The sequence below is a fragment of the Escherichia sp. MOD1-EC7003 genome, from assembly GCF_002965065.1.
GTDB lineage: Bacteria > Pseudomonadota > Gammaproteobacteria > Enterobacterales > Enterobacteriaceae > Escherichia.
Genome location: NZ_PTRE01000057.1, coordinates 1 through 45,415 on the forward strand (window position 1 = coordinate 1; position 45,415 = coordinate 45,415).

Consider the following 45,415-nt stretch of genomic DNA (forward strand, 5'->3'; position numbering starts at 1 on the left):
AAGTCGCTGAGGCTGATATGACAGAAGTCGTGCATCAGCGGCGCACCCAGCAGCGAGGCGGCGGCGATACTGGCGGTCATCCCTGGAATAAGGCGAACTTCCACATCCAGCTTCTGCTTGCTCACCAGCTCCAGCACCAGTCCCGCCATGCCGTAAATACCGGCGTCGCCGCTGCTAATCAGCGCCACGTTATGCCCGGCCTGCGCCAGTTCAATCGCCGTCTGGCAGCGTTCAATCTCTTTACACATCCCGGTTTTAATCACCTGCTTGTCGCCGGTAAAGGCTTTCACCAGGTGGGTGTAGGTCTTATAACCGACGACGATTTCTGCCGCCTGTAACGCCTCAATCGCTTCCATGGTCATCATTGATTGTGAGCCAGGGCCAATCCCGATTACGCTTAACATCAGTGTGAAACTCCCAAAGTAATAGTGACGCCCTGTTCGCGCAGGGTTTCGCCCAACAGTTGCCCGTGGCTCAGCAGCCACGCCGCCGGCCCCGATACGCTCCCAACCCCCACCGTTTGGCGAACAAACGAAGACGAAGGGAAGTGGTGTTCATGCTCACGCAGCGCGTCAGCGGTAAAGGTTTCAAACGGCACGCGGCAGTAGGAGGCCAGCTGGATAAGCCCCTGCTCGTGTTTTTTCAGCGTAACGCTGCCGATGGCTTTCAGGGCCAGCGGGTCAAGGCGCTGCGCTTCAAGCTGACGCGCCAGCAGCGCCGCTAACAGCGGGAACGGCGTATCACGACGGCAGCCGATGCCCGCAACGACGCGCTGCGGCACCAGCTTCCAGTGCGGTATGGCGATCTCCGGCAGTTCGTTACGCAAGGTGATACAGATAAGCGCATCCAGTTCGGGAAGCTGACTCAGGTCAGAGACGGTGATAAACCCGCGCCGGTCGCAGTGATTGACGTCCTCATTCAGCTCTTCATCCCACCACAGGCCGACGCGCTGATGGCTGACCAGCATCTGGTTGACGATTTTCACCGCCGCGCGGAAGTCGGTCATTCGCGCATTAAGCTGGAATGCCAGCGTATCCAGAGCCGCCATATCGTTAACGTCGGTGGCGGTGGTGATCACCGGATCTGCACCCAGTATTCCCGCCAGATAGCGGCTCAGAGCATTAGCCCCGCCCGCGTGACCGGAGAGCAGGCTGATGACGTGCTGCCCGCGTTCATCGATCACCACCACCGCCGGGTCGCTGAACTTGTCATTAATCAGCGGCGCCAGCACGCGCACCGCGATACCTGTCGCGCCGATGAAAATCAGTGCCGAGTAGCTGCTGAAGGCCTCGCGCGCGGCATTGGCGAAGCCGTTTTCAAAGGGCAGAAACCCCTCCTCCAGCAGCTTCTCGCTGGTAAAGCAGGTTAACGGCAGCATTGCCGCCAGCCGTTTAGCCAGCGTTACGCCACCGGGGGTCAGGCAGAAAAGAGCGATAGATTCAGGCTTTACGGTATTCATGGCTAAAGTCTGCCGCGTAGAGTTTTGAGTAGTGATACTCATCCCCAAGAAAATTCCCGACCAGAATGAGCGCCGTTTTACGGATCCCCGCATCGCGCACCTTGTCGCCGATATCGGCCAACGTGCCGCGCACGGTCTGGCTTTCCGGCCAGGTCGCTTTATAGATAACCGCCACCGGCGTGGTGGCCGGATAGCCACCTTCTATCAGGCGTTCTGCCACCCGATGAATGCGCTGCACCGAGAGATAAATCGCCATCGAGGTCTGGTGGCTGGCAAAGGATTCAAGCTGCTCGCGTTCCGGCACCGGCGTGCGCCCTTCAAGACGGGTAATAATCAGGCTCTGAGAGACCTCCGGCACGGTGTACTCGACACCCAGCTCTGCCGCCGCACCCAAAAAGGCGCTGACGCCCGGCACCACCTGCCAGTCGATGCCGCGTTTGGTCAGCTCTTCGCCCTGCTCGCGTACCGAGCCGTATAGCGAGACGTCTCCGGTCTGTAAGCGCACTACCGTTTTCCCGGCTTTTACCCCGGCTTCCATCAGGTCGAGAATTTGCTCCAGATGCAGCTCGGCGCTGTCGTGGCACTCTGCCCCTGCGGGGCAATACTCCAGTAATTCGGTGTTTATCAGCGAACCGGCGTAAATAACGACCTGGGCCTGCTGCAACAAGCGGTAGCCCTTGAGGGTAATCAGCTCACGATCGCCCGGCCCTGCGCCAACGAACCACACACTACGGGGATCAAATGTCTCAGCCATGGTTTTCTTCCTTCTGACAGGCGATAACAAAAACGGGATTATTCGGTTTGAAATAGTGGCCGCTGCCAAGCCGGGTCAGCGACGAAACGTTAAGCTGGAGGCAATCGACCTGTTCGATCCCCCGCTGTTGCAGGTAGTCGAGGGCGGCGTTCAGGTTTTCTTGCAAAATAAAGGTCATCACCAGACGGCCTCCGGGATAGAGCTGCTGCCAGGACCAGTCAATCAGTTCTCCAAGATGACCGCCGCTGCCGCCCATAAAAATGGCGTCAGCCCGCTCGGTCATTACCATCGGCGCTTCACCGGGCAGGATTTCAATGTTGCCGCAGGCGAAATGCTGGCGATTTTCGTCCAGCAATTGCAGCGCCGCCGGATTACGTTCGACCGCCGTCACCTGTAACGAGGGATATTGCAGCGCTGCCTCAATCGACACGCTGCCAGTACCGGCGCCGATATCAATCAGGTGGCTTGCCCGGTGCAGTTCAAGTTTGGCCAGCGCCAACGCGCGAACCGCCTCTTTGGTCATCGGCACTTTCTCGCCGCGCAGAAAAAGCTCATCTTTCATCGAGGATCACCACCGCGTTCATTTCATATTCAGCGTCAACCTCACTAACCGGCAGCCAGTGAATGCGCTCATTTTCCATCGCCAGATTTTCGCCAATCACCATCCAGCGATACCCTTTTCCCCGCGCCACCAACTGGGTGGCGATTTCACGCGGCCCGCAGCGCCCGTCGGTCACCATCGCCACTTTGCGATGGCGCGCCAGTTCATCAAAGCAGACGTCACGCCCGTGGCTGCTGGTCAGCCAGATATCGTTCATATCGATTCCGGCGCGGGCGCACAGGTACTGCACCGCGCTGATGCCGGGGATAACACGCACGCGTTCGATGCCAAAGTGGGCAATCAGCCGCGTGCCAATGCCGTAAAACAGCGGGTCGCCGGAGGCCAGCACCACCACTTGCTGCGCTTCGCGCTCGCTGAGCCACTCCAGCAACTCAGCAATATTGGCGCCCAGCGTAAACTGCTCGCCGTGAAATTCAGGGAACTGCAATAAATGCCGCTTGCCGCCGACCAAAGCGTCTGCCGTCGCCACCGCTTCCCGCGCCGCGGGGGTCATCAGATGCAGTCCCGACGGCCCCATACCGACCACCGTTAACATGACATCTCCCGTGCGATCTCTTCGACCGGGCGATTGCTGCCGAGAACCTTGTTATCAAAGGAGAACATGATGGCGTCGCAGGTGGGCGGCGTTTTGGTAAAGCGCAGCATCTGCATCACCCGCAGGCAGATGCGCTCAGCAAGATGGTCGTAGATATGCTGAAAGCCGTACTCGTCGATATGTTCCATCGCCGCTTCGGTGGTATCGCATTCGCTGACCAGCCGCAGAAGCTCCAGCGGCGCGCCGAGCAGCGCCAGGTGCGCGACGAGCGTTTCCATCCGCGCATCGGCAATATGGCTGTGAGTATGGAAAATACCGGCGGCAATTTTAATCAGCTTGCCGGGATGGCCGATCAGCACAATCTGACGGAACCCGAGGCGCACGGCTTCTTCAATCATGTAGCCGACGAAATTGCTCATGGTGACCACCACCTGAGAATCAATCCCCATCTGCTCGCGAACAAAGCGCTCGCCGTGGTTGCCCGGCACCAGCACCACGCGATCCAGCCCAGCCGCACGTTTGATCTCCAGCTCAAGCGACAGCGAACGTTTCCAGCTCTCCTCCGACATCGGCGTGACGATCCCGGTGGTGCCGATAATCGAGATGCCACCTAAAATTCCGAGCCGCGAGTTGTAGGTTTTCTTCGCCCGCTCTTCGCCTTCCGGTGCGAAGATTTCTACCTCTGCCCCGCGTGACGGGCCAATCGCTTCGCGCACCGCTGACTCAATGGTGTGGCGCGGAGTACGGTTAATCGCCGGGCTGCCGATGGGCAGGCCAATCCCTTTGCGCGTTATCGTGCCAATGCCCTCGCCACCGCGCAGCGTAATCTCAGAAGAATCATTAAGCGTCACGCGGGCAAAAATCAGCATCCCGTGAGTGGCATCAACGTCGTCGCCGCCGTCTTTACGGATTGCGGCAATCGCCTGCTGCCCTTCAACGTGCGGCGACTCGACGTTAAGACACAGCGTTACGCCGGACGGCGTAATAATGGAGACCTGATGAATCAGATGCTGGCGCATCACCATCAGCGCCGCGACCTTTGCCGCCGCCGTCGCGCAGGAGCCAGTGGTATAGCCTTTACGCAACGCCTTGCCGTTGTGCCACACAGGGTCATCAAAGGATTGCTCGCTCATCGCGCCCCCTGCAAGTGATACAAAATGGCGTTGACGATGGCAGCGGCGACGTTACTGCCGCCTTTACGTCCCAACGCAGCGATACCCGGCAGGCCGCTCTGCGTCAGAGCCTCTTTTGATTCTGCCGCGCCGACGAAGCCCACCGGCACGCCAATCACGCCGTTCACCGCGACATCATGCTCAAGCAGACGAAACAGCGCGGTGGGGGCATTGCCAAACACAAACACCTTCTCGCCCTCTTCGGCCACCGCAATATCGACCGCCGCCATCGAACGGGTCATCCCCTGCGCTTTCGCCTCAGCCACCACACGCGGGTCGCTGATATAACAGCGGCACTCGCCGCCAAATTTCGCCAGCAGGGTTTTATTGATCCCGGAGAGCGCCATGGTGGTGTCGGTATACAGAATGCAGGGCTGACTTAACGCAGCGCAGAGGCGCTCAAGGACGTCGGGCGAAAACCACAAAATATCCAGCCAGTCAAAATCGGCGGTAGTGTGGATCACCCGCTTAATAATGGCTTCGTGCAGCGGGCTGGCAAAGCGGTAGTCCGGGCGAGTCTCTGCAATAATTTCGCCAATAATGTCGAAGCTTTTCGCCTCAATTGCCTGTGGTTGCTGGATATAGTGCATTTATTTGTCCTCAGGCCACGCCGACCAGCCAGTACCGCGCTGCCATAAACAGCACCAGTGCCAGGGTCGAAGCTACCCACATCAGTCGAATCGTTCGGGAAATATCGTCTACGTCAATGTCGCGCGTCGCGTCGCCAATCCATGGTTTCTCCACGCGCTGGCCAAAATAATCGTTTGGGCCACCAAGCCGGATGCCGAGCGCCCCGGCAACGGCGGCTTCCGACCAGCCGCAGTTCGGACTGCTGTGGTTGTAGCGATCGCGCCAGCCGATGCGCAGTGCGCGACCACCCGATTCGCGGCAAAGAAAGGCGGCCAGGCTGATAAGCAGCCAGCTCAGGCGAGCAGGAATATAGTTGGCGACATCATCAAGGCGGGCGCTGACCATACCAATGGCGCGGTATTTTTCATGCTTGTAACCGACCATCGAGTCGAGAGTGTTGACCGCTTTATAGGCCATCGCCAACGGCACACCGCCCAGCAATAGAAAGAAGAGCGGCGCAATAATGCCGTCAACGGTGTTTTCTGCCACCGTCTCGACAACCGCGCGGTTAATCTGCTGCGGCTCGAGCTGCGACGTGTCGCGCCCGACAATCCATGAGAGTTTGAGGCGGCTTTCTGCCAGATCGCCCGCACGCAGCGGACGCTCGACGTCCCGCGCCGACTGCGCCAGACAGCGCCCGGCCAGTACGGTGAAAATCATCCACACCTCAACCACCCAACCAAACCACGGATGAATCATCTGCGCTAACGTCAGCACGCCCCAACTGACGCCCCACGTCAGTCCGACCACAACTATCCACATCACCCCGCCACCGACGCGTAAAGCAAAGTCGCTGTGACAATAGCGGCGCACGCTACGCTGAACGGCGGCGATCAGGTTGCCTATCCAGCGCACCGGATGCGGCCAGTTCTGCGGGTCTCCGATGATAAAATCGAGGAGCCAGGCAACGCACCAGGCCAGCAGCGTCATAGGGCGCTCCTTGCCGCAGCCAGCCAATAGCTGAGCATCGTGGGGCGCTGAGCAAAGTGCAGGTGCAGATAGCTGGCAAAGGTATTGCCCACCTGCCAGCCACCCGACCACTGCTGAAGCGTTATGCCATCGCGCACTTTACGACAGGCCAGCACCGCCGGGGTTTCCGGGGTGAAATCCGAGTAGTGGAATTCATGTCCGCGTAAAGTTTCACCGGGAGCTGCCAGTAGCGTTTGCCGCATCGCCCGCGCCTCGCAGTAGCCAAAGCGGGTAAGCCGTTTGCCCATCTTGCTGTGGCCGGGAATAAGATTGGCCATCGGGTAAATTTCACCGCTGGCGTCTTCCAGGGTGCTACCGAGATACATCAGACCACCGCATTCGGCGTAAATCGCCACCCCGCGCCGGTGCGCTTCCCGCAACTGCGCCAGCATTGGCGTATTGGCCGCCAGCGCGGCGGCATGAATTTCGGGATAGCCACCGCCAAGCCAGATCATCTGGCACGGCGGCAATTCGCTATCGTGCAGCGGGCTGAAGCGCACGATACTCACCCCACAGCGTTCAAGCAGAGTGAGGTTATCCGGATAATAAAAGTTGAAGGCTTCGTCATCGGCCAACGCCAACGTCAAACCTGCTCCGGCGTCAGGCGACGGTAGCGCAGGCCACTCCCCGATGGGTAAAGCAGTAAGCTGGCTGAGAGTAAGAAGTTGTTCAATATCCAGAGTTTGCGCCAGCGTTTGGGCAAAATCGCGCCACGGCTGCTGGTTCACCAGCGACTCTCGGGCGGTCACCAGTCCTAGATGCCGTTCAGGCAGGGCAACACCTTCCACTCGCGGTACGTAGCCGAGAACTGGAAGCCCGCAGTAGCGCTCAATGGCGCTTTTGAGTAGTTGATAGTGAGTATCGCTGTTGACGCGATTGACAATAACGCCAGCGATATTGAGGCTGGGGTCGAAGTGCTGAAATCCCATCACCGTGGCGGCGATGGAGGTGGAAACCGCTTTACCATCCACCAGCAGAATGACCGGGCAGCCGAGCTGTTTGGCCATCGCGGCGGTGCTGCAATAATTCGGGTCAGTGCCATAGCCGTCATAAAGCCCCATGACACCTTCGATCACCGCGATATCCACCCGCTGCATCTGTTCACAAAACAGCGCATTGAGCACTGGTTCCGGGAGCATAAAGCTGTCGAGGTTGCGGGAAGCGACGCCGCTGACGGCGGTATGCCAGCCGGTATCAAGGTAATCCGGACCGACTTTGCAGGGCTGAACCCGCATACCGCGCTGCTTCAACAGACTGAGCAGACCAAGCGTAACGGTGGTTTTACCACAGCCGCTGCCGGTCCCTGCGAGAATAAATGCGTACTGCCTGGCTGCCATACCCCGATCCTGTGCCGGGTGGAAGGGCTGCGAGCATTCCCAGTCTTTCAACTGTACGCATCTGAGCAACCCACTTCCCACCGAAGTTGTTGGTAATAACTGACAGGCAGGTCTTCTGGCTTAGCGTCGTCCTTCCCCATCCTTCCCAATCTCGCGATCAGTGGTCAAATATGGGTTCGTCAGCATCACAGCAGCGGGGGCTGCGGGGGATTCTCACCCCCTTCCCTGGCACCTGTCGGTTTTCTCAAGCGGGACGCGTCCTCGCTCGAATAATTTCCGAAACATTTCATGGGAACTGGATGGTTCCCATTGTTACTAATATCTAATGACAAAGGCAGTTTCATTACGCCACTAGCGGTCTGAAAGCCATTTCTGATGACACTCTATCCCATCAAATAAATAAAAACTGGTGCAACTTAACGTTCTCTCATTATTATTTCGTTGCGCTATGACAATTTATTGCTCTTAATGAGAGTTTTTCACTTTATAATGAATCAGATACAGAGGGATATCAAAAATCGGCAATAACAAAATATTGTCATTTAAAATGACTCAGTCTGTGATCTGGCATTAATTTGCTGACGATAAGCCTGCGGAGTCACCTGATAGGTCTGGCGAAAAACTTTGCAAAAATAGCTGGTTTGCGAGAAGCCTAAATTCCGCGCAATGCTGGCGATACTCCAGTCGCTGTGGCAAAGCAGCTCTTTGGCGCTCACCATCCGCTGATGATTTACCCAGGCGTTAAAGCCAATCCCCTGATATTTTTTGAACAGCTTACTGAAATAATAAGGGCTGAGATAAACGTGGGCGGCAACATCTTCCAGGCGTAGCTCATCGGATAAATGGGCATCAATATAGCGCAGCGCTTTCTTCATTTTACTGTCGTGAGGGCTGGCCACCCGGCTGGCGCACGCAGGTTCAGGGTGCTGCGGGTTATCTTTAATCACCACAAAATTGAGCTGTTTTTTAAGGCAGTTTTCGACAATAAGCTTCAGTAAATCGGCAGAAGCAATCACTCTGGAGTAGTCCATTTCCGGCACGTCGCGGAACGCTTTTACCAGCTCAGGATCGGCCTGCCAGCGATCGTCCACGTTGAGAATGTCGACCAGCTCAACATCATTGCTTAAGCGCACCTGCCCACATAGCACAAAACCCACAAGGTGTCCGGCAATGACCAGAGGGATGGCAAAATCGGTTAATCCGGCGTGGCAGCGATAGATACAGAGCTGATCGGTTTTTGACGCATCGAGACCGCCGCAGCGGTCGCTCATCCGGCAGCGAGTACTGTGCTGGGGGTGCTGACGCATCAGCCGACAGAAAGGCGTGAAATTAAACAGCTCAGATATTTCATCACCGTGAATATTGACGACCACCACCGCCAGACTGGTGGCCTGTGCAAAATCCTGTGCGATTTTATTGATGAGTTCTGAGTTCAGTGTACTCGCAGAAATCATGATAAAACCTCTCAGTTAATTTTTTGTTATAAACAAAACATTTTTTTAATATTTACTTCCTTTCATCATTATTTGCCGCCAACGATAAAAGAATAATACGATAGCAAAAGTCTCCCATCCGTGGGAGACATTTTGGCCGACTTCGTGATACCGGTTCATGAAAATTTTTAGCTATTTCAGCGTATGCATTAATCCTCTAACTTACAGGTATTATTACCAATCAGATAACGATAGACAGCCGCCCCCAGACAGGCCCCAATTAACGGCGCGACAATCGGCACAATAAAGTACGGAATATCTCTGCCGCCGGTCATCGCAATATCGCCCCAGCCCGCCATCCATGTAAACAGCTTCGGTCCAAAATCACGCGCCGGATTCATCGCAAAACCGGTCAGCGGCCCGGTTGAAGCGCCAATAACCGCCACCAAAATGCCGATCAGCAGCGGTGCCAGCGGCCCTTTTGGCACGCCGTTGCCATCGTCGGTCAGCGCCATAATCATGCCCATCAGCATGGAGGTAATCACCACTTCAACCAGCGCTGCATGCCAGATGCTCAGCGATGCCGCCGGGTAAGTGCTGAAAATACTCGCCAGTTGCAGGCTTTCTACGCTACCGCGAGCGATATGGTGTGCGGCTTCAAACTCGGTAAACATCGTGCTGTAAAGCACATAGGCCAGCACTGCGCCGCCAAAGGCACCCGCGACCTGTGCAATAATGTAGGGGAACACTTTTCGAGCTGGAAAACTGGCAAACAACCATAAAGCGACGGTTACGGCTGGGTTGAGATGCCCGCCGGATATTCCCGAAGTCAGATACACAGCAAGCGAGATCCCCAGACCCCAGATAATGCAAATTTCCCACAATCCGAGGCTTGCTCCCGCTACCTTTAACGCGCTCAGGCAGCCGATACCGAAAAACAAAAACAGCCCGGTGCCCAGAAACTCGGCGGTACATTGCGCTTTTAACGAATCATTCATTATGACACCTTCTTAGCAGAGTTCGTGTCCTGACCAGCCAACATCCTGCTGGCAGTAGAGTACAACGGTCATCACTATATGAACTCCCTTCCGAAAATTGTTGGCAACCTGCTGGCGGTATTGCCGGAAAATTCGGGTATCAATAACAAATTATTGTCATTAAATAATCGACGATGGCACTTATCACGCGTAGCTTTTGCAATTACGAGGGCCTCACAACATGCAAAAATATTGCTAAAACCAACTCATCGTTTTCCAACAAACATCACATATCAGTTTTTTCGCATAGCAGAAAAATTTAAAAACGTCATGAACAATTTTGTAAATGTGGAATATACAAAACAAAATAATCACATTCACTCAAATTAAAAAATCTATATAAATCAGCAAATTAAAAATCAACATAGCAATTTTATATTATTGAATATCCACTATTTTTTCACCATCAAATCCAAGTCAGCCATTCTTTTTCCTCGCATCTTCTTATAGTCCCAACTATCGGAACACTCCATGCGAGGTCTTTATGCAACAAGAAGCACTAGGAATGGTAGAAACCAAAGGCTTAACCGCAGCCATAGAGGCCGCTGATGCAATGGTTAAATCGGCCAATGTGATGTTAGTGGGCTATGAAAAGATTGGCTCCGGGCTGGTAACCGTCATTGTGCGCGGTGATGTTGGCGCGGTAAAAGCGGCCACCGATGCTGGGGCTACGGCCGCACGCAACGTGGGTGAAGTGAAAGCCGTACACGTCATCCCACGCCCTCACACCGATGTAGAAAAAATCTTACCGAAGGGAATTAGCTAATGAGCAGCAATGAGCTGGTTGAACAGATCATGGCGCAGGTGATTGCCCGTGTGGCAACGCCGGAACAGCAGGCCATCCCTACTGAAAACCACCCAATACGAGAGACGGCTATGGCAGAAAAAAGCTGCAGTTTAACGGAATTTGTCGGGACCGCCATTGGCGACACCCTTGGCCTGGTTATCGCTAACGTCGATACCGCCCTGCTGGATGCGATGAAGCTTGAGAAGCGCTATCGCTCCATCGGCATTCTCGGCGCCCGCACCGGCGCAGGCCCACACATTATGGCGGCAGACGAAGCGGTGAAAGCCACCAACACCGAAGTGGTCAGCATTGAGCTGCCGCGCGATACCAAAGGCGGCGCGGGCCACGGTTCGCTGATTATTTTAGGTGGCAACGACGTTTCCGACGTCAAGCGCGGTATCGAAGTCGCACTGAAAGAACTGGACCGCACCTTTGGTGATGTTTATGCCAACGAAGCCGGACATATCGAACTACAGTACACCGCTCGCGCCAGCTACGCGCTGGAAAAAGCGTTCGGCGCGCCGATTGGCCGCGCCTGCGGCGTTATCGTCGGCGCTCCGGCTTCCGTAGGCGTACTAATGGCCGATACCGCGCTGAAGTCAGCCAACGTTGAAGTCGTGGCGTACAGCTCTCCGGCGCACGGCACCAGCTTTAGTAACGAAGCTATTCTGGTGATTTCCGGCGACTCCGGCGCGGTCCGCCAGGCGGTGACCTCTGCCCGCGAAATCGGCAAAACCGTCCTTGCGACCCTCGGTTCTGAACCGAAAAACGATCGCCCGTCCTACATCTGATACCCACGAGGCTGATTCATGAGATCGAAAAGATTTGAAGCACTGGCGAAACGCCCTGTGAATCAGGACGGCTTCGTTAAGGAGTGGATCGAAGAAGGCTTTATCGCGATGGAAAGCCCGAACGACCCAAAACCGTCAATTAAAATCGTTAACGGCGCGGTGACCGAGCTGGACGGAAAACCGGTTAGCGAATTCGACCTGATCGACCACTTTATTGCTCGCTACGGCATCAACCTGAATCGCGCCGAAGAAGTGATGGCGATGGATTCGGTTAAGCTGGCGAACATGCTGTGCGATCCTAACGTTAAACGCAGCGAAATCGTCCCGCTGACCACCGCGATGACGCCGGCAAAAATTGTCGAAGTGGTTTCGCATATGAACGTCGTTGAGATGATGATGGCGATGCAGAAAATGCGCGCCCGCCGCACACCGTCTCAGCAGGCGCACGTCACCAACGTCAAAGATAATCCGGTGCAAATTGCCGCCGACGCCGCCGAAGGCGCATGGCGCGGGTTTGACGAACAAGAAACCACGGTTGCGGTAGCGCGCTACGCGCCGTTCAACGCCATCGCGCTATTGGTCGGCTCTCAGGTTGGTCGTCCGGGCGTACTGACGCAATGCTCGCTGGAAGAAGCCACCGAGCTGAAGCTCGGCATGCTGGGCCACACCTGCTACGCCGAAACCATTTCCGTTTACGGCACCGAGCCAGTCTTCACCGATGGTGACGATACGCCGTGGTCGAAGGGCTTCCTGGCCTCTTCCTACGCCTCTCGCGGCCTGAAAATGCGCTTCACTTCCGGCTCCGGTTCCGAAGTGCAGATGGGCTACGCCGAAGGCAAATCGATGCTGTATCTGGAAGCGCGCTGCATCTATATCACCAAAGCGGCTGGCGTGCAGGGACTGCAAAACGGCTCCGTAAGCTGTATCGGCGTACCGTCTGCCGTGCCGTCAGGCATTCGTGCCGTACTGGCAGAAAACCTGATCTGCTCGTCGCTGGATCTGGAATGCGCCTCCAGTAACGACCAGACCTTCACCCACTCCGATATGCGTCGTACCGCGCGCCTGCTGATGCAGTTCCTGCCGGGTACCGACTTTATCTCCTCTGGTTATTCCGCGGTGCCGAACTACGACAACATGTTCGCCGGTTCCAACGAGGATGCGGAAGACTTTGACGACTACAACGTTATCCAGCGCGACCTGAAAGTGGACGGCGGTCTGCGCCCGGTTCGCGAAGAGGACGTTATCGCCATCCGTAACAAAGCCGCCCGTGCGCTGCAGGCTGTGTTTGCCGGAATGGGACTGCCGCCGATTACCGATGAAGAAGTTGAAGCCGCGACCTATGCCCACGGTTCGAAAGATATGCCGGAGCGTAACATCGTCGAAGACATCAAGTTCGCCCAGGAAATCATCAATAAAAACCGCAACGGTCTGGAAGTCGTTAAAGCGCTGGCGCAGGGCGGGTTTACCGACGTGGCCCAGGACATGCTGAATATCCAGAAAGCCAAGTTGACCGGGGACTATCTGCACACCTCCGCGATCATCGTCGGCGACGGACAGGTGCTCTCTGCGGTCAATGACGTCAATGACTATGCCGGTCCGGCAACGGGTTATCGCCTGCAGGGAGAACGCTGGGAAGAGATTAAAAACATCCCTGGCGCTCTTGATCCCAACGAGATTGATTAAGGGGTGAGAAATGGAAATTAATGAAAAATTGCTGCGCCAGATAATTGAAGACGTGCTCCGCGATATGAAGGGCAGCGATAAACCCGTCTCGTTTAATGCGCCTGCGGCATCCACAGCACCACAGACCACTGCGCCTGCCGGCGACAGTTTCCTGACGGAAGTAGGCGAAGCACGCCAGGGCACGCAGCAGGACGAAGTGGTTATCGCCGTTGGCCCGGCATTTGGCCTGTCTCAGACCGTCAATATCGTGGGCTTACCGCATAAGAGCATTCTGCGCGAAGTCATTGCCGGTATTGAAGAAGAAGGCATCAAGGCGCGCGTAATTCGCTGCTTTAAATCTTCCGACGTGGCGTTCGTCGCCGTTGAAGGTAACCGCCTGAGCGGCTCCGGCATCTCCATCGGCATCCAGTCGAAAGGCACTACGGTTATTCACCAGCAGGGGCTACCGCCGCTCTCCAACCTGGAGCTGTTCCCGCAGGCACCGCTGCTGACGCTGGAAACCTACCGTCAGATTGGTAAAAACGCCGCTCGTTATGCGAAACGCGAATCACCGCAGCCGGTCCCTACGCTGAATGACCAGATGGCACGCCCGAAGTACCAGGCAAAGTCGGCCATTTTGCACATTAAAGAGACCAAGTACGTCGTGACGGGCAAAAACCCGCAGGAACTGCGCGTGGCACTTTGATAAAGGATAACTCCATGAATACCGACGCAATTGAATCGATGGTCCGGGACGTATTGAGCCGCATGAACAGCCTGCAAGGTGAGGCGCCAGCAGCAGCTCCTGCGGCAGGCGGCACGTCCCGCAGCGCAAAGGTCAGCGACTACCCGCTGGCGAACAAGCACCCGGAATGGGTGAAAACCGCCACCAATAAAACACTGGACGACTTTACGCTGGAAAACGTACTGAGCAATAAAGTCACCGCTCAGGATATGCGTATTACCCCGGAAACCCTGCGCTTACAGGCGTCTATCGCCAAAGATGCGGGCCGCGACCGGCTGGCGATGAACTTCGAACGCGCCGCCGAACTGACCGCGGTACCGGATGACCGCATTCTTGAAATCTACAACGCCCTTCGTCCGTATCGTTCAACGAAAGAAGAGCTGCTTGCTATCGCCGACGATCTCGAAAACCGTTATCAGGCAAAGATTTGCGCAGCTTTCGTTCGTGAAGCGGCAGTGCTGTACGTTGAGCGTAAAAAACTCAAAGGCGACGATTAAGGATTTCGTATGCGATATATAGCTGGCATTGATATTGGTAACTCATCAACGGAAGTCGCGCTGGCGCGGCAAGATGAGACTGGCGCCCTGACGATTACGCACAGCGCGCTGGCAGAAACGACCGGGATCAAAGGCACGTTGCGTAACGTGTTCGGCATTCAGGAAGCACTCGCCCTCGTCGCAAAGCGCGCGGGGATCAATGTCAGCGATATTTCGCTCATCCGCATTAACGAAGCCACGCCGGTGATTGGCGATGTGGCGATGGAGACCATTACCGAAACCATCATCACCGAATCGACAATGATCGGCCATAACCCAAAAACGCCGGGGGGAGTAGGCCTTGGTGTAGGTATCACGATTACGCCGGAGGAGCTGTTAACCCGCCCGGCAGACTCGTCCTATATTCTGGTGGTATCGTCAGCCTTTGATTTTGCCGATATCGCCAATGTTATCAACGCCTCAATGCGCGCCGGATACCAGATTACCGGCGTCATTTTGCAGCGCGACGATGGCGTACTGGTCAGCAACCGGCTGGAACAATCGCTGCCGATCGTTGACGAAGTTCTGTACATCGACCGCATTCCGCTGGGGATGCTGGCGGCGATTGAAGTCGCCGTGCCGGGAAAGGTTATCGAAACCCTCTCTAACCCTTACGGCATCGCCACCGTATTTAATCTTAACGCCGATGAGACGAAAAACATCGTCCCGATGGCGCGTGCGCTGATTGGCAACCGTTCTGCCGTGGTGGTCAAAACACCATCCGGCGACGTCAAAGCACGTGCGATCCCCGCCGGTAACCTGGAGCTACAGGCGCAGGGCCGAACCGTGCGCGTGGATGTTGCCGCCGGTGCCGAAGCCATCATGAAAGCGGTCGATAGTTGCAGCAAACTCGATAACGTCACCGGTGAGGCCGGGACCAATATCGGCGGCATGCTGGAACACGTGCGCCAGACCATGGCCGAACTGACCAACAAACCCAGCAACGAGATTTTCATTCAGGATCTACTGGCCGTTGACACCTCGGTTCCGGTGAGCGTCACCGGCGGTCTGGCCGGGGAGTTCTCGCTGGAGCAGGCCGTCGGCATCGCCTCGATGGTGAAATCAGACCGTCTGCAAATGGCGATGATTGCCCGTGAAATCGAACAGAAGCTCAATATCGACGTGCAGATCGGCGGCGCGGAGGCTGAAGCCGCCATTCTGGGCGCGCTGACCACGCCAGGCACCACCCGACCGCTGGCGATCCTCGATCTCGGCGCGGGTTCTACGGATGCGTCCATCATCAACCCTAAAGGCGAAATTATCGCCACCCATCTCGCCGGGGCAGGCGATATGGTCACGATGATCATTGCCCGCGAACTGGGGCTGGAAGATCGCTATCTGGCGGAAGAGATCAAGAAATACCCGCTGGCTAAGGTCGAAAGTCTGTTCCATTTACGCCACGAAGACGGCAGCGTCCAGTTCTTCTCAACGCCGCTGCCTCCTGCCGTATTCGCCCGCGTCTGCGTGGTGAAACCGGACGAACTGGTGCCGCTTCCCGGCGATTTAGCGCTGGAAAAAGTGCGCGCTATTCGCCGCAGCGCCAAAGAGCGCGTCTTTGTCACCAACGCCCTGCGCGCGCTGCGTCAGGTCAGCCCAACCGGCAATATTCGCGATATTCCGTTCGTGGTGCTGGTCGGCGGCTCGTCGCTGGATTTCGAAGTTCCGCAGCTGGTCACCGATGCGCTGGCGCACTACCGTCTGGTCGCCGGACGGGGGAATATTCGTGGCAGTGAAGGCCCAAGAAACGCGGTGGCCACCGGCCTGATTCTCTCCTGGCACAAGGAATTTGCTCATGGACAGTAATCACAGCGCCCCGGCTATCGTCATTACCGCTATCGACGACTGCGCCAGCCTCTGGCACGAAGTGTTGCTGGGTATCGAAGAGGAAGGCATCCCTTTCCTGATCCAACATCACCCGGCTGGAGATGTCGTTGACAGCGCCTGGCAGGCGGCACGCAGTTCGCCGCTGCTGGTTGGCATTGCCTGCGACCGACGCACACTGGTCGTGCATTACAAGAATTTACCCGCATCTGCGCCGCTTTTTACGCTGATGCATCATCAGGACAGTCAGGCCCAACGTAACACCGGTAATAACGCGGCACGACTGGTCAAAGGGATCCCTTTTCGGGATCTCCATGTTTAATCACAGGAGAACGGCAGTATGAATAACGCACTGGGACTGGTTGAAACAAAAGGGCTGGTCGGCGCCATTGAAGCCGCCGATGCAATGGTTAAATCAGCCAACGTACAGTTGGTAGGCTACGAAAAAATTGGTTCTGGCCTGGTTACCGTCATGGTTCGCGGCGATGTCGGCGCGGTTAAAGCAGCCGTAGATGCCGGCAGCGCGGCGGCAAGCGTCGTGGGTGAAGTGAAATCCTGCCACGTTATCCCGCGTCCGCACAGTGATGTTGAGGCCATTTTACCGAAATCAGCCTAATCGATGGCAAATAAGGAGCACCGCGTGAAGCAATCACTGGGATTACTTGAAGTTTGTGGTCTGGCACTGGCTATCAGCTGCGCCGATATCATGGCGAAATCCGCTTCTATCACGCTGCTCGCCCTCGAAAAGACCAATGGTTCAGGCTGGATGGTGATTAAAATTACCGGTGATGTGGCCTCCGTTCAGGCGGCTATCACCACCGGTGCACATTTCGCCGAACAGCGGAATGGCCTGGTGGCCCACAAGGTTATCGCCAGGCCCGGAGAAGGTATCCTGCTCGCAGAAATTCCCCCCTCCGTCATTGAACCTGAACCTGAAGAGTCAGAGATAGCGGATGTCGTTTCTGAAGCGCCATCAGAAGAGGCCCCGCAGGAATCAGAACTGGTCAGTTGCAACCTGTGTCTGGATCCAAAATGTCCTCGCCAGAAGGGCGAACCTCGTGCGCTTTGCATTCATCCTGGTAAGCGAGGTGAAGCGTAATGGATAAACAGCTTCTGCAATCAACGGTCAGTAAAGTTCTTAATGAGATGCGCCTGCGGCCTATCCCGCTGGGCGTCTCAAACCGTCATATCCACCTGTCCGCACAGGATTATGAGCGACTATTTCCCGGCCATCCCATCAGCGAGAAAAAAGCGCTGCTGCAGCCGGGACAATACGCCGCGGAGCAAACCGTCACCCTGGTGGGACCAAAAGGACAGCTCAAAAATGTGCGCCTGCTCGGCCCGCTGCGCTCGGTAAGCCAGGTGGAAATTTCGCGTACCGATGCGAGAACGCTGGGGATTGCCGCGCCGCTGAGAATGTCCGGCAACCTGAAGGGCACGCCGGGCATCCGCCTGGTCAGCCCCTTTGCCGAACTGGAGCTACCTTCCGGGGTTATCGTCGCGCAGCGGCATATCCATATGTCGCCGCTTGATGCGCTGATCCTGCGGGTTTCCCACGGTGATATGGTTTCAGTGGCGATTGAAGGCGACGATCGCGAGCTGATTTTCAACAACGTGGCGATTCGCGTTTCACCGGACATGCGCCTCGAAATGCACATTGATACCGATGAAGCCAACGCCGCTGGTGCCGATAACCCGCAGGCCTTTGCCCGGCTGGTGGCCCCACGATGAACGGCGAAATTCTGCAGCGCATTGTTGAGGAGATTGTCTCCCGACTTCAGCGTCGCGCCCACAGCACGGCGACGCTGAACGTTGCGCAGTTGCGTGAAGCGAACAGCCGAAGCCTGTTCTGTCAGCACGCATCGCTGCGCATCCTGCTCGTCGACCTGCCGCTGCTGGGTCAGCTTGCGGATGCAGAAACCGACGATGCCGCCGCCCGGAAAATTCACGACGCGCTGGCGTTTGGCATCCGCGTACAACTCAGCCTGCACAGCCAACTGCTGCCGGTTATCCCGGTAAAAAAACTGGCTCGTCTGCCGCTGGTATTCACCGACGAGCACGGACTGCCGCTGGTTTTGCATGCGGGTTCGGTGCTGAGCTATCGCGATGTCGCGCAGCTAAGCCGGGGGTGTGTGGTTGTCCATCGCAAATGCATCGTAACCGCCATGGCACGTGACGTGGCCAATGCGCGGAATATTCAATTAATTAAGCAGGAGTAAATCATGCATCTGGCACGAGTCACGGGCGCGGTTGTCTCCACGCAAAAATCACCTTCTTTGATTGGGAAAAAGCTGCTGCTGGTGCGTCGGGTCAGCGCCGATGGCGAACTCCCCGCCTCGCCCACCTCCGGCGATGAAGTGGCCGTGGACTCCGTCGGTGCGGGTGTCGGCGAACTGGTTTTGCTCAGCAGTGGCTCCAGCGCCAGGCACGTTTTTTCCGGCCCAAATGAGGCCATCGACCTCGCCGTTGTCGGCATTGTAGATACGCTTTCGCGTTAAGGGACGGTTATGGCGATTTATACCCGAACAGGTGACGCTGGCACCACATCACTGTTTACCGGCCAGCGGGTGAGCAAAACGCACCCGCGGGTTGAAGCCTACGGCACGCTGGATGAGCTGAACGCCGCGCTGAGCCTGTGCGCCTGTGCGGCTGCGGATGAAAATCACCGCACCTTACTCGAGGCCATCCAGCAGCAACTTTTTTGGTTTAGCGCAGAGCTGGCCAGCGACAGCGAGCAGCCGTCGCCCAAACAGCGCTACATCAGCAGCGAAGAGATTTCGGCCCTGGAGGCCGCTATCGATCGGGCAATGGCCCGCGTCGAACCGCTGCACAGCTTTATTTTACCCGGACGCTGCGAAGCCGCGAGCCGCTTACATTTTGCCCGCACGCTGGCACGCCGCGCCGAACGCCGTCTGTTTGAACTGGCAACTGAGGTCAACGTACGCCAGGTGCTGATGCGCTACATCAACCGTTTATCAGACTGCCTGTACGCCCTGGCCCGTGCGGAAGATAGCGATGCGCACCAGGCCAACATCATCCGTGAAGTTAGCAAGCGCTATCTGGCTGCCAGCCAGCCGATCCGCAGCAAGGAGACAACGCCCGTGGCCCTCTCATTCCACGATCTGCACCAGCTCACCCGCGCCGCCGTTGAACGCGCGCAGCAGCTTCAGGTTTCGGTTGTCGTCAGCATCGTTGACGCGCACGGTACGGAAACTGTGACCTGGCGGATGCCGGACGCCCTGCTGGTCAGCAGCGAACTGGCGCCGAAAAAGGCATGGACCGCTGTTGCGATGAAAACGGCGACCCATGAGCTGAGCGATGTCGTTCAGCCGGGCGCGGCGCTTTATGGCCTGGAAAGTCATTTACAGGGAAAAGTAGTCACCTTTGGCGGCGGTTACGCCCTGTGGCGCGACGGCTTATTAATTGGGGGTCTTGGCATCAGCGGCGGCAGCGTTGAGCAGGACATGGATATCGCACAGACCGCCATTGCGGCCATTAACGTGGGAACTCATCAATGAATACTTCTGAACTCGAAACCCTGATTCGTACCATTCTTCGTGAACAATTAACACCAGCGCAAACGCCGAGCCAGCCTCAGAGCAAAGGGATTTTTCAGTCCGTGAGCGAGGCCATCGACGCCGCGCATCAGGCGTTCTTACGTTATCAGCAGTGCCCGCTGAAAACCCGCAGCGCTATCATCAGCGCGATGCGTCAGGAGCTGGCGCCACTGCTGGCGGCTCTGGCAGAGGAGAGCGCCAATGAAACGGGAATGGGCAACAAAGAAGATAAATTCCTCAAAAACAAGGCTGCGCTGGACAACACGCCGGGTGTAGAAGACCTCACCACCACCGCGCTGACCGGTGACGGCGGCATGGTGCTCTTTGAATATTCGCCGTTTGGCGTCATCGGTTCGATCGCCCCAAGCACCAACCCAACAGAAACCATCATCAATAACAGCATCAGCATGTTGGCGGCAGGCAACAGTATCTACTTTAGTCCGCATCCGGGAGCGAAAAAGGTCTCTCTGAAGCTGATTAGCCTGATTGAAGAGATTGCCTTCCGCTGCTGCGGCATCCGCAATCTGGTGGTGACTGTGGCTGAACCGACTTTCGAAGCGACCCAGCAGATGATGGCCCACCCGCGAATCGCAGTACTGGCCATTACCGGTGGCCCGGGCATTGTGGCAATGGGCATGAAGAGCGGTAAGAAGGTGATTGGCGCTGGCGCGGGTAACCCGCCCTGCATCGTCGATGAAACGGCAGACCTGGTGAAAGCGGCAGAAGATATCATTAACGGCGCGTCATTTGATTACAACCTGCCCTGCATTGCCGAGAAGAGCCTGATCGTAGTGGAGAGCGTCGCCGAGCGTCTGGTGCAGCAAATGCAAACCTTCGGTGCGCTGCTGCTAAGCCCTGCCGATACCGACAAACTCCGCGCCGCCTGCCTGCCAGAAGGCCAGGCCAATAAAAAACTGGTCGGCAAGAGCCCATCGGCCATGCTGGAAGCCGCCGGGATCGCCGTCCCTGCAAAAGCGCCGCGTCTGTTGATTGCGCTGGTTAACGCTGACGATCCGTGGGTCACCAGCGAACAGTTGATGCCAATGCTGCCGGTGGTGAAAGTCAGCGATTTCGATAGCGCGCTGGCGCTGGCCCTGAAGGTTGAAGAGGGGCTGCATCATACCGCCATTATGCACTCGCAGAACGTGTCGCGCCTGAACCTCGCAGCCCGCACGCTGCAAACCTCGATATTCGTCAAAAACGGCCCCTCTTATGCCGGGATCGGCGTCGGCGGCGAAGGCTTTACCACCTTCACTATCGCCACGCCAACCGGTGAAGGGACCACGTCAGCGCGTACTTTTGCCCGCTCCCGGCGCTGCGTGCTGACCAACGGCTTTTCTATTCGCTAACCGAGGTCGCGATGAATACCTTCTCACTACAAACGCGGTTGTATAGCGGTCAGGGCAGCCTGGCGGTGCTCAAGCGCTTTACCAATAAGCACATCTGGATAATCTGCGATGGTTTTCTGGCGCGCTCTCCGCTGCTGGATACCCTGCGTAACGCGCTGCCCACAGATAACCGCATCAGCGTCTTTAGCGAGATAACGCCGGACCCCACCATCCATACCGTGGTGCAGGGCATTGCGCAAATGCAGGCGCTGCAGCCGCAGGTGGTAATTGGTTTTGGCGGCGGCTCGGCAATGGACGCGGCGAAAGCGATTGTCTGGTTTAGCCAGCAGAGCGGGATCAACATCGAAACCTGCGTGGCGATCCCGACCACCAGCGGCACCGGTTCGGAAGTGACCAGCGCCTGCGTAATTAGCGACCCGGATAAAGGTATTAAGTACCCGCTGTTCAACAATGCGCTATATCCGGATATGGCGATCCTTGACCCGGAGCTGGTGGTCAGCGTGCCGCCGCAGATTACCGCCAACACCGGCATGGACGTCCTGACTCACGCCCTGGAAGCGTGGGTGTCACCGCACGCCAGTGACTTTACCGACGCGCTGGCAGAAAAAGCAGCCAAACTGGTGTTCCAGTATCTGCCCACGGCGGTGGAAAAAGGTGACTGTGTAGCGACGCGCGGGAAAATGCACAACGCTTCAACGCTGGCGGGGATGGCCTTCAGTCAGGCGGGATTGGGGCTTAACCACGCCATCGCTCATCAGCTTGGTGGGCAGTTTCATCTGCCGCATGGTCTCGCCAACGCGCTACTGCTTACCTCTGTGATCCGCTTTAACGCTGGAGATCCTCGCGCCGCCAAACGTTATACACGAATGGCCAAAACCTGCGGCTTTTGTCCGGCAGAAGCTAATGACGTTACGGCGATCAATGCGCTGATTCAGCAAATCGAACGGCTTAAGCAACGCTGCGCTCTTCCCTCACTGGCCGTTGCGCTTAAAGAAGGAAAATCCAACTTTTCCGCGCGCATTCCAGCAATGGTGCAGGCTGCGCTGGCTGACGTTACGCTGCGCACTAACCCGCGTCCGGCTAATGCCGAAGCCATTCGGGAACTGCTGGAGGAACTGCTATGAGTACCGCCGTCAACGCCGTTGAAATGTCTCATAGCGCTGATGAAATTCGTGAGCGCGTTCGCGCAGCGGGCGTCGTCGGCGCAGGTGGCGCAGGCTTTCCCGCTCACATCAAACTCCAGGCACAAGTGGAGATCTTTCTGGTGAACGCCGCCGAATGCGAACCAATGCTCAAGGTTGACCAGCAGTTAATGTGGCAGCAGGCCGCACGCCTGGTACGCGGCGTGCAATATGCGATGACAGCAACCGGCGCGCGCGAAGGGATCATTGCCCTTAAAGAGAAGTATCACCGGGCTATTGAAGCATTAACCCCGCTGCTGCCTGCCGGTATCCGTCTGCATATCCTGCCGGATGTTTATCCGGCAGGTGATGAGGTGCTGACCATCTGGATGGCAACTGGTCGCCGGGTCGCCCCAGCCGCGCTACCCGCCAGCGTCGGCGTGGTCGTCAATAACGTACAAACGGTGCTGAATATTGCCCGAGCGGTCGAGCAGCAGTTTCCGGTCACTCGTCGCACGTTGACCATTAACGGCGCGGTCGCCCGACCGCTGACCGTTACCGTTCCTGTCGGCATGTCACTGCGTGAAGTGCTGGCACTGGCGGGCGGCGCAACGGTCGACGACCCTGGTTTTATTAACGGCGGCCCGATGATGGGTGGCCTGATTACCTCTCTTGATAACCCGGTGACCAAAACGACCGGCGGCCTGCTGGTGCTCCCCAAAAGCCATCCGCTTATCCAGCGGAGAATGCAGGACGAGCGCACGGTGCTTTCCGTCGCGCGTACCGTCTGTGAGCAGTGCCGGCTATGTACCGATCTCTGTCCGCGACACCTGATCGGCCACGAACTCTCTCCGCACCTGCTGGTGCGGGCAGTGAACTTTCACCAGGCCGCCACGCCGCAGCTGCTGCTGAGCGCCCTTACCTGTTCAGAATGCAACGTTTGCGAAAGCGTGGCCTGCCCGGTGGGGATCTCGCCGATGCGCATCAACCGCATGTTAAAACGCGAGCTGCGGGCACAAAACCAGCGCTATGAAGGGCCGCTGAATCCGGCCGACGAAATGGCGAAATATCGCCTGGTGCCGGTGAAGCGGCTGATCGCCAAACTGGGACTAAGCCCCAGGTACCAGGAAGCACCGTTGGTTGAAGAAGAGCCATCAGTAGAAAAAGTCACTTTACAGCTGCGCCAGCATATTGGTGCCAGCGCAGTACCGACTGTTGCCGTCGGCGAGCGCGTGACGCGCGGGCAATGCGTTGCCGATGTCCCGGCAGGTGCATTAGGCGCGCCGATTCACGCCAGCATCGACGGCGTTGTAGCGGCCATCAGCGAACAGGCCATCACGGTTGTAAGAGGTTAACCATGTCTCAGGCTATAGGAATTTTAGAACTCACCAGCATCGCCAAAGGCATGGAGCTTGGTGATGCCATGCTGAAAAGCGCCAACGTCGATCTACTGGTCAGCAAGACCATCTGCCCAGGTAAGTTTTTACTGATGCTGGGCGGCGATATCGGCGCTATCCAGCAGGCCATTGAAACCGGTACGTCGCTGGCGGGCGAGATGCTCGTCGACAGCCTGGTGCTGGCGAATATTCACCCCAGCGTACTTCCGGCCATCAGCGGCCTGAACAGTGTCGAAAAACGCCAGGCGGTCGGTATCGTCGAAACCTGGAGCGTGGCGGCCTGCATTAGCGCCGCAGACCGGGCGGTGAAAGGCTCAAACGTCACCCTGGTGCGGGTGCATATGGCCTTCGGCATCGGCGGTAAATGCTACATGGTGGTGGCGGGCGACGTTTCTGACGTCAATAACGCGGTGACGGTTGCCAGCGAAAGCGCGGGCGAGAAAGGGTTGCTGGTTTACCGCTCGGTGATCCCGCGCCCGCATGAGGCCATGTGGCGACAGATGGTGGAGGGATAATGGAAAGGCAACCGACAACGGATCGCATGATTCAGGAATATGTTCCAGGGAAACAGGTCACCCTCGCGCACCTGATTGCCAATCCAGGGAAAGATTTATTTAAGAAGCTGGGCCTGCCGGATGTGGTCTCCGCGATTGGCATCCTTACCATCACGCCGAGCGAAGCGTCGATTATCGCCTGCGATATCGCTACTAAATCCGGCGCGGTAGAGATTGGTTTTCTTGACCGATTTACCGGTGCCGTGGTGCTGACCGGCGACGTTTCTGCTGTGGAATATGCCCTCAAGCAGGTGACGCGTACGCTGGGCGAGATGATGCAGTTCACCACCTGCTCAATCACCCGGACGTAACGTCATGAAGCGTTTGATGTTTATCGGCCCCAGCCAGTGCGGGAAAACCTCGCTGACTCAAAGCCTGCGCGGCGAAGCGCTCCATTATAAGAAAACCCAGGCCATTGAATGGTCGCCGATGGCCATCGACACGCCGGGCGAATACCTGGAGAACCGCTGCCTGTACAGCGCCCTGCTAACCAGCGCCTGCGAGGCCGACGTTATCGGCCTGGTGTTAAATGCCGACGCCCAGTGGTCCCCCTTTTCTCCAGGGTTTACCGCCCCGATGAACCGCCCGACGATTGGTCTGGTTACCAAAGCCGATCTCGCCAACCAGCAGCGTATTTCGCTGGTCGCGGAATGGCTTACGCAGGCTGGCGCAGAGCAGATTTTTATTACCAGCGCGTTGAATAACTCGGGTCTCGACGCCGTGCTGGATTTTCTGAATTCGAAGGAACCTTTATGTCTTACAAAATAATGGCCATTAACGCCGGCAGCTCATCATTGAAATTTCAGCTACTGGAAATGCCGCAGGGCGACATGCTCTGCCAGGGGCTGATTGAACGTATCGGTATGGCAAACGCCTAGGTCACTATTAAAACGCCTGCGCAAAAATGGCAGGAGTCGGCGCCGATCGCCGATCATCGCGAAGCCGTTACTCTGCTGCTGGAAAAGCTTCTTGGCTATCGCATTATTAACAGTTTGCAGGATATCGACGGCGTCGGTCACCGCGTGGCGCACGGTGGGGAGCGCTTTAAAGATTCAACGCTGGTTACCGATGAAACCTTAGCGGAAATTGAGCGTCTGGCTGAACTGGCCCCGCTGCATAACCCAGTGAATGCTCTAGGGATCAAAGTGTTCCGTCAGCTGTTGCCCGATGCGCCATCGGTCGCGGTATTTGATACCGCTTTTCACCAGACGCTGGACGAGTGCGCGTTTCTCTATCCGCTGCCCTGGCGCTACTACAGCGAACTGGGCATTCGCCGCTACGGCTTCCACGGCACCAGTCATAAGTACGTCAGCGCGACGCTGGCAGAAAAGCTCGGCGTACCGCTGAGTGCGCTGCGCGTGGTGTGCTGCCATCTCGGCAACGGCAGCAGCGTTTGCGCGATCAAAGGCGGGCGTTCGGTGAATACGTCGATGGGCTTTACGCCGCAGTCCGGCGTGATGATGGGTACCCGCAGTGGCGATATCGACCCGTCGATTCTGCCGTGGCTGGCGCAGCATGAAGGGAAAACGCCGGAGCAGCTTAATCAGTTATTGAACAACGAATCCGGCTTGCTTGGGGTTTCCGGTGTCTCGCATGATTATCGCGATGTCGAACAGGCTTCTGATGGCGGCAATCAGCGAGCTACCCTGGCGCTCACCTTGTTTGCCGAGCGCATTCGCGCCACCATCGGCAGCTACATTATGCAGATGGGCGGTCTGGACGCGCTGATCTTTACCGGCGGCATTGGTGAAAACTCGGCCCGCGCAAGGAGCGCTATCTGCCACAACCTGAATTTTCTCGGGCTATCGGTCGATGAAGAGAAAAACCAGCATAACGCCACCTTTATTCAGAGCGAGAACGCGATAGTCAAAGTGGCGGTCATTAATACCAATGAAGAGCTGATGATTGCCCGCGACGTTATGCGCCTCGCGCTTCCCGAAGCGCAGACGTTAACCGTTTCAGCCTGAGTTCACCGCCCGGCAAATTGCGGTGAATCATGGAAATAGCGGGATCGGCATGACACTATGCGCCCTGGCAATCTGAGCAAAGGGTAATAAACGTGGCTGTTGCGCAATGCCCCGCCTCCTGTGGCGAACTCATCCAGGGCTGGATCCTCGGCAGCGAGAAGCTGGTCTCCTGCCCCGTTGACTGGTACAGCACCGTCGAGGTGGACTATGGTTCTCCTCGTACGGATGAGCGTCCGCTTTCTCGGGCAATGGTCGACAAACTACTGAACTACTGGCGCTATCCACCAGATCTGAGTAAAGAGATTCGCATCGATATTTATTCTACCATTCCGGTCGCGAAAGGTATGGCCAGCAGCACTGCGGATATCGCCGCAACGGCGGTAGCTACCGCGCATCATCTTGGTCACCCGCTGGATGAAACGACCCTCGCCCAGCTTTGTGTTTCACTGGAACCCACCGACAGCACCCTCTTTCGTCAGCTTACGCTGTTCGATCACAACACCGCCGAAACGCAAATAGCCTGCCATTCTCAGCCTAAACTCGATCTGCTGGTGCTTGAAAGCCCGGAAACGCTACTGACCACTGATTATCACCGCCTTCCCCGACTTGAAAAGCTGCTCGCTCATTCTGCCGTCCTGCAACAGGCATGGGAAAAAATTCAACAGGCCTGTGAGACGGATAATCCGCGACGGATGGGTGAAGCGGCAACGCTCAGCGCCATCGCCAGCCAGCACCTGCTGCCGAAACCGGGGTTTGATGCGCTGCTGGCGCTGGTTGAAGAGTGCGATTTATACGGCATTAACGTGGCGCACAGCGGCAGCGTAGTCGGCTTGATGCTCGACCGCGAACGTCACGATATTGAATATTTGCAGCGACGGCTGGAAGAGAAGCGGCTTACCGAATCCTGGCCTGAGCAGCACCTGCTGCGCATGGTGCAGGGCGGCGTCGAACTGCGCTAACGCCGCCACTCTCCTGTTGCCCTATTTCCCGGAGGCGGCGCTCAACGCGCCTGTCCGGGCTACCGGTCTATTTCCCGGAGGCGGCGCTCGACGCGCCTGTCCGGGCTACCTGTTTATTTCCCGGAGGCGGCGCTCGACGCGCCTGTCCGGGCTACCTGTCTATTTCCCGGAGGCGGCGCTCGACGCGCCTGTCCGGGCTACCTGTCTATTTCCCGGAGGCGGCGCTCAACGCGCCTGTCCGGGCTACCTGTTTATTTCCCGGAGGCGGCGCTCAACACGCCTGTCCGGGCTACCTGTCTATTTCCCGGAGGCGGCGCTCAACACGCCTGTCCGGGCTACCTGTCTATTTCCCGGAGGCGGCGCTCAACGCGCCTGTCCGGGCTACCTGTCTATTTCCCGGAGGCGGCGCTCGACGTGCCTGTCCGGGCTACCTGTCTATTTCCCGGAGGCGGCGCTCGACGCGCCTGTCCGGGCTACCGGTCCGTAGACGGCTGTAAAACCGTAGCCCGGTCAGCGCAGCGCCACCGGGAAAACCCACAGTTCTTAGAGCATCTACCCGCTAAATACCTGCCTGAAAGCCGCCAGCAGCTGCGTATTTTCCTGCTGGCTGCGAATGGCAACGCGGAAGTAGCGCCCGTCGAGCCCCGGATAGTTGGCGCAGCTGCGGATCAGTATATGCTGTTGCAGCATAGCGTATTGCAGATCAAGGTCCGGCACGTCGCAGCGTAAAAACAGATAGTTTGCCTGACCAGGATAGACCGTCAGACCGGGAATATGGCGCAGTTGATGGTAAAATCGCTGCCCTTCTTCCTCCAGCCACCGCCAGGTTTTCTGCTGATAAGCGCTATCCTGAAGAATAATCTCCCCCGCCAGCGCGGCAAAGGCGTTAATCGACCATGGCATCTGACGCTCGCGCATTCGCGCCACCGCCCGTTCATCACCATTCACCAGATACCCCAGACGCAGGCCGGGAATGGCATAAAATTTGGTCAGCGAACGCAGCACCCACACGTGCGGGTTATCGCGCAGAAGTGGGATAAACCCCGACTCATCAGGAATAAAATCGATAAACGCTTCATCGAGAACCAAGGCGATTTCCAGTGCCTGACAGCGCTCCGCAATCATCTCCAGCAAACGGCGGTCGGGTAGCAGGCCGGTAGGGTTGTTCGGCGTACAGAGAAATAAACAGTCCAGATCCGGCGTCAGGGCGTCGAGAATGGCCCCGGTGAGCTGCCAGCCATCCTCCTCACGCAGAAGAAACTCCCGCACCGCGCAGTCGACCGATTGCAGCGCCCGGCGATACTCGGCGAAACCGGGAATAACGATCATCGCCTGACGGGGCTTCAGACCCTGAACGAGCGTAAAGATCGCTTCGGTTTCGCCATTCCCGGCGAGGATCCAGGACGCAGGAATTTGGTGGTGTTCGGCCAGCGCAAGGTGCAGTTGCTGATACTCAACGTCAGGATAACGTTCGGCGCAGTCCATATTATCGATGATGGCGCGTTTTAAACTTTCCGGCATCCCGAGCGGATTAATATTGGCGCTAAAATCCAATAGCTGTTCCGCAGAGATACCCAATAGCGCAGCGGCCTCGCGGATGTTGCCACCATGCGCACTCTTCAGTAGAGCCATTGACCTTTCCTGTTGCGTTACCCTCGCCTTGCCAGCGTCGCGCCGTCGGCGAAATAGGCTTTTATCCCTGCCAGAATCGACTCAGCAACTTCCTGCTGGAAAGTCGCCGTTTTCAGTTTGCGCTCTTCCTCAACGTTACTGATAAACGCCGTTTCGACCAGAATGGAGGGAATATCTGGTGCCTTTAGTACAGCAAACCCAGCCTGTTCAACCTGATTTTTATGCAGTTTGTTGATTTTACTGAGCTTATTCAGTACCGCTTTACCAAATTTCAGGCTGTCCGCAATGGTCAACGACTGCACCATATCAAACATGGTGTGGTCGACATAGCGGTCGCCGCTTTTGCTCACGCCACCAATCAAGTCCGAGGCGTTCTGGGTTTGCGCCAGATATTTTGCTGCGGTACTGGTTGCACCTTTGGTAGAGAGCGCAAACACTGAGGAACCGCTCGGCTGGCGACTGGTAAAGGCGTCGGCATGAATAGAGACAAACAAGTCAGCACGCTGTTTCTGTGCTTTTGCTACACGCACTTGCAACGGAATGAAGATGTCTTCATTGCGCGTCATGTATACCTTCATATTGCCCTCTTTCTCGATCAGAGAGCGCAGACGGCGGGCAATTTGCAATACCACGTCTTTTTCACGTGTTTTGTATTTCCCCACCGCACCGGAGTCTTCGCCGCCGTGGCCAGGATCAAGCATGATGACTATCGGGCGATCGCGACCTGCTTTACCCGGTTGTGGACCACTTTGTGCTGGCGGCACCTGCTTCTCGAGGTCGCCTTTGTTGTAATCTTCCAGCAGCGCCAGCAACGGGTCCTGCATATCCTGCGCATTGGCCGGATAGAGGTCCATCACCAGACGCTCTTTAAACCCGGCGACCGGCGCAAGGGCAAACAGTTGCGGTTTTACGTTTTGCTTTAACTCAAAAACCATCCGCACGGTTTGCGGGTCAAATTGCCCGACGCGCGCCGACTTGATGAACGGGTCGTCAGCACGAATTTGTGCCGCCATCCCCTTGAGCACCGAGTTCAGGTTGACATCTTCGATATCCACCACCACGCGTTCAGGGTTACTCAACGCGAACTGCTTATATTTCAGCTGACGATTTGATTCTACCGTCACACGGGTATAGCTGGAAGCCGGCCAGACGCGCACCGCCACGACCTGGCTGACCGCAGCCAGACTGACCTGACTTACGCTCAATAGCCACATGGCACCCGCGCCTTGCAGTAAACGACGGCGGCTGATTGCAGTGTTGGATCCTGACATGCCTCTCCCGAGCCAAAAATCTAAGCTGTGTGACAAATAAACGACTAATTTGACCGGAAACTTTAGCGAAAGACGCATAATATGTCATCTAATAAACGGTAAACATTCTTTTTATATTCACGGCATTACTGATAAAAAAGTTGCTCATGCGTAAAATTTGCACTTGCGCCCAGCCCAAAAACAGAATAAAAATACAATAATTTCGAATAATAATGCAAAGAGGTGTACCGTGGTGAAGGAACGTAAAACCGAGCTGGTCGAAGGATTCCGCCATTCGGTTCCTTATATCAACACCCACCGGGGAAAAACGTTTGTCATCATGCTCGGCGGTGAAGCCATTGAGCATGAGAATTTCTCCAGTATCGTTAATGATATCGGGTTGTTGCACAGCCTCGGCATCCGTCTGGTCGTGGTCTATGGCGCGCGTCCGCAGATCGATGCGAATCTGGCTGCGCATCACCACGAACCGCAGTATCACAAGAATATACGTGTGACCGACGCCAAAACGCTGGAACTGGTGAAGCAGGCTGCGGGAACATTGCAACTGGACATTACTGCTCGCCTGTCGATGAGTCTCAATAACACGCCGCTGCAGGGCGCACATATTAACGTCGTCAGTGGAAATTTTATTATTGCCCAGCCGCTAGGCGTGGATGATGGCGTGGATTACTGCCACAGCGGGCGCATCCGGCGAATTGATGAAGAAGCGATTCATCGTCAGCTGGATAGCGGTGCGATTGTGCTGCTGGGGCCGGTCGCTGTTTCGGTCACTGGCGAGAGCTTTAATCTGACCTCAGAAGAGATTGCCACTCAACTGGCCATCAAACTGAAAGCGGAAAAGATGATTGGTTTTTGCTCTTCACAGGGCGTCACTAATGACAACGGTGATATTGTCTCTGAACTTTTCCCTAACGAAGCGCAAGCGCGGGTAGAAGCCCAGGAAGAGAAAGGCGATTACAACTCCGGTACGGTGCGCTTTTTACGTGGCGCAGTGAAAGCCTGCCGCAGCGGCGTGCGTCGCTGTCATTTAATCAGTTATCAGGAAAACGGCGCGCTGTTGCAAGAGTTGTTCTCACGCGACGGTATCGGTACGCAGATTGTGATGGAAAGCGCCGAGCAGATTCGTCGCGCAACAATCAACGATATTGGCGGTATTCTGGAATTGATTCGCCCGCTGGAGCAGCAAGGTATTCTGGTGCGCCGTTCTCGCGAGCAACTGGAGATGGAAATCGACAAATTCACCATTATTCAGCGCGATAACACGACTATTGCCTGCGCAGCACTCTATCCGTTCCCGGAGGAGAAGATTGGGGAAATGGCCTGTGTGGCAGTTCACCCGGATTACCGCAGTTCATCAAGGGGCGAGGTTTTGCTGGAACGCATTGCCGCTCAGGCAAAGCAGAGCGGCTTAAGCAAATTGTTTGTGCTGACCACGCGCAGTATTCACTGGTTCCAGGAACGTGGATTTACCCCGGTGGATATTGACTTACTGCCCGAGAGCAAAAAGCAGTTGTACAACTACCAGCGTAAATCCAAAGTGTTGATGGCAGACTTAGGGTAAGCGATAAAAATCGCCGGATGCGGCATGCGCAATGCTGTAGGCATAATAAGACGTGCATGCGTCGCATCAGGCAATCACGTTTATCCCCGCGAACTAAACAACGCCGCCAGACCACTGCGTCGCTCGGTGCGAGTGGCAATTGCCGCACTCAAAATACGCTCATCGGCGTACAGCGACAGACGGCGACGTGCGCGGGTCACTGCGGTGTAAACCAGCTCTCGCGTTACTACCGGCGTGCGTTGGTTCGGTAAAATCAACGCCGCATGATCGAACTCCGATCCCTGCGATTTATGTACCGTCATCGCCCACGTCGTTTCGTGCTCTGGCAGGCGACTCGGTTGCACAGACTTAATATTGCCGTCCGGCATCGCAAACCAGACGCGCGTCCCCTGCCCGCGCTCCAGAGCAATACCGATATCGCCATTAAACAACCCAAGCGCGCTGTCATTACGGGCAATCATCACCGGCCGGCCTTCGTACCAGCGTGAGTGCGGATGACGATGAATTTTGCGCTTCTGTTGCATAAACTGTTCAATTCGCTCATTCAGTCCAGCCACGCCAAACGGCCCTTCCCGCAGGGCGCACAAAAGCTGGTACTCATTGAATGCCTGAATGATTAAATCCGGCTCGGCACGCGCTTGCAACAGCTCCAGATAACGTCCGTAACCGGCAAGAGCTTCCTCAAGCATCACAATATAATCTTCACCGCTCTGTAAAAGTCGTTTTTCGATATCAGTAAAATCCTGCTGAAAAACCGCTTTCACTGCCGTTTTATCACCACGGTTGATCGCCGCCGCAAGCTGACCAATGCCAGAATCACTACCGAAACGGTAGCTTTTTTGCAGCAAGCAGAGACTGTCGCGCAAAGATGCCGCTTCTGTGCCTGTTCCTGCCGGAACGTGAGTTCCTGTCAGACGACTTAATTGCCCGGCGCGCTCTGCGGTAAAGCCTGCATTGGCATAAGCGCAGATATCTCCCAGCACTGCGCCAGCCTCAACCGAGGCCAGTTGATCGCGATCGCCGAGAAAGATCACTCGCGCATGATCGGGCAAGGCGTCGATCAGTCTCGACATCATAGGCAGATCGATCATTGACGCTTCATCTACCACCAGCACATCAAGATGCAGCGGGTTACCGGCATGATGACGTAAACGCTGGCTACCCGGCTGCGCACCCAGCAATCGGTGCACAGTGCTGGCATCTTCCGGAATACGTTTCTTTTGTTCATCGGTCAACGGTAGCTGGCGCAAAGCTTTGCCAAGCGATTCGGTTAAGCGCGCGGCAGCTTTACCCGTTGGCGCGGCCAGACGGATACGGCAGCGTTCGCCGTCTGCCATCTGAATTAACGCCGCCAGCAACTTCGCTACAGTCGTCGTTTTACCGGTGCCAGGACCGCCGGAAATCACCGAGATCCGCCGCGTCAGCGCCACCGCTGCCGCCACTTTTTGCCAGTTGATCTCATCGCCTGGCGCAAAGAGTTTATCCAGCGTTTGCTTCAGCAACGTTTCATCCACCTCAATGGCATGATTCACTTCGTTGAAAAAGCGTGCCACTGTGCGCTCATTACACCACATGCGATTCAGATAAAGGCGATCGCCACAGAGGATCATTGGCGTTGGTTCATCTCCCCGGCTGACCGCTTGTGAAGCCAGCAGGCACTCTTCCCAGTTTCGCAAATCGCCAATTTCACTGACGCAGGTTGCTAACAGCGGATGTGAGGTCTCGCTGTTCTCCAGTCGTGAGAGCGGTAAACAGACATGCCCTTCCCCGGCGTCGTGGCTTAACAGAGCTGCCGCGAGAGTGACAGCGGGATGTTCATCTCCCGCCACTGTCAGGGCAAACTGCACATCCAGCGGGCGTAGCTGTTTGTGCTCCACAGCTTCCAGTAATTGCTTTTGCAATTTCATTACGCCTCCTCCAGGGTCATACCGGCAAACATCTCATCCATCAGAGCAATCAACCCGGCGTTGGGTCGGGTCACGTAAATCCCTTGTTGCGGATGTTCTTTATCAACGCCACGCAGGAACAAATAAATAACGCCGCCAAAATGGCGCTCATAGTCGTAATCAGCAATGCGATGGCGCAGATAACGATGCAGCGCCAGGGTATAAAGCTGATATTGCAGATCATAGCGGTGTGCCTGCATCGCCGCTGCCATTGCCTGCTGGGTGTATGCCGAACTGTCTTCCCCCAACCAGTTAGATTTATAGTCGAGCAGGTAATAACGCCCTTCGTGGCGAAACACCAGGTCGATAAAGCCTTTTAACATGCCGCGTACCTGCATGAACTCCAGCGGTGGACAGCCAGCGGATAGCAGGTCAAACTGACGGATTAGTGCATCAAGTTGGCTGGCGATAAGCGGTTCACTAATCGGCAGGTAAAACTCCATCTCCACCTGTTTATCGCGAGTGGAAAGTTGATTCAGGCTAACACCCGTTTCATTGAGAGGAGCCTGGAGGACAGCCGTGATCCACTCGGTCAACACCGGTTCCCACTGCGGTTCAAAGCCGCCGAGTTCCAGTTTTTCTTGTACCCAGTTCGGGTCAACCGGCTGGGTAAAATCGAGGTCTTCAAACAAACTGTGCAAAAATGTCCCCGGTGACGCACCGCGCGGAAACTGATGCGGTGTTAACGTCGGTTCTTCAACGACGCTGACCACGCCTGCGGCCTCAACATCCAGCCGTGGCATCAAATCCTGAGCGATACCATGACCACGCTGCTGCAAACCGGAGTAGCTGGTGACACGCCAGTTATCGCCGGGCAATCGTTGTAGCGTCCTGGCATTCAGTTCTGCAGTTAAAGCATCATTAACCTGCCAGGGCTGGTTATCACCAGTTTGTGCCGTTTGCCAGCCAATATCATCATCACACAACGCTTCAATACAGGCGCGAAGCCCTGGCGCATCTTTCGGTTCCCCTTTTTGCAGCAAGCGCCCGAGCGCACTTTGATGGACGTCGGTATCGCCTTTTTTATCGCCACGACGGCGCACCAGCGGCGCTACGCCGAGACTGCAATGCCAGACCGAACGCGTCAGCGCCACATAGAGCAATCGGAGATCTTCTGCCAGACGCTCGGCCTCCGCAAGATCAACGCTTTCTGGTGCAGCGTTAAGATCCAAAACGGCCTCAAACGAGTGACGATCGTGATAAAACGCCTGATCCTGGACGCGGAAATTGGTGATAAACGGCAGCCAGACCAGCGGATATTCCAGCCCTTTCGATTTATGGATCGTGACAATCTGCACCAGATGTTTGTCACTTTCGAGACGCATTTGCTGGCTGGAGGCATTACTGTCGGGTTCGAGGATATGCTGCGATAACCAGCGTACCAGCGCATGTTCACTTTCCAGCTGCGTTCCGGCTTCTTGTAGCAGTTCGCTGATGTGCAAAATATCGGTAAGACGCCGCTCACCGCCTGCCGTTGCCAGCAAGTTTTCTGCAATATTACGCGCCGACATCAGCGCCCGCAGCATCGGCATGACGCCACGTTTGCGCCAGATTTGCCGATAACCATCGAACTCTTCGACTACCGCATCCCACGCCTGTTCGTCATTGTTCAGCGTTTCTATATCCAGCGCATTCAGCCCCATCATTGACGTTGCCAGCGCACTGCGCAGGGTGTTCTCACGTTCGGGCGTCATCACCGCCTGCAACAGCCAAAGCATCTCCTGCGCTTCCAGAGTTTCAAAAACACTGTCGCGGTTCGAAAGGTAAACGGAAGGGATTTCCAGCAGCGCTAAGGCATCGCGCACCTGGGCGGCCTCCTGGCGGCTGCGCACCAGCACACTGATGTCCGAGGCACGTACCGGACGCGCATCATCGCCGTTCATCAGCAACGCTTCCCCTCGCTGCCCGGCCTGTAACCAGTCGCGGATTTGCGCAGCACATACCTGCGCCATGGTACTTTGATAATCGCCAACACCGCAGCTTTCGCCTTCCATCAGCCACATTTTCATCGCAGGCTGCGTTTCACCTTTAAATACAAAACGTAACGCCTGATTTTTCCCGGCTGATTTCACTGGGATAAACGATATTTCGCGAAACATGAAAGCGTCATCAGTCTGACTAAAAATCTTGTTCACGCTGTTCACCATTCCGGGTGCGGAGCGCCAGTTGGTGTCTAAGGTGTAGTGTGCGTGAACTTCGCTACGCGCCTTCATATAAGTGAAGATATCCGCACCCCGGAACGCATATATGGCCTGTTTCGGGTCGCCAATTAGCAACAATGCGGTTTCCGGCTGATGGTGCCAGATGCGGCGAAAAATTCGGTACTGCTGGGGGTCTGTATCCTGAAATTCGTCGATCATTGCCACCGGGAATCGCGTACGGATCACCGTTGCCAGCGCCTCGCCACTTTCGCTACGCAGCGCGGAATCGAGCCGACTTAACATATCATCAAAACCCAGTTCGCCACGGCGACGTTTTTCACGCGCTACCGTTTCGCGGATCTCAGCCAGGGCGCGGGTGATCACCAGATCGCGGATCGATAATGGTTCAGCAAGCAGTTGATCGATCGCCTCAAACAGCGGATGTCGCGGCGTTTCCCCTCCTGCTTTCGTGCGATCTTCTAAGAATCGTTGAGAGAATTTTTCCAGCGACTCCGGCAACTGATAACTGTTTGTCTCTTCTTCTGCCCAGGCGCTGATCTTGTCGATCCATTTAGCCTGATTGCTACGGTTGAACTTGCGTCGATCAATGCCAGAAGATTCGATCAGCGCATCCAGCTCGCCCACCGCATCGCGCCACTGCTGTTTTACGGCATCGATACGCGCCACAATATGCGCGTGGCGGGAAACCAGCGTTTCATCATCGGGCGGCGGCGCTTTGATAACCGGCGCTTCCCCTTGCAGATAACGATTAATATCTCGCAGTAACGCCTGTGGTCCTTTCCAGGTTTCAAAGACGACCTGGGCAATTTCACGCGGTAACGGGTAGCAATGACGACGCCAGAAATCGGCACAGGCCTGGTAGCGTAGCAGAGACTCATCTTCAATCAGCTGCTGCTCAAACAACATGCCGGATTCAAAGGCGTTCAGGTTGAGCATGCGCTGGCAAAAGCCGTGAATAGTAAAGACTGCCGCTTCATCCATCTGCCGTTCGGCTAACAACAACCACTGCGCGGCTTGCGCTTTATCGTCGATCTCTTCCAGCAAGCGTGCATACAGCGGATTGTCGGTGGTTTCACGCAGACAGGCGATGCGCAACTCGTGGATATTGCTACGGATACGACCGCGCAATTCTGCGGTGGCAGCCTCGGTAAAGGTGACCACCAGCAGTTCTTCAACGGTCAGCGGGCGGGGAAAGGCGGCAGAACCGCCCAGTCCAAGTAACAGGCGCAAATAGAGCGCCGCAATCGTAAAGGTTTTGCCTGTGCCGGCTGAGGCTTCAATCAGGCGCTCGCCCTGTAAGGGCAAGCGCAAAGGATCTAGTGTCTCGGCGACCTCACTCATTCTTTTCACTCATCTGGGGCATTGTTTGCTGCAACGCGCTGACGTTCTCCCACACTTTCCAGCCTTCAGGATGCACATATTCGGCTTTCCCGTTCTGGCTGCCGGAAATCTGCGACAGAATAGCCATGCCTTGCGGCTCGACCACCGCCTGATGAAAGAAATCAGCCAGTTTTTGCGGCGTCAGCAGTTTTATCTGGGCAACGATTTTATCACGCGAATCAAAGCGCATATTGCCGCGATCGAAATCTTTACTTAACTTCGATGCTTCTTCTCCGAGCGTTTGCGGTGCCTGCTGCATCTGGGTAATTACCGCCAGCTGGATTTGCGCAAACTCTTCTGGCTTCATCGCCCGCAATTTTGCCTCTGTAGTCGGGAAAAACGCCTTGTAACGTTCCCACAAGAATGAAGGCTGTTTATCATTGCTTTGCAACAGGAAGCCCATGCCCCACTGACGCCCCACGCTCATTGGGAACGCGAACACGGCATAGCCCAACTGTTCTTCGGTACGCAACTGATTGTAGAACCACGGCTGTACAATCTGCCCCAACAGAGAGCTATAGGCTGAACTGTTGTATTCATCGTAGCCAGTCGGTACAAATACCGCTGCCAGTGCGGAGTCGGTGCTGTTACCGGCTTTTTCAAAGATGACGGATTGTTTTTTATCGACCAGGACATCTTTGTTACGACACCACTCTGAACCATCAGCGCCCAACTGTTTTTGCACATCGCGTGCCAGCGTTATTGCCTGGGTTTCGGTCATGTTGCCGATAATCATAAACTCTGGTCGAGCCCCTGATTTTAAGGCGTCGCGATAGGCCAGCACCTCTTTAAGAGTAATGGAGGACAAAATTTTACGCCGTTCATCTCGCGAGAAATACGGCACCTGCGAGAGCATCTGCGCGGGCATAATCGCTTGCTCGAACGCTTTGCCCTTTTCTGCGGAATCCATCATCTGGTTATACCAGGACTTCGCTTGCTCAAGCTGATCTTCCGTAGCGGTATAGCTAAAGTAGCCCTCCAGAAGAGCCAGGAAAAGCTGCGGCAGACGCTGAGTGTAACCATTGGCATTAACCATAAGGCCATTGTTTGCATTGGTGGAAAAACTGATGCCACCAACCGACGCCTGATTGCTTAACTGATCAAGTGCCAGCCCAGCGAGATAATCATTGAGCGCAAACATCACCTGATTACGGGCGCTGTCCATGGCTTTCGGGTTACGCAAAATCAGGCTGACATCGGCTTTAGGCTCGCTGGCAAAATAACGGCTCGGCGCATATACCACACGCAGATTCGACTCATCAACAATCAGCTCTGGATGGTCGTATTTCTTTTCTGACTTAATCAGCGAGAAATTGTCAGGAATATAGCGGTTAAGTTCCGGCAAGGAGAGCGCAATGTTGGCCGCTTTTTTCTGCCAGTCAGCGAAGGTTTGTTCGCTGATTTTATCGACCTGATACGGCGCATCGACAAAGTAAGCCGTTTTATTGTGCGGCTCTTTCGGGCTGATATACCAGATACGCGCATTCTGCGGCGTCATCATCGCCAGACGCTCTTTTACTGCTTTAGCGTCGTAGCGATCGGCAATATTGACCGCATCCAGCGTATGCTCAACAGGAACGCGAATCATCGTATCAGCCAGCCATTCCACGTAATCCATATCACGGGTGATTGACGGATAACGGAAGTCGATATCCAGCACATTCGCCAGTTCATCGAAGTATTGTTTTTCAATCCCTTTTTCGCGTAACAGATTAAGGTAGCTAAAAATGGCCGCCACAACCTGATCGCGATTCGCCAGACCTTTATCGGTTAAAGACGCAGAGATCGCTAATACACCGCTGTTGCCGTTAACAATAGGATCGGAGCTGGCGCCAATGCCCTCAACAAATCCCTGCTTTTGCAGCCAGTCAGAAAGCGTTCCAGGGCTGCGATTGCCAATCAGATAGGTAATCAATTCATCCGTTTTACTGCGGAACTTCGCCGAATTGTTATCGATGCGAAACTCAACGCGCAGAACTTTACGCGGCAGCGCCGGGACGTAATGAATGATAATGCCCTTTTGCGCGTCGGTGACTACCGGCACGGTGATTTCCGGTTTTTTGCTCTCTTTGTTCGGCACGCGACCAAAGGTGTCTGCCGCCATTTGTGCCAACTTCGGCAGCGGTTTATTACTGTAAATAACGGACTTCATCAGATTGGCAGAATAGTACTTCTCGTGGAAATCTTTCAGCGCCTGCTGTACCGGATTACCAGGTTTGTCGCTTAAAGTTTCGAGGTTACCGCCAGAAAACTTTGCACCGGGGTGTGCCGGGTTAATGGTTTCTGCGCTGACCTGTGCCATGCGCATCCCGTCACGCGTACGCGCCATGGTTAATTCAGCGTTCACCGCATTACGCTCACGTTCTGCATATTTCTTGTCGAGCAACGGTTCAGCGATAGCGTCTGCCAGGCGGTCTACCGCACCGGGCAAGGCGTCGTTCTCAACTTCCAGATAGAAAGCCGTGCGATACGGTGCCGTGCTGGCATTGTGACTGCCGCCGTGCATTTTGAGGTATTCAGCCAGACTGTCAGCCTGCGGATACTTTTTCGACCCCATCAGACTCATATGTTCAAGGTAATGTGCCAGCCCCTGGTACGCCTCGGGATCTTCCAGCGACCCAACGGGCACCACCAGCGCCGAGAGCGATTTAACCGCCTGCGGATCAGAAACCAGCAAGACCACCATACCGTTATCCAGACATATAGCCTGATACTGGCGGTTATCTTTATCACTTTTACGGATGGTTTCCTGAATCGGCAGCCATCCCGTTTCTGCCTGACTTAAGGGTACCCAAAGGGCAACAAACAACAATAATGCTTTGAACCAGGTGCTGCGGGGCATTCACGGACCTCATTATCAACTTTATTTTCTAGCCAGATTCAACACGTTAACGCAAATCATCTGCCAGAATTTAATCTTGCGCTGAACGAGTCAGCCTATGTCTATATAACCATCAGTCCGCGACTGGTGCGCATCATAAAGCAAGCGAATAAATTGCGCAATTTTTATACAACACTCATGACTGATTAAAGCGAAACAGCGGTAACAGGAAACGTTGCGACTGTTCAACGATGGTTTCCATTGTCTCTGGTGTTAATTGCCGCCAGAGCCGTTGATACCAGATATCGTCACCTTCTCCACGCACCATCATGTTGCCTTCGTAAGCCTGAAGGAATTTCGTACGGGCTTTTTGCAAAGTGGAATCGTCATCCAACATGGCATCGTTTTGCGCGTCATAACAATTTTTTAGCCACGCGCCGCCACTTTCAGGTAACACCAGCAACGGCGCGGACATTCCTTCACGATACCCCTCAATCAGTTGTGAGAGGTAATGCAAAGCCTGTTCAGCGGCAAGCGGTGGAAAACGCCACTCGCCGTCTTTGCGTAGAAAAAGGCGACTTTCACCATTACCACCGCTGGCACAGTAGACAAGGTGTTCCAGCCAAAGTTGCATTCCCTGCGCCACACTTAATAAAGAGGGACGCCAGCGCAACAGGCCATCCGGCTGCACCTGCGGCAACCAGCCAGTTATCCGCACACCGTTGCAGACGAGATCAATTTCCATACTCTGCCCCGGCTGGCGACAGGCAATGACTCTGTCAGCAAGCTGCTGCATCTCCTGGCACTGTGTTTCCCAGAAAATTTCACCAAAAGCGCCATACGGTAAATCACCTGCTGCCCGGAAGCGGCGGAACAAGCGTTCGGCATCATCCTGCTCAACCAGTGCATTCAATAACTGCTGGTTGATTTGATAACGACTAAGCCCTTCAAGAATAAAAGGTTCGGTGTCGGGAATTTCGCTGTCTTCGGTACGGAAGTTCACCTGCAAACGCATCTGGAAAAATGCCCGCACCGGATGTGCCCAGAATCGTTGTAGCGTTTCCAGCGGCACGGTTTCCGGTAAGATAAACGGCAGCGGCTGAACAAATTCAGAATGTGCCTTACCAGCCTGGCTGGCCGCAGGTAGCCATTCACGAGCATAGCTTTGTCGTTCGCCTGGCTGGTAGTTTTGTGGATCAAACGGCATTCGGGTATGGAGGCAAGTAAGATGCGCTTTTACCCTTGCTTCGCTTTCATCACAGTTGAGCGCTTCATCGCCCGGTAGATAATGGCTTTGCCCGATGTAGTCGATCAGTTCCTGCACCAGCACCGACGGGAAACGTTCACTGTTATCCTGAATGGAACGCCCGATATAGCTGATATAGAGTTTTTGCTGCGCGGAAATTAACGCTTCCAGGAACAGATAGCGGTCATCATCGCGACGGCTACGGTCGCCACGCTTCGGTTTCTGGCTCATCAGGTCAAAGCCCAATGGCGCAAGCTGGCGTGGATAAACGCCGTCGTTCATTCCCAGCAGGCAAACCACTTTGAACGGAATTGAACGCATTGGCATCAGAGTACAAATGTTAACCGGCCCGGCGAGAAAACGCTGGCTGATACGTTCTTGATCCAGGCGCTGTGCCAGTTCATCACGCAATAGTGACAGCGGCACCGCGTCGCCATACTGCGCACCTAAACCTTCGGCGATAATCGCCTGCCATTGTTGTTCGATCAGCGTCATCGCCGCTTCGGTTTCCGCATCCGGCAGGAAGAAGGCGTTGAGCATATCGCGACAAACCGGCAACCACTCTTCCAGCGGACGCTCCTGCGCCAGCCCGCGACGCCAGATATTCAGCTGCATTAGCAGTGACGCCAGGTGCCCCACCAGTTCTGCAATTAAGCCGCTCGACTCATCGTAAGGCAGAACCGATTGCCACTCGCCCTGCGCGCTTTCCATCGCGTAGCCCAGCAACATGCGCGTCAGGCCAAACCGCCAGGTGTGTTGACCGGTGGCGGGGAGTTCCAGCTCGCGAACGTTGTCGTCATCTATCCCCCAACGAATGCCGGATTCGTTGACCCACTGGCGTAAATAACGCAGCCCTTCTTCGGTAATGTCAAACCGCGCCGCCAGCACCGGCACGTCCAGTAGCGCCAGCACATCCTCTGACACAAAGCGACTGTCAGGCAGTGATAACAGGCTGATAAACGCTTCCAGTACCGGATGTGACTGCCGCGCCCGACGGTCGGAAATGGCGTAAGGCAGGTAACGATCCGCAGGTGCACTACCAAACACTGCCTGAATAAACGGGCTATAGCTGTCGATATCAGCCACCATCACGATGATGTCGCGCGGAGTAAGTGTCGGGTCTTCCTCCAGCATCGCCAGCAGGCGATCGTGTAAAACTTCAACTTCACGCTGCGGGCTATGGCAAACATGGAAGGTGATACTGCTATCCAGTGGATCAAGCGGACGTTTGTTATCGCTACGGGAAAACTCTTCGATGTTCACACCAGCAACGGCACGATTTTCCAGTTCCAGAATGTCAGACTGAATGTTATGCAGCAGGTTGTCTGGCGTAACATCGACAAAAGCGTCCAGCTCCTGGCTGCTCTCCAGGTCAGAAAGGAGATAAATGTAGTCGCGCCCAAGCTTACCCCATGAGGCCAGCAGTGGGTTGCCAACATCCTGTTCACCATCGCTGTTAAAGAGCTGCCCGGCATTTTCGCTGTCGCGAAATAGCGGTAATTCGCGATCTTCAAAACTGTGTCGCCGCTGGCGAGTCAGCAGTTTCGCCAGATAAGCAGGATCTTTAATGTCGCCCCAGTAATAACGGCAGGGGTTGGTAAACAGGAGATGGATTTCAATATGTTTACCCAGCGCCTGTAGCGCCTGGAGATAAACAGGCGGTAACGCGGAAATACCGCATATAAAGACGCGCGAAGGTAACCCCGAAGGGCAGGTCGTCGCGGACTCCAGCGTTTCGATAAAGCGTTGATAGAGATTGGCACGGTGCCAGCACGGTTGCCCGAGTTCATGGGTATATTCCACCAGCGCCTTCCACAACGGCGCTTGCCAGGTCTGCGCTTCTCCCAGCCCTTCAACCAGATGCCCCGCTTCCCACTGTGCCAGCCAGTCCGGGCGATAGACCAGATACTGGTCAAACAGGTCTGCCGCTTTTGAAGAAAGCTGGAACAGTTTTCGCTTGTCGCTATCGTCAGTCAGATAATGCCGCAACAGGGTAAAGTCTTCGCGCTCCAACAGTTGCGGCAGCAGAGTCATCAGTTTCCAGCTCATGCTCTGTTTGTTAAAGGCGCTCTCTTTGGGGATCTCCGGTAACACCCGGACGAACATATCCCAGATAAAACTCGCTGGCAGCGGAAAATCAATGTTTGCCGCAATACCAAACTTTTGCGACAGGGTCATTTGCAGCCACTGCGCCATACCGGTACTTTGCACCAGAATCATTTCTGGTTCGAAAGGATCGTCCAGCCGTTCGCGTTCGACAATAAACTCCATCAACGCTTCCAGCACGTCCAGACGATTGGAATGGTAGACCCTTAACATAGCGGCTCCTGACTACTGACGATTCGGGCAATGCAGGCGGCTCATCTCGCCTTCTCTGCCCCCGGGTGAAACTAGCGTAACGCTGATGCTGACACATCCCGCCTGCGATGTCTGCATTCGGTTGACCTGCCAGTTGGCAGGTGGCGAAATCGCGCGCAGTTGCGTTTGCTGCCAGCCATGCCGCCAGAGCTGTTGGTACTGGTTTCTGCTGGCAAGACTGTTCATTAATGTTCGCTGGAAACCCGATAACGCAGTGACAATCATCACCATCAGCACCATCGCCAACATTACCTCCGGCAGGCTAAAGCCTTGTTGATTCTTCAGGGAAGCTGACATAATGCCCTCTCTTTTTGCGGACAAAAGTCGCTCCAGCCGCGTGGCGAAAAAACAATGTTTCCATCGATGACCTCGCCTGTTCGCCATAACGAAACGCCTTCATAACCAGCAATCAATAAGGCTTCTTTGTCTGCCAGTAAACGCAGACAAACCTAGGCACCGGTGGCAGCGTACAGTAAGCACTGAACTGCGGGCTGCGTCTGCCAGGAGTGCATTTTGCCCCACTCCAGCGCCGACTGAACGATGGCCTGGCGACGCAATGACTGGCTTTCCATAGTCACCCGAGAGGCAAAACTACGATCCTGCTGACTCATTCCTTGCAATAGCAAGCTACCTAAAACCAGCAGCATCAGGACCAGAGCCAGTGACGAAACACCCTTTTCGCGGTTCACAGGTTGAATCCTGTCACGCTATAGCTGGCATCCACCACGGTTTGTGGTTCTGCCTTACTGGCACCGCGCATATTAACCGTCAACATCGGCGAGAAACCGCTGACATCCTGACGTACGACCTGAAAAGTGTCGATAATGATGGCATCCGGATTCGTGACTTTATCCCAGCCCTTACCTTCACAGGATGTCGCACCGCGTAATGTTTCCAGCACATGCTCCTTCAGACGAAATCCAATCTGGTCGGACTCTTTTACCGGTTCGCGATCCCAGATACCGTTACTGTTCGCATCCCACTGCACAATGATACAGTCGCCCTGTCCGACAATTTCCACCCCTTCCCCCGTACAGCTGCCATGACAATAACCCGCCCTCTGGAGATGCTTCGCGACGGTAAATACCCGCAGCCAGATTTCATCTTCCAGTGCCAGCTTACGGGTGCTCGTTAAACTTTCACGCTGTAACGCAGGCAGAAAGCGTGCAGCCCCCAGCAACAATACGCTACTGATCGCCATAGCAATCAACACTTCCAGCAGAGAAAAACCTTGCTCTTTTACAGGCATCCTTCTGTTTCTCCTTGCTGACAAAGCCGGAGTCTTCCCCACGGTGAAACTACCAGCCACCACTCACCCGTTGAGTTTTTGAAGCGAATATGTCCCGCCCATGCGGTATTGCGCAGGCCAAAGAAAGTGAGCGAAGGTGTCAGGTCGCTCATTTCGACTTCAGGCCAGCGTGGCACAAAGACCAACGGTGAACTGCCACGACAGGTATTCGCCCCAGCAACGGAACTCACAAGGCACCATAACGTCCCCTCCCTGATAACACTGATACTGTGGTCGCGGTTATGCCAGTTGGCATCTTCACGTAAATAGAGCAAATAGTCCCGCGCCTGGCTGGCGGTTTGCCATAGCCGTTGCGACTGCTGCCAGTATTGCCAGCCATAGAGCCCACTTGCGCTTAGCATGACCAAAATCAGCATCGCGACCAGCGTTTCAATCAGCGTATAACCACGTTGTGTTTTCATGCCGGCAGTATGCCGCGAGGAGAAAAAAAGACGAGGACCAGTTTCTATTTCTTCGGCGCGTCTTCCGGACTATTGTAACCGGCTCATTTAAACCGTCTGGTCTGTTTCCTCCGGCTCTACAAAAATAATGTCCA

41 protein-coding genes, 2 pseudogenes and 1 riboswitch are annotated in these 45,415 nt (G+C 55.6%); of the genes and pseudogenes, 22 read left to right on the top strand and 21 right to left on the bottom strand.

Going from position 1 to position 45,415, the window contains the following annotated elements:
- The 11 genes from A7090_RS10670 to pduF all read right to left on the bottom strand — a co-directional run.
- The coding region (locus A7090_RS10670) for an SAM-dependent methyltransferase (RefSeq protein WP_241957270.1) at positions 1-404 on the bottom strand (404 nt) is incomplete at its 3' end.
- Positions 404-1,459, bottom strand: a complete 1,056-nt coding sequence (gene cbiG / locus A7090_RS10675; RefSeq protein WP_105274012.1) for a cobalt-precorrin 5A hydrolase — start codon at positions 1,457-1,459, stop codon at positions 404-406. The genes cbiG and A7090_RS10670, both read right to left, overlap by 1 nt.
- Positions 1,440-2,213 carry a cobalt-precorrin-4 methyltransferase gene (locus A7090_RS10680; protein WP_105274013.1) on the bottom strand — a complete coding sequence of 258 codons (774 nt, stop codon included), beginning with the start codon at positions 2,211-2,213 and terminating at the stop codon, positions 1,440-1,442. Before A7090_RS10680 ends, cbiG begins: the two co-directional genes overlap by 20 nt.
- A complete protein-coding gene (locus A7090_RS10685) occupies positions 2,206-2,775 on the bottom strand; it encodes a decarboxylating cobalt-precorrin-6B (C(15))-methyltransferase (protein ID WP_105274014.1) in 570 nt (189 codons plus the stop codon). The genes A7090_RS10680 and A7090_RS10685 overlap by 8 nt, the downstream gene beginning before the upstream one ends.
- Positions 2,765-3,370 carry a cobalt-precorrin-7 (C(5))-methyltransferase gene (locus A7090_RS10690; protein WP_105274015.1) on the bottom strand — a complete coding sequence of 202 codons (606 nt, stop codon included), beginning with the start codon at positions 3,368-3,370 and terminating at the stop codon, positions 2,765-2,767. Before A7090_RS10690 ends, A7090_RS10685 begins: the two co-directional genes overlap by 11 nt.
- Positions 3,364-4,503 (bottom strand): cobalt-precorrin-5B (C(1))-methyltransferase CbiD, encoded by a 1,140-nt coding sequence (cbiD, locus tag A7090_RS10695; protein ID WP_105274016.1) that lies wholly within the window; start codon positions 4,501-4,503, stop codon positions 3,364-3,366. Before cbiD ends, A7090_RS10690 begins: the two co-directional genes overlap by 7 nt.
- Positions 4,500-5,132, bottom strand: a complete 633-nt coding sequence (locus A7090_RS10700; protein WP_105274017.1) for a cobalt-precorrin-8 methylmutase — start codon at positions 5,130-5,132, stop codon at positions 4,500-4,502. Before A7090_RS10700 ends, cbiD begins: the two co-directional genes overlap by 4 nt.
- A gap of 10 nt (positions 5,133-5,142) precedes the next feature.
- Positions 5,143-6,102, bottom strand: a complete 960-nt coding sequence (gene cbiB, locus A7090_RS10705; protein ID WP_105274018.1) for an adenosylcobinamide-phosphate synthase CbiB — start codon at positions 6,100-6,102, stop codon at positions 5,143-5,145.
- Complete coding sequence (locus A7090_RS10710; protein WP_105274019.1) at positions 6,099-7,478, bottom strand: cobyrinate a,c-diamide synthase; 1,380 nt, start codon at positions 7,476-7,478, stop codon at positions 6,099-6,101. The genes cbiB and A7090_RS10710 overlap by 4 nt, the downstream gene beginning before the upstream one ends.
- 88 nt (positions 7,479-7,566) lie before the next feature.
- A riboswitch (cobalamin riboswitch) is annotated at positions 7,567-7,729 on the bottom strand.
- 291 nt (positions 7,730-8,020) lie between these two features.
- The gene (gene pocR, locus A7090_RS10715; protein ID WP_105274020.1) at positions 8,021-8,932 is read right to left on the bottom strand and encodes a transcriptional regulator PocR; all 912 of its coding nucleotides are present in this window, start codon (positions 8,930-8,932) and stop codon (positions 8,021-8,023) included.
- Positions 8,933-9,120: 188 nt separating this feature from the next.
- Positions 9,121-9,909, bottom strand: coding sequence for a propanediol diffusion facilitator PduF (gene pduF, locus A7090_RS10720; RefSeq protein ID WP_105274021.1), 789 nt, complete (start codon positions 9,907-9,909; stop codon positions 9,121-9,123).
- 523 nt (positions 9,910-10,432) lie between these two features.
- On the opposite strand from pduF, the gene pduA reads away from it, so the two are divergent.
- The 21 genes and pseudogenes from pduA (at position 10,433) to A7090_RS10825 (ending at position 27,194) form a co-directional block, all read left to right on the top strand.
- A complete protein-coding gene (gene pduA / locus A7090_RS10725) occupies positions 10,433-10,714 on the top strand; it encodes a propanediol utilization microcompartment protein PduA (RefSeq protein ID WP_105274022.1) in 282 nt (93 codons plus the stop codon).
- Complete coding sequence (gene pduB / locus A7090_RS10730) at positions 10,714-11,526, top strand: propanediol utilization microcompartment protein PduB (protein WP_105274023.1); 813 nt, start codon at positions 10,714-10,716, stop codon at positions 11,524-11,526. The genes pduA and pduB overlap by 1 nt, the downstream gene beginning before the upstream one ends.
- Before the next feature lie 18 nt (positions 11,527-11,544).
- A complete protein-coding gene (pduC, locus tag A7090_RS10735; RefSeq protein ID WP_001256896.1) occupies positions 11,545-13,209 on the top strand; it encodes a propanediol dehydratase large subunit PduC in 1,665 nt (554 codons plus the stop codon).
- A 10-nt stretch (positions 13,210-13,219) separates the two neighbouring features.
- Entirely contained in the window at positions 13,220-13,894 is a 675-nt protein-coding gene (pduD, locus tag A7090_RS10740) for a propanediol dehydratase medium subunit PduD (protein ID WP_105274024.1), read from the top strand.
- Positions 13,895-13,908: 14 nt separating this feature from the next.
- Positions 13,909-14,430, top strand: a complete 522-nt coding sequence (pduE, locus tag A7090_RS10745; RefSeq protein ID WP_105274025.1) for a propanediol dehydratase small subunit PduE — start codon at positions 13,909-13,911, stop codon at positions 14,428-14,430.
- Between the two features lie 9 nt (positions 14,431-14,439).
- The gene (gene pduG, locus A7090_RS10750; protein WP_105274026.1) at positions 14,440-16,272 is read left to right on the top strand and encodes a propanediol dehydratase reactivase alpha subunit PduG; all 1,833 of its coding nucleotides are present in this window, start codon (positions 14,440-14,442) and stop codon (positions 16,270-16,272) included.
- On the top strand, positions 16,262-16,612 hold the full coding sequence (gene pduH, locus A7090_RS10755; protein WP_105274027.1) for a propanediol dehydratase reactivase beta subunit PduH: 351 nt from the start codon (positions 16,262-16,264) through the stop codon (positions 16,610-16,612). Before pduG ends, pduH begins: the two co-directional genes overlap by 11 nt.
- 18 nt (positions 16,613-16,630) lie before the next feature.
- A complete protein-coding gene (gene pduJ / locus A7090_RS10760; protein ID WP_001057755.1) occupies positions 16,631-16,906 on the top strand; it encodes a propanediol utilization microcompartment protein PduJ in 276 nt (91 codons plus the stop codon).
- A 3-nt stretch (positions 16,907-16,909) separates the two neighbouring features.
- Positions 16,910-17,389 carry a propanediol utilization microcompartment protein PduK gene (pduK, locus tag A7090_RS10765; RefSeq protein WP_105274028.1) on the top strand — a complete coding sequence of 160 codons (480 nt, stop codon included), beginning with the start codon at positions 16,910-16,912 and terminating at the stop codon, positions 17,387-17,389.
- Complete coding sequence (locus tag A7090_RS10770) at positions 17,389-18,021, top strand: phosphate propanoyltransferase (protein WP_105274029.1); 633 nt, start codon at positions 17,389-17,391, stop codon at positions 18,019-18,021. The genes pduK and A7090_RS10770 overlap by 1 nt, the downstream gene beginning before the upstream one ends.
- Entirely contained in the window at positions 18,018-18,509 is a 492-nt protein-coding gene (gene pduM, locus A7090_RS10775) for a microcompartment protein PduM (protein ID WP_105274030.1), read from the top strand. Before A7090_RS10770 ends, pduM begins: the two co-directional genes overlap by 4 nt.
- A gap of 3 nt (positions 18,510-18,512) precedes the next feature.
- A complete protein-coding gene (gene pduN, locus A7090_RS10780; protein ID WP_095098816.1) occupies positions 18,513-18,788 on the top strand; it encodes a propanediol utilization microcompartment protein PduN in 276 nt (91 codons plus the stop codon).
- A 9-nt stretch (positions 18,789-18,797) separates the two neighbouring features.
- A complete protein-coding gene (pduO, locus tag A7090_RS10785; RefSeq protein WP_105274031.1) occupies positions 18,798-19,808 on the top strand; it encodes a two-domain cob(I)yrinic acid a,c-diamide adenosyltransferase PduO in 1,011 nt (336 codons plus the stop codon).
- The gene (pduP, locus tag A7090_RS10790) at positions 19,805-21,196 is read left to right on the top strand and encodes a CoA-acylating propionaldehyde dehydrogenase PduP (RefSeq protein WP_105274032.1); all 1,392 of its coding nucleotides are present in this window, start codon (positions 19,805-19,807) and stop codon (positions 21,194-21,196) included. Before pduO ends, pduP begins: the two co-directional genes overlap by 4 nt.
- 11 nt (positions 21,197-21,207) lie before the next feature.
- Entirely contained in the window at positions 21,208-22,320 is a 1,113-nt protein-coding gene (gene pduQ / locus A7090_RS10795; protein ID WP_105274033.1) for a 1-propanol dehydrogenase PduQ, read from the top strand.
- The gene (pduS, locus tag A7090_RS10800) at positions 22,317-23,672 is read left to right on the top strand and encodes a cobalamin reductase PduS (protein WP_105274034.1); all 1,356 of its coding nucleotides are present in this window, start codon (positions 22,317-22,319) and stop codon (positions 23,670-23,672) included. Before pduQ ends, pduS begins: the two co-directional genes overlap by 4 nt.
- 2 nt (positions 23,673-23,674) lie before the next feature.
- Entirely contained in the window at positions 23,675-24,229 is a 555-nt protein-coding gene (gene pduT, locus A7090_RS10805; RefSeq protein WP_105274035.1) for a propanediol utilization microcompartment protein PduT, read from the top strand.
- A complete protein-coding gene (pduU, locus tag A7090_RS10810) occupies positions 24,229-24,579 on the top strand; it encodes a propanediol utilization microcompartment protein PduU (protein ID WP_105274036.1) in 351 nt (116 codons plus the stop codon). The genes pduT and pduU overlap by 1 nt, the downstream gene beginning before the upstream one ends.
- 4 nt (positions 24,580-24,583) lie before the next feature.
- The gene (gene pduV / locus A7090_RS10815) at positions 24,584-25,036 is read left to right on the top strand and encodes a propanediol utilization protein PduV (protein WP_105274037.1); all 453 of its coding nucleotides are present in this window, start codon (positions 24,584-24,586) and stop codon (positions 25,034-25,036) included.
- Positions 25,021-26,235 (top strand): annotated as a pseudogene (locus tag A7090_RS10820) (acetate/propionate family kinase). Before pduV ends, A7090_RS10820 begins: the two are co-directional and overlap by 16 nt.
- A 92-nt stretch (positions 26,236-26,327) precedes the next feature.
- Positions 26,328-27,194 (top strand): GHMP family kinase ATP-binding protein, encoded by an 867-nt coding sequence (locus tag A7090_RS10825; RefSeq protein ID WP_105274038.1) that lies wholly within the window; start codon positions 26,328-26,330, stop codon positions 27,192-27,194.
- Between the two features lie 552 nt (positions 27,195-27,746).
- Here A7090_RS10825 and cobD read toward each other — a convergent pair.
- Both cobD and amiC read right to left on the bottom strand, forming a co-directional pair.
- Complete coding sequence (gene cobD, locus A7090_RS10830; protein WP_105274039.1) at positions 27,747-28,826, bottom strand: threonine-phosphate decarboxylase CobD; 1,080 nt, start codon at positions 28,824-28,826, stop codon at positions 27,747-27,749.
- Positions 28,827-28,843: 17 nt separating this feature from the next.
- Entirely contained in the window at positions 28,844-30,097 is a 1,254-nt protein-coding gene (gene amiC, locus A7090_RS10835; RefSeq protein WP_040092324.1) for an N-acetylmuramoyl-L-alanine amidase AmiC, read from the bottom strand.
- A 229-nt stretch (positions 30,098-30,326) separates the two neighbouring features.
- Here amiC and argA point away from each other — a divergent pair, with 229 nt between their 5' ends.
- On the top strand, positions 30,327-31,658 hold the full coding sequence (gene argA, locus A7090_RS10845; protein ID WP_105274041.1) for an amino-acid N-acetyltransferase: 1,332 nt from the start codon (positions 30,327-30,329) through the stop codon (positions 31,656-31,658).
- 80 nt (positions 31,659-31,738) lie between these two features.
- Here argA and recD read toward each other — a convergent pair whose 3' ends face one another.
- The 8 genes and pseudogenes from recD to A7090_RS10885 all read right to left on the bottom strand — a co-directional run bounded on the left by recD (position 31,739) and on the right by A7090_RS10885 (position 45,281).
- A complete protein-coding gene (gene recD, locus A7090_RS10850; protein ID WP_105274042.1) occupies positions 31,739-33,565 on the bottom strand; it encodes an exodeoxyribonuclease V subunit alpha in 1,827 nt (608 codons plus the stop codon).
- Entirely contained in the window at positions 33,565-37,107 is a 3,543-nt protein-coding gene (gene recB, locus A7090_RS10855; RefSeq protein WP_105274043.1) for an exodeoxyribonuclease V subunit beta, read from the bottom strand. Before recB ends, recD begins: the two co-directional genes overlap by 1 nt.
- Complete coding sequence (ptrA, locus tag A7090_RS10860) at positions 37,100-39,988, bottom strand: pitrilysin (protein WP_105274044.1); 2,889 nt, start codon at positions 39,986-39,988, stop codon at positions 37,100-37,102. Before ptrA ends, recB begins: the two co-directional genes overlap by 8 nt.
- 175 nt (positions 39,989-40,163) lie before the next feature.
- Entirely contained in the window at positions 40,164-43,532 is a 3,369-nt protein-coding gene (gene recC / locus A7090_RS10865; RefSeq protein WP_105274045.1) for an exodeoxyribonuclease V subunit gamma, read from the bottom strand.
- Positions 43,533-43,544: 12 nt separating this feature from the next.
- Positions 43,545-43,868: a prepilin-type N-terminal cleavage/methylation domain-containing protein gene (locus tag A7090_RS10870; RefSeq protein WP_105274046.1), complete on the bottom strand. Its 324-nt coding sequence runs from the start codon at positions 43,866-43,868 to the stop codon at positions 43,545-43,547.
- Positions 43,853-44,260 (bottom strand): annotated as a pseudogene (locus A7090_RS10875) (DUF2509 family protein). The gene A7090_RS10870 and the pseudogene A7090_RS10875 overlap by 16 nt, the downstream one beginning before the upstream one ends.
- Positions 44,257-44,820: a prepilin peptidase-dependent protein gene (locus A7090_RS10880; protein ID WP_105274047.1), complete on the bottom strand. Its 564-nt coding sequence runs from the start codon at positions 44,818-44,820 to the stop codon at positions 44,257-44,259. Before A7090_RS10880 ends, A7090_RS10875 begins: the two are co-directional and overlap by 4 nt.
- On the bottom strand, positions 44,811-45,281 hold the full coding sequence (locus A7090_RS10885; protein ID WP_105274048.1) for a prepilin peptidase-dependent protein: 471 nt from the start codon (positions 45,279-45,281) through the stop codon (positions 44,811-44,813). Before A7090_RS10885 ends, A7090_RS10880 begins: the two co-directional genes overlap by 10 nt.
- Positions 45,282-45,415 lie beyond the last annotated feature (134 nt).

Bases quoted from the DNA above. Each gene is read 5' to 3' on its own strand.
- A7090_RS10680 (WP_105274013.1), bottom strand. From the start codon at position 2,213: ATGGCTGAGACATTTGATCCCCGTAGTGTGTGGTTCGTTGGCGCAGGG.
- A7090_RS10700 (WP_105274017.1), bottom strand. From the start codon at position 5,132: ATGCACTATATCCAGCAACCACAGGCAATTGAGGCGAAAAGCTTCGAC.
- pduF (WP_105274021.1), bottom strand. From the start codon at position 9,909: ATGAATGATTCGTTAAAAGCGCAATGTACCGCCGAGTTTCTGGGCACC.
- recD (WP_105274042.1), bottom strand. From the start codon at position 33,565: ATGAAATTGCAAAAGCAATTACTGGAAGCTGTGGAGCACAAACAGCTA.
- pduK (WP_105274028.1), top strand. From the start codon at position 16,910: ATGGCAAATAAGGAGCACCGCGTGAAGCAATCACTGGGATTACTTGAA.
- pduJ (WP_001057755.1), top strand. From the start codon at position 16,631: ATGAATAACGCACTGGGACTGGTTGAAACAAAAGGGCTGGTCGGCGCC.
- pduG (WP_105274026.1), top strand. From the start codon at position 14,440: ATGCGATATATAGCTGGCATTGATATTGGTAACTCATCAACGGAAGTC.
- A7090_RS10770 (WP_105274029.1), top strand. From the start codon at position 17,389: ATGGATAAACAGCTTCTGCAATCAACGGTCAGTAAAGTTCTTAATGAG.
- pduT (WP_105274035.1), top strand. From the start codon at position 23,675: ATGTCTCAGGCTATAGGAATTTTAGAACTCACCAGCATCGCCAAAGGC.
- pduQ (WP_105274033.1), top strand. From the start codon at position 21,208: ATGAATACCTTCTCACTACAAACGCGGTTGTATAGCGGTCAGGGCAGC.
- amiC (WP_040092324.1), bottom strand. From the start codon at position 30,097: ATGTCAGGATCCAACACTGCAATCAGCCGCCGTCGTTTACTGCAAGGC.
- A7090_RS10885 (WP_105274048.1), bottom strand. From the start codon at position 45,281: ATGAAAACACAACGTGGTTATACGCTGATTGAAACGCTGGTCGCGATG.
- cobD (WP_105274039.1), bottom strand. From the start codon at position 28,826: ATGGCTCTACTGAAGAGTGCGCATGGTGGCAACATCCGCGAGGCCGCT.
- pduU (WP_105274036.1), top strand. From the start codon at position 24,229: ATGGAAAGGCAACCGACAACGGATCGCATGATTCAGGAATATGTTCCA.
- pduE (WP_105274025.1), top strand. From the start codon at position 13,909: ATGAATACCGACGCAATTGAATCGATGGTCCGGGACGTATTGAGCCGC.
- pduA (WP_105274022.1), top strand. From the start codon at position 10,433: ATGCAACAAGAAGCACTAGGAATGGTAGAAACCAAAGGCTTAACCGCA.
- pduD (WP_105274024.1), top strand. From the start codon at position 13,220: ATGGAAATTAATGAAAAATTGCTGCGCCAGATAATTGAAGACGTGCTC.
- pduH (WP_105274027.1), top strand. From the start codon at position 16,262: ATGGACAGTAATCACAGCGCCCCGGCTATCGTCATTACCGCTATCGAC.
- A7090_RS10870 (WP_105274046.1), bottom strand. From the start codon at position 43,868: ATGTCAGCTTCCCTGAAGAATCAACAAGGCTTTAGCCTGCCGGAGGTA.
- pduB (WP_105274023.1), top strand. From the start codon at position 10,714: ATGAGCAGCAATGAGCTGGTTGAACAGATCATGGCGCAGGTGATTGCC.
- pduP (WP_105274032.1), top strand. From the start codon at position 19,805: ATGAATACTTCTGAACTCGAAACCCTGATTCGTACCATTCTTCGTGAA.
- cbiB (WP_105274018.1), bottom strand. From the start codon at position 6,102: ATGACGCTGCTGGCCTGGTGCGTTGCCTGGCTCCTCGATTTTATCATC.
- pduV (WP_105274037.1), top strand. From the start codon at position 24,584: ATGAAGCGTTTGATGTTTATCGGCCCCAGCCAGTGCGGGAAAACCTCG.
- A7090_RS10690 (WP_105274015.1), bottom strand. From the start codon at position 3,370: ATGTTAACGGTGGTCGGTATGGGGCCGTCGGGACTGCATCTGATGACC.
- pduO (WP_105274031.1), top strand. From the start codon at position 18,798: ATGGCGATTTATACCCGAACAGGTGACGCTGGCACCACATCACTGTTT.
- recC (WP_105274045.1), bottom strand. From the start codon at position 43,532: ATGTTAAGGGTCTACCATTCCAATCGTCTGGACGTGCTGGAAGCGTTG.
- A7090_RS10685 (WP_105274014.1), bottom strand. From the start codon at position 2,775: ATGAAAGATGAGCTTTTTCTGCGCGGCGAGAAAGTGCCGATGACCAAA.
- A7090_RS10880 (WP_105274047.1), bottom strand. From the start codon at position 44,820: ATGCCTGTAAAAGAGCAAGGTTTTTCTCTGCTGGAAGTGTTGATTGCT.
- cbiG (WP_105274012.1), bottom strand. From the start codon at position 1,459: ATGAATACCGTAAAGCCTGAATCTATCGCTCTTTTCTGCCTGACCCCC.
- A7090_RS10710 (WP_105274019.1), bottom strand. From the start codon at position 7,478: ATGGCAGCCAGGCAGTACGCATTTATTCTCGCAGGGACCGGCAGCGGC.
- recB (WP_105274043.1), bottom strand. From the start codon at position 37,107: ATGAGTGAGGTCGCCGAGACACTAGATCCTTTGCGCTTGCCCTTACAG.
- pduC (WP_001256896.1), top strand. From the start codon at position 11,545: ATGAGATCGAAAAGATTTGAAGCACTGGCGAAACGCCCTGTGAATCAG.
- pduS (WP_105274034.1), top strand. From the start codon at position 22,317: ATGAGTACCGCCGTCAACGCCGTTGAAATGTCTCATAGCGCTGATGAA.
- pduN (WP_095098816.1), top strand. From the start codon at position 18,513: ATGCATCTGGCACGAGTCACGGGCGCGGTTGTCTCCACGCAAAAATCA.
- ptrA (WP_105274044.1), bottom strand. From the start codon at position 39,988: ATGCCCCGCAGCACCTGGTTCAAAGCATTATTGTTGTTTGTTGCCCTT.
- pduM (WP_105274030.1), top strand. From the start codon at position 18,018: ATGAACGGCGAAATTCTGCAGCGCATTGTTGAGGAGATTGTCTCCCGA.
- pocR (WP_105274020.1), bottom strand. From the start codon at position 8,932: ATGATTTCTGCGAGTACACTGAACTCAGAACTCATCAATAAAATCGCA.
- cbiD (WP_105274016.1), bottom strand. From the start codon at position 4,503: ATGAGCGAGCAATCCTTTGATGACCCTGTGTGGCACAACGGCAAGGCG.